The organism is Klebsiella pneumoniae complex sp. WS1778 (assembly GCF_049472055.1).
In the GTDB taxonomy this organism is placed as follows: Bacteria; Pseudomonadota; Gammaproteobacteria; order Enterobacterales; family Enterobacteriaceae; genus Klebsiella; species Klebsiella quasipneumoniae.
The window spans coordinates 1,512,827-1,569,324 of the sequence record NZ_JBKGTJ010000001.1; the positions used below are offsets into that span (position 1 = coordinate 1,512,827).

General features: G+C 56.6%; 55 protein-coding genes, 2 tRNA genes, 1 pseudogene and 1 other annotated feature (2 of these 59 running past the window's edge). Of the genes and pseudogenes, 24 read left to right on the forward strand and 34 right to left on the reverse strand.

Features of this window, described 5'->3' with window-relative positions:
• Positions 1-860, forward strand: partial view of a nucleoside recognition domain-containing protein gene (locus tag ACLEXF_RS07730; RefSeq protein WP_004203502.1) — the 3' portion only. It extends 73 nt beyond the left edge of the window; only the last 860 of its 933 coding nucleotides appear in the window; the start codon falls outside the window, past its left edge; its stop codon occupies positions 858-860.
• On the opposite strand, the gene ACLEXF_RS07735 is transcribed toward ACLEXF_RS07730, so the two are convergent.
• Positions 771-2,393 (reverse strand): alpha/beta hydrolase, encoded by a 1,623-nt coding sequence (locus ACLEXF_RS07735; protein WP_049004400.1) that lies wholly within the window; start codon positions 2,391-2,393, stop codon positions 771-773. The two genes, ACLEXF_RS07730 and ACLEXF_RS07735, sit on opposite strands and share 90 nt — an antisense overlap.
• Positions 2,394-2,663: 270 nt before the next feature.
• On the opposite strand from ACLEXF_RS07735, the gene pmrD reads away from it, so the two are divergent.
• Together pmrD and ACLEXF_RS07745 are read left to right on the forward strand one after the other, a co-directional pair.
• Positions 2,664-2,909: a signal transduction protein PmrD gene (pmrD, locus tag ACLEXF_RS07740; RefSeq protein WP_004203504.1), complete on the forward strand. Its 246-nt coding sequence runs from the start codon at positions 2,664-2,666 to the stop codon at positions 2,907-2,909.
• Between the two features lie 129 nt (positions 2,910-3,038).
• Positions 3,039-4,493 carry an AMP nucleosidase gene (locus tag ACLEXF_RS07745; RefSeq protein WP_004203506.1) on the forward strand — a complete coding sequence of 485 codons (1,455 nt, stop codon included), beginning with the start codon at positions 3,039-3,041 and terminating at the stop codon, positions 4,491-4,493.
• 168 nt (positions 4,494-4,661) lie between these two features.
• On the opposite strand, the gene ACLEXF_RS07750 is transcribed toward ACLEXF_RS07745, so the two are convergent.
• The 3 genes from ACLEXF_RS07750 to ACLEXF_RS07760 all read right to left on the reverse strand — a co-directional run bounded on the left by ACLEXF_RS07750 (position 4,662) and on the right by ACLEXF_RS07760 (position 6,488).
• Positions 4,662-4,737, reverse strand: a tRNA-Asn gene (locus ACLEXF_RS07750).
• A 126-nt stretch (positions 4,738-4,863) separates the two neighbouring features.
• The gene (locus ACLEXF_RS07755; RefSeq protein ID WP_004203508.1) at positions 4,864-6,300 is read right to left on the reverse strand and encodes an EmmdR/YeeO family multidrug/toxin efflux MATE transporter; all 1,437 of its coding nucleotides are present in this window, start codon (positions 6,298-6,300) and stop codon (positions 4,864-4,866) included.
• A gap of 8 nt (positions 6,301-6,308) precedes the next feature.
• Complete coding sequence (locus ACLEXF_RS07760) at positions 6,309-6,488, reverse strand: DUF5951 family protein (protein WP_219633510.1); 180 nt, start codon at positions 6,486-6,488, stop codon at positions 6,309-6,311.
• Between the two features lie 5 nt (positions 6,489-6,493).
• Here ACLEXF_RS07760 and ACLEXF_RS07765 point away from each other — a divergent pair.
• Both ACLEXF_RS07765 and ACLEXF_RS07770 read left to right on the forward strand, forming a co-directional pair.
• Positions 6,494-6,569 (forward strand) — tRNA-Asn (locus ACLEXF_RS07765).
• A 281-nt stretch (positions 6,570-6,850) separates the two neighbouring features.
• Positions 6,851-7,954: an AarF/UbiB family protein gene (locus tag ACLEXF_RS07770; protein ID WP_407259706.1), complete on the forward strand. Its 1,104-nt coding sequence runs from the start codon at positions 6,851-6,853 to the stop codon at positions 7,952-7,954.
• On the opposite strand, the gene ACLEXF_RS07775 is transcribed toward ACLEXF_RS07770, so the two are convergent.
• From ACLEXF_RS07775 to ACLEXF_RS07785, 3 genes are all read right to left on the reverse strand, one after another.
• Positions 7,951-8,922, reverse strand: a complete 972-nt coding sequence (locus ACLEXF_RS07775; protein ID WP_049093797.1) for a sensor domain-containing diguanylate cyclase — start codon at positions 8,920-8,922, stop codon at positions 7,951-7,953. The two genes, ACLEXF_RS07770 and ACLEXF_RS07775, sit on opposite strands and share 4 nt — an antisense overlap.
• A gap of 205 nt (positions 8,923-9,127) precedes the next feature.
• Positions 9,128-9,964, reverse strand: coding sequence for an alpha/beta fold hydrolase (locus tag ACLEXF_RS07780; protein WP_004203515.1), 837 nt, complete (start codon positions 9,962-9,964; stop codon positions 9,128-9,130).
• A gap of 192 nt (positions 9,965-10,156) precedes the next feature.
• Positions 10,157-10,732, reverse strand: coding sequence for a hypothetical protein (locus ACLEXF_RS07785; RefSeq protein ID WP_231786916.1), 576 nt, complete (start codon positions 10,730-10,732; stop codon positions 10,157-10,159).
• 131 nt (positions 10,733-10,863) lie between these two features.
• Here ACLEXF_RS07785 and ACLEXF_RS07790 point away from each other — a divergent pair, with 131 nt between their 5' ends.
• Positions 10,864-11,778: a LysR substrate-binding domain-containing protein gene (locus ACLEXF_RS07790; protein WP_049093796.1), complete on the forward strand. Its 915-nt coding sequence runs from the start codon at positions 10,864-10,866 to the stop codon at positions 11,776-11,778.
• Positions 11,779-11,783: 5 nt separating this feature from the next.
• Here the strand turns inward: ACLEXF_RS07790 and ACLEXF_RS07795 are convergent, their stop codons facing one another.
• The gene (locus ACLEXF_RS07795; protein WP_004203520.1) at positions 11,784-12,119 is read right to left on the reverse strand and encodes a DUF1869 domain-containing protein; all 336 of its coding nucleotides are present in this window, start codon (positions 12,117-12,119) and stop codon (positions 11,784-11,786) included.
• Between the two features lie 4 nt (positions 12,120-12,123).
• A complete protein-coding gene (locus ACLEXF_RS07800) occupies positions 12,124-12,456 on the reverse strand; it encodes a DUF1971 domain-containing protein (RefSeq protein WP_004203524.1) in 333 nt (110 codons plus the stop codon).
• On the opposite strand from ACLEXF_RS07800, the pseudogene ACLEXF_RS07805 reads away from it, so the two are divergent.
• Positions 12,455-12,709, forward strand: a pseudogene (locus tag ACLEXF_RS07805) (hypothetical protein). The gene ACLEXF_RS07800 and the pseudogene ACLEXF_RS07805 sit on opposite strands and share 2 nt — an antisense overlap.
• On the opposite strand, the gene ACLEXF_RS07810 reads toward ACLEXF_RS07805, so the two are convergent.
• Both ACLEXF_RS07810 and ACLEXF_RS07815 read right to left on the reverse strand, forming a co-directional pair.
• Positions 12,680-14,590: a putative bifunctional diguanylate cyclase/phosphodiesterase gene (locus ACLEXF_RS07810; RefSeq protein ID WP_032425933.1), complete on the reverse strand. Its 1,911-nt coding sequence runs from the start codon at positions 14,588-14,590 to the stop codon at positions 12,680-12,682. The pseudogene ACLEXF_RS07805 and the gene ACLEXF_RS07810 sit on opposite strands and share 30 nt — an antisense overlap.
• A 10-nt stretch (positions 14,591-14,600) precedes the next feature.
• Positions 14,601-15,098: a molybdopterin-dependent oxidoreductase gene (locus ACLEXF_RS07815; RefSeq protein ID WP_017899688.1), complete on the reverse strand. Its 498-nt coding sequence runs from the start codon at positions 15,096-15,098 to the stop codon at positions 14,601-14,603.
• A gap of 304 nt (positions 15,099-15,402) precedes the next feature.
• Between ACLEXF_RS07815 and shiA the strand changes: the two genes are divergently transcribed.
• On the forward strand, positions 15,403-16,722 hold the full coding sequence (shiA, locus tag ACLEXF_RS07820; RefSeq protein ID WP_080841673.1) for a shikimate transporter: 1,320 nt from the start codon (positions 15,403-15,405) through the stop codon (positions 16,720-16,722).
• A gap of 46 nt (positions 16,723-16,768) precedes the next feature.
• Positions 16,769-17,509, forward strand: coding sequence for a lipoyl protein ligase domain-containing protein (locus ACLEXF_RS07825; protein ID WP_064794272.1), 741 nt, complete (start codon positions 16,769-16,771; stop codon positions 17,507-17,509).
• Here ACLEXF_RS07825 and ACLEXF_RS07830 read toward each other — a convergent pair.
• Positions 17,469-18,425, reverse strand: a complete 957-nt coding sequence (locus ACLEXF_RS07830; RefSeq protein WP_023318663.1) for a LysR family transcriptional regulator — start codon at positions 18,423-18,425, stop codon at positions 17,469-17,471. The two genes, ACLEXF_RS07825 and ACLEXF_RS07830, sit on opposite strands and share 41 nt — an antisense overlap.
• A gap of 116 nt (positions 18,426-18,541) precedes the next feature.
• Between ACLEXF_RS07830 and ACLEXF_RS07835 the strand changes: the two genes are divergently transcribed.
• The gene (locus ACLEXF_RS07835) at positions 18,542-18,931 is read left to right on the forward strand and encodes a tautomerase family protein (protein WP_023318664.1); all 390 of its coding nucleotides are present in this window, start codon (positions 18,542-18,544) and stop codon (positions 18,929-18,931) included.
• A 21-nt stretch (positions 18,932-18,952) separates the two neighbouring features.
• Here ACLEXF_RS07835 and ACLEXF_RS07840 read toward each other — a convergent pair whose 3' ends face one another.
• On the reverse strand, positions 18,953-19,684 hold the full coding sequence (locus ACLEXF_RS07840; protein WP_017899693.1) for an HPP family protein: 732 nt from the start codon (positions 19,682-19,684) through the stop codon (positions 18,953-18,955).
• Positions 19,685-19,882: 198 nt separating this feature from the next.
• On the opposite strand from ACLEXF_RS07840, the gene ACLEXF_RS07845 reads away from it, so the two are divergent.
• On the forward strand, positions 19,883-20,992 hold the full coding sequence (locus ACLEXF_RS07845) for an adenosylhomocysteinase (RefSeq protein ID WP_004203536.1): 1,110 nt from the start codon (positions 19,883-19,885) through the stop codon (positions 20,990-20,992).
• Positions 20,993-21,026: 34 nt separating this feature from the next.
• On the opposite strand, the gene cobT is transcribed toward ACLEXF_RS07845, so the two are convergent.
• The 6 genes from cobT to dacD all read right to left on the reverse strand — a co-directional run bounded on the left by cobT (position 21,027) and on the right by dacD (position 26,645).
• Entirely contained in the window at positions 21,027-22,094 is a 1,068-nt protein-coding gene (gene cobT / locus ACLEXF_RS07850) for a nicotinate-nucleotide--dimethylbenzimidazole phosphoribosyltransferase (RefSeq protein WP_043875011.1), read from the reverse strand.
• Between the two features lie 27 nt (positions 22,095-22,121).
• The gene (cobS, locus tag ACLEXF_RS07855) at positions 22,122-22,862 is read right to left on the reverse strand and encodes an adenosylcobinamide-GDP ribazoletransferase (RefSeq protein ID WP_017899696.1); all 741 of its coding nucleotides are present in this window, start codon (positions 22,860-22,862) and stop codon (positions 22,122-22,124) included.
• Positions 22,863-23,174: 312 nt separating this feature from the next.
• Positions 23,175-23,498, reverse strand: coding sequence for a DUF496 family protein (locus ACLEXF_RS07860; protein ID WP_002911883.1), 324 nt, complete (start codon positions 23,496-23,498; stop codon positions 23,175-23,177).
• Positions 23,499-23,665: 167 nt separating this feature from the next.
• Positions 23,666-24,724, reverse strand: a complete 1,059-nt coding sequence (locus ACLEXF_RS07865; protein ID WP_004203544.1) for an FUSC family protein — start codon at positions 24,722-24,724, stop codon at positions 23,666-23,668.
• Between the two features lie 98 nt (positions 24,725-24,822).
• Positions 24,823-25,296, reverse strand: coding sequence for a DNA gyrase inhibitor SbmC (sbmC, locus tag ACLEXF_RS07870; RefSeq protein ID WP_264974681.1), 474 nt, complete (start codon positions 25,294-25,296; stop codon positions 24,823-24,825).
• 185 nt (positions 25,297-25,481) lie between these two features.
• Positions 25,482-26,645, reverse strand: coding sequence for a serine-type D-Ala-D-Ala carboxypeptidase DacD (gene dacD, locus ACLEXF_RS07875; RefSeq protein WP_004203546.1), 1,164 nt, complete (start codon positions 26,643-26,645; stop codon positions 25,482-25,484).
• 180 nt (positions 26,646-26,825) lie between these two features.
• On the opposite strand from dacD, the gene sbcB reads away from it, so the two are divergent.
• Positions 26,826-28,250, forward strand: coding sequence for an exodeoxyribonuclease I (sbcB, locus tag ACLEXF_RS07880; RefSeq protein WP_064187759.1), 1,425 nt, complete (start codon positions 26,826-26,828; stop codon positions 28,248-28,250).
• 222 nt (positions 28,251-28,472) lie between these two features.
• On the opposite strand, the gene fusA is transcribed toward sbcB, so the two are convergent.
• Positions 28,473-30,575, reverse strand: coding sequence for an elongation factor G (fusA, locus tag ACLEXF_RS07885; RefSeq protein WP_004203548.1), 2,103 nt, complete (start codon positions 30,573-30,575; stop codon positions 28,473-28,475).
• A 240-nt stretch (positions 30,576-30,815) separates the two neighbouring features.
• Between fusA and ACLEXF_RS07890 the strand changes: the two genes are divergently transcribed.
• Positions 30,816-31,127, forward strand: a complete 312-nt coding sequence (locus ACLEXF_RS07890; RefSeq protein ID WP_023318674.1) for an ArsR/SmtB family transcription factor — start codon at positions 30,816-30,818, stop codon at positions 31,125-31,127.
• A gap of 185 nt (positions 31,128-31,312) precedes the next feature.
• On the opposite strand, the gene plaP is transcribed toward ACLEXF_RS07890, so the two are convergent.
• The 4 genes from plaP to ACLEXF_RS07910 all read right to left on the reverse strand — a co-directional run bounded on the left by plaP (position 31,313) and on the right by ACLEXF_RS07910 (position 34,713).
• Entirely contained in the window at positions 31,313-32,671 is a 1,359-nt protein-coding gene (plaP, locus tag ACLEXF_RS07895; RefSeq protein ID WP_004148994.1) for a putrescine/proton symporter PlaP, read from the reverse strand.
• On the reverse strand, positions 32,661-32,723 hold the full coding sequence (gene yoeI, locus ACLEXF_RS07900) for a membrane protein YoeI (RefSeq protein WP_096335043.1): 63 nt from the start codon (positions 32,721-32,723) through the stop codon (positions 32,661-32,663). The genes plaP and yoeI overlap by 11 nt, the downstream gene beginning before the upstream one ends.
• Before the next feature lie 236 nt (positions 32,724-32,959).
• Positions 32,960-33,850, reverse strand: a complete 891-nt coding sequence (locus tag ACLEXF_RS07905) for a LysR family transcriptional regulator (protein ID WP_407259704.1) — start codon at positions 33,848-33,850, stop codon at positions 32,960-32,962.
• A 38-nt stretch (positions 33,851-33,888) separates the two neighbouring features.
• Entirely contained in the window at positions 33,889-34,713 is an 825-nt protein-coding gene (locus ACLEXF_RS07910; protein WP_004203585.1) for an SDR family oxidoreductase, read from the reverse strand.
• Between the two features lie 175 nt (positions 34,714-34,888).
• Here ACLEXF_RS07910 and hisL point away from each other — a divergent pair, with 175 nt between their 5' ends.
• From hisL to hisIE, 9 genes are all read left to right on the forward strand, one after another.
• The gene (gene hisL / locus ACLEXF_RS07915) at positions 34,889-34,939 is read left to right on the forward strand and encodes a his operon leader peptide (protein WP_004899375.1); all 51 of its coding nucleotides are present in this window, start codon (positions 34,889-34,891) and stop codon (positions 34,937-34,939) included.
• Positions 34,915-35,037: a sequence feature (His leader region), on the forward strand. (Overlaps the previous gene by 25 nt.)
• A gap of 47 nt (positions 35,038-35,084) precedes the next feature.
• Positions 35,085-35,984 (forward strand): ATP phosphoribosyltransferase, encoded by a 900-nt coding sequence (hisG, locus tag ACLEXF_RS07920; RefSeq protein WP_002912152.1) that lies wholly within the window; start codon positions 35,085-35,087, stop codon positions 35,982-35,984.
• A 39-nt stretch (positions 35,985-36,023) separates the two neighbouring features.
• Complete coding sequence (hisD, locus tag ACLEXF_RS07925) at positions 36,024-37,328, forward strand: histidinol dehydrogenase (protein WP_200927880.1); 1,305 nt, start codon at positions 36,024-36,026, stop codon at positions 37,326-37,328.
• A complete protein-coding gene (gene hisC, locus ACLEXF_RS07930) occupies positions 37,325-38,386 on the forward strand; it encodes a histidinol-phosphate transaminase (RefSeq protein WP_004203588.1) in 1,062 nt (353 codons plus the stop codon). The genes hisD and hisC overlap by 4 nt, the downstream gene beginning before the upstream one ends.
• Positions 38,383-39,450, forward strand: coding sequence for a bifunctional histidinol-phosphatase/imidazoleglycerol-phosphate dehydratase HisB (hisB, locus tag ACLEXF_RS07935; protein ID WP_017899706.1), 1,068 nt, complete (start codon positions 38,383-38,385; stop codon positions 39,448-39,450). Before hisC ends, hisB begins: the two co-directional genes overlap by 4 nt.
• Positions 39,450-40,040, forward strand: a complete 591-nt coding sequence (hisH, locus tag ACLEXF_RS07940; RefSeq protein ID WP_002912227.1) for an imidazole glycerol phosphate synthase subunit HisH — start codon at positions 39,450-39,452, stop codon at positions 40,038-40,040. The genes hisB and hisH overlap by 1 nt, the downstream gene beginning before the upstream one ends.
• Positions 40,040-40,777 (forward strand): 1-(5-phosphoribosyl)-5-[(5-phosphoribosylamino)methylideneamino]imidazole-4-carboxamide isomerase, encoded by a 738-nt coding sequence (gene hisA, locus ACLEXF_RS07945; RefSeq protein WP_049116309.1) that lies wholly within the window; start codon positions 40,040-40,042, stop codon positions 40,775-40,777. Before hisH ends, hisA begins: the two co-directional genes overlap by 1 nt.
• The gene (gene hisF, locus ACLEXF_RS07950) at positions 40,759-41,535 is read left to right on the forward strand and encodes an imidazole glycerol phosphate synthase subunit HisF (RefSeq protein ID WP_017899707.1); all 777 of its coding nucleotides are present in this window, start codon (positions 40,759-40,761) and stop codon (positions 41,533-41,535) included. The genes hisA and hisF overlap by 19 nt, the downstream gene beginning before the upstream one ends.
• Positions 41,529-42,128, forward strand: coding sequence for a bifunctional phosphoribosyl-AMP cyclohydrolase/phosphoribosyl-ATP diphosphatase HisIE (hisIE, locus tag ACLEXF_RS07955; RefSeq protein ID WP_371330338.1), 600 nt, complete (start codon positions 41,529-41,531; stop codon positions 42,126-42,128). The genes hisF and hisIE overlap by 7 nt, the downstream gene beginning before the upstream one ends.
• A 75-nt stretch (positions 42,129-42,203) precedes the next feature.
• Here the strand turns inward: hisIE and ACLEXF_RS07960 are convergent, their stop codons facing one another.
• The 8 genes from ACLEXF_RS07960 to rfbB form a co-directional block, all read right to left on the reverse strand.
• A complete protein-coding gene (locus tag ACLEXF_RS07960) occupies positions 42,204-45,461 on the reverse strand; it encodes a GT99 family glycosyltransferase N-terminal domain-containing protein (RefSeq protein ID WP_423265750.1) in 3,258 nt (1,085 codons plus the stop codon).
• A 3-nt stretch (positions 45,462-45,464) separates the two neighbouring features.
• Positions 45,465-46,787, reverse strand: coding sequence for an ABC transporter ATP-binding protein (locus ACLEXF_RS07965; RefSeq protein ID WP_080841667.1), 1,323 nt, complete (start codon positions 46,785-46,787; stop codon positions 45,465-45,467).
• Positions 46,777-47,610 carry an ABC transporter permease gene (locus ACLEXF_RS07970; protein WP_023318680.1) on the reverse strand — a complete coding sequence of 278 codons (834 nt, stop codon included), beginning with the start codon at positions 47,608-47,610 and terminating at the stop codon, positions 46,777-46,779. The genes ACLEXF_RS07965 and ACLEXF_RS07970 overlap by 11 nt, the downstream gene beginning before the upstream one ends.
• A 29-nt stretch (positions 47,611-47,639) precedes the next feature.
• Positions 47,640-48,470 (reverse strand): glycosyltransferase, encoded by an 831-nt coding sequence (locus tag ACLEXF_RS07975; RefSeq protein WP_023318681.1) that lies wholly within the window; start codon positions 48,468-48,470, stop codon positions 47,640-47,642.
• 91 nt (positions 48,471-48,561) lie between these two features.
• Positions 48,562-49,116 (reverse strand): dTDP-4-dehydrorhamnose 3,5-epimerase, encoded by a 555-nt coding sequence (gene rfbC / locus ACLEXF_RS07980; RefSeq protein ID WP_282862864.1) that lies wholly within the window; start codon positions 49,114-49,116, stop codon positions 48,562-48,564.
• A gap of 14 nt (positions 49,117-49,130) precedes the next feature.
• Positions 49,131-50,021 carry a dTDP-4-dehydrorhamnose reductase gene (gene rfbD, locus ACLEXF_RS07985; RefSeq protein WP_407259703.1) on the reverse strand — a complete coding sequence of 297 codons (891 nt, stop codon included), beginning with the start codon at positions 50,019-50,021 and terminating at the stop codon, positions 49,131-49,133.
• A gap of 31 nt (positions 50,022-50,052) precedes the next feature.
• Positions 50,053-50,922, reverse strand: coding sequence for a glucose-1-phosphate thymidylyltransferase RfbA (gene rfbA, locus ACLEXF_RS07990; protein ID WP_049004238.1), 870 nt, complete (start codon positions 50,920-50,922; stop codon positions 50,053-50,055).
• Between the two features lie 14 nt (positions 50,923-50,936).
• The gene (gene rfbB / locus ACLEXF_RS07995; protein WP_407259702.1) at positions 50,937-52,001 is read right to left on the reverse strand and encodes a dTDP-glucose 4,6-dehydratase; all 1,065 of its coding nucleotides are present in this window, start codon (positions 51,999-52,001) and stop codon (positions 50,937-50,939) included.
• 846 nt (positions 52,002-52,847) lie between these two features.
• Here rfbB and ACLEXF_RS08000 point away from each other — a divergent pair.
• Both ACLEXF_RS08000 and ACLEXF_RS08005 read left to right on the forward strand, forming a co-directional pair.
• Positions 52,848-53,852, forward strand: a complete 1,005-nt coding sequence (locus ACLEXF_RS08000) for an NAD-dependent epimerase (protein ID WP_325912100.1) — start codon at positions 52,848-52,850, stop codon at positions 53,850-53,852.
• A gap of 399 nt (positions 53,853-54,251) precedes the next feature.
• Entirely contained in the window at positions 54,252-54,374 is a 123-nt protein-coding gene (locus ACLEXF_RS08005; protein WP_000429184.1) for a small membrane protein, read from the forward strand.
• 422 nt (positions 54,375-54,796) lie between these two features.
• On the opposite strand, the gene ugd is transcribed toward ACLEXF_RS08005, so the two are convergent.
• A complete protein-coding gene (gene ugd / locus ACLEXF_RS08010) occupies positions 54,797-55,963 on the reverse strand; it encodes a UDP-glucose 6-dehydrogenase (protein ID WP_407259701.1) in 1,167 nt (388 codons plus the stop codon).
• Positions 55,964-56,148: 185 nt separating this feature from the next.
• Positions 56,149-56,498 carry the end of an NADP-dependent phosphogluconate dehydrogenase gene (gene gndA / locus ACLEXF_RS08015; RefSeq protein ID WP_407259700.1) on the reverse strand. It continues 1,057 nt past the right edge of the window, so the window shows 350 of its 1,407 coding nt (coding positions 1,058-1,407); the start codon falls outside the window, past its right edge; its stop codon occupies positions 56,149-56,151.

Here is a 56,498-nt window from a genome sequence, read left to right on the forward strand (position 1 = left end):
TCATGGTGATCATGCTGATTATCATGAAATATCTGGAGGTCCGCGGCATCCTCGATGTGATTGTGCGCTGGGTTGCGCCATTGCTGAAGCCCTTCGGCTTAACCGGGATGAGCGCCTTCGCCCTGATCCAGATTAACTTTGTCAGCTTCGCCGCCCCGCTGGCCACGCTGTCCATTATGGACAAACGCGGCGTTTCTGACCGGCAAATGGCCGCCACGCTGGCCATGGTCTTCGCCATGGGGCAAGGCAACGTCTTCTATCCCCTCACCCCTTTCGGCCTCCACTGGCTGGCCTCGATCGTTATCTCAGTGGTCGGCGGCCTGTGCGCGGCAGCAGTCGCCTGGCACGTCACCGGACGGCGCTTATCGGTCGCCGAGAATCCTCGCGCGGAAGCGCTGCCCAACGCCGAGCAGAACAGTCAGGGCATTCTGGCGGTGATCAATAGCGCCGGCTCCGACGCCATCCGCCTGGCGCTCGGCGCGGTGCCGATGCTGATCCTGTCGTTAACCATCGTCGGACTGCTGCAGGGCGCTGGCGCCATCGACCTGCTGCAGCAGTTGCTGAAACCGGTGCTCGGCTGGCTGCACATTCCGCAGAACTTTGTGCTGCCGGCGCTGGTGAAGTGCGTCGCCGGAGGCACCGCTTACTTTGGCGTCATTTCCGAGCTGATCCAGCAGGGCAAAGTCACCGTCAGCCAGGTCAACGCCTCGGCAGGCCTGCTGATCCAGACCTTCGATCTGCCCGGAATCGGTATTTTCCTCGGCATCAGCTCACGGTTTGTCCGCCTGTTTCGCTTCGTGGTTCCCGCGGCGATCGTCGGCATTCTGCTGCGCACCGTCCTGCACCTGAGCCTCTTTTAACGCCTGCGCGCTGGCCTGCGCCTTCAGGCAGGCCACTACCGCCGCCTGTTCGCCGCAGGCGATATGCTCATCGACGCGCGCCAGCATCCACGGAAAGAAAGGATTAGAGGTGACGCGCATTAACGTCTCCAGCCCCACGCTCAACGTTCCGGTTTCTCCACGCAGTGAAATGGTGCCCAGGCTAATGCCGTAGCGGTTCTTCTCGTCCGGCTCGCGGCCATACAGCGAGTCGCTCAGGGGAAACGGCACCGCCACATGCGACAGGGAGTACATATCCGCCGGCCAGGCAAGGTGTAGAGGATAACGATGCTCTTCCCGTTCCTGGGCCAGCGTAGTGCGGGCGACGGTCTGCAGCGTATGCGCCGTCGCGTTGGTCACCACCGTGGTGGTATAGGCCCTCGGCGCCGGCGGTAGCAGCGTATTCACCGCCGCATAGAGCGCGGGACGGAACAGGACCCGGAGATCCGCCGCCTGGTTTATGTCGAACACCACCAGCTCACTGCCGTTGTCCGGCAGGTAGCGATACAGGGACTCCACCACCGCCCGGGTGCTGACGGTGGAATCCATCACCGACTGAAAGGTGAGGACTGGCGGCAGCGCTTTCAGCTCCCCCTGACGGGACGCGCGAATAATCTGCTGCTGCAGCGCCTGGCTTAACAGCCAGGACTGTCTCGCCGCTTTTACCGGAAAAGAGTTGTACTTGAACGGGTTAAATTCAGGCGCCACGTTTAGCCAGGCCGCGCGGGCAAACGCCGGGAAGATGGACGGCAGCCCGGCGAGACCGGCAAAACGGGCAAACGCCGTCACGCCGATCATCGGCGACAGCAGGATAATCTGCTGCGGCTGGCGTAAATGGCTGTCCTCCAGGCTATCGAGGGCATACTTGAGCGCCAGCGCGCCGCCGTTAGAGTAGCCGACCAGATGCAGCGGCACGTCCGCCCCGGCCAGGCGCGTCGCTTCGCGCACCGCCAGACGCGTTGCCGCCAGCCAGGTCTCCCAGTCAACGGCGGTTAACGCACCTGGCGCGGTGCCATGGCCCGGCAAACGCGGCGCCACCGCCACATAGCCCCGCTGCCGCCAAAGTTGCGCCAGATAGCGCACGCTGTAGGGCGAATCGGTCAGGCCATGGAGCAGCACCACGCTGCCGCGCGGTTTGCCCTGCGGCAATAGTACAAAAGAGCGGTTCCAGTCCTGCGTAAACTGCCCCGGCCAGACCCGGCTATGGCGATAAAAGCGGTTGACTGGGGTTTTATCTTCTTCCGGCAAGGCCTCTGTCACCTCGCGCTGAAGATCGGCGAAAATCGTTTTCTCCCGCGCCAGATACTGGGCAAAGGTCGCCTGGTCGATCTCTTTGGCCGTCATCTCGTTGCCATGCCAGGTATGCCAGGAATGCAGCGCGGGGCCGCGCTGGGACTCATAGATCCGTCCGGCGAGAAACACCACCAGCAGCGCCAGCACCGCAACGATCCCTTTTTTTAACAGTGAGCCAATAACGGCGCCTGACGTTCGCCAGTGGCGTAAAACATGCTTCATGACGCTCTCTCTATTATTTTTCGCATAGCCGAACTCAGCTGCCCTATTCCTGACAGGCTATTTTCACTGTCTGCTTCTCAGCATAGCCATCGGCTCCGGCAAATTAAACCCGGCAGATCATTCATGTTCAGCGAAAAAAAGCCTACCGCTGAGATCAACGTTAGGTCGCCTATTTTTAAACACTGTATAAACCAAGGGGATAATCTTATTGTCAGGCCTTCAGGAAACATGAATTATCGGCAGGAATGTGATCAGGACAGGAAGATATAGATGGAGTGGTGGGTAAAAAAAGTGAGAAAAAATTCAATGACCAGCCCCTGCTGCGTCGTGCTTCAGAGCGGTACATTAGCGATGATTGCTGAAATTGAAGCCTGTCGCCTTCACCTGCAGGAAGGCGATAAACTTACTCCGCTGGCCGATGCGCGTTATTGTCTGAATAATAACCCGACACAGACGTTGAAGATCCTCAAAGCAACCCACTATAGCAGTGAGCGCTGGGCAAACGCCGGCAAATAAATCGGGTCCGACCCCTTTGCCAGAGATGATCTGGGTCTCTTCGCATCTGACAGATAAATTCCCCTTCGCCCTTTTCACGCTGTGACATACTATCGGGAATGTCAGCAGACCTGAAACAAGGAGCGAATCATGAATAACAAGGCCGCCAGTCTGACCCCGGAACAAGCGCTTGCCGAGCTGGAAGCGCGCTATGAAGCCTCGGTCACGGCATTACGCAAAGCCATCGGCGACTATATCGACCATAATACGCTCCCCGATACCGAAGCCCGCGCGGAAGGTCTTTTTGTCTATCCGCAGCTCTCGGTCTCCTGGGACGGCGCCGATCATAAAGCCCTCAAAACGCGCGCCTGGGGACGTTTCACCCATGCCGGGTGCTATACCACCACTATCACGAATCCGAAACTGTTCCGCCACTATTTGCTGGAACAGCTGACCCTGCTGTATCAGGACTATGGCGCGCATATCAGCGTCGAGCTGTCGCAGCATGAGATCCCCTATCCTTACGTGATAGATGGTTCCACCCTGACACTCGACCGCTCGATGAGCGCCGGTCTGACGCGCTATTTCCCTACCACCGAGCTGTCGCAGATTGGCGATGAGACCGCAGACGGCCTGTTCCATCCTACCGAGTTCTATCCGCTGTCGCACTTTGACGCCCGCCGCGTCGATTTTTCGCTGGCGCGTCTGCGGCACTATACCGGCACGCCGGCGGAACACTTCCAGCCCTACGTGCTGTTCACCAACTATACCCGCTACGTGGATGAGTTCGTCAGCTGGGGCTGCAGCCAGATCCTCGATCCCGACAGCCCCTATATCGCTCTCTCCTGCGCCGGCGGGATCTGGATCACCGCCGAAACCGAAGCGCCGGAGCAGGCCATTTCCGATCTGGCGTGGAAGAAACACCAGATGCCGGCCTGGCATTTGATCACCCACGACGGCAAAGGGATCACGCTGATTAATATTGGCGTCGGCCCGGCCAACGCCAAAACCATCTGCGACCACCTGGCGGTGCTGCGCCCGGATGTCTGGCTGATGATCGGCCACTGCGGCGGCCTGCGCGAAAGCCAGGCCATCGGCGACTATGTGCTGGCCCACGCCTATCTGCGCGACGACCATGTACTGGATGCGGTGCTGCCGCCGGATATTCCAATCCCCAGCATTGCCGAAGTGCAGCGCGCCCTGTACGACGCCACCAAGCAGGTGAGCGGGATGCCGGGCGAGGAGGTGAAGCAGCGGCTGCGTACCGGGACGGTGGTCACCACCGACGACCGTAACTGGGAGCTGCGCTATTCCGCTTCCGCGCTGCGCTTTAATCTCAGCCGCGCGGTGGCTATCGATATGGAGAGCGCGACCATCGCCGCCCAGGGCTATCGCTTTCGCGTCCCCTACGGCACGCTGCTCTGCGTCTCGGACAAACCGCTGCACGGTGAGATCAAGCTCCCCGGTCAGGCCAACCGCTTCTATGAGGGGGCCATCTCTGAGCATCTGCAGATCGGCATCCGGGCCATCGATCTGCTGCGCGCCGAGGGGGATCACATGCACTCGCGTAAGCTACGCACCTTCAACGAACCGCCGTTCCGCTAACCAGTGACGTGGGAATAAAGAGGAAAACGCTGGCGTTCCCCGCTGGGGAGCGTCAGCGCTCGGGTGAGCGAAACAAACGTCCCGGCGGTGACTCCAGGTTTTTCGTCCGCAAGGAAACAGGCAGACAGAAAAGCAAAAAGCCTGCTCGAAAGCAGGCTTTTTTAAATTTGGCTCCTCTGACTGGACTCGAACCAGTGACATACGGATTAACAGTCCGCCGTTCTACCGACTGAACTACAGAGGAATCGTGTGAACGGGGCGCATATTAACGATGACGCCGGACGCTGTAAAGCCTGTTTTTAATAAAATGAATCGTTTGCCGAATAATTCCTCACTTTGCGCAAAAAATGGCGTTTATCCGGCAAACGGATCAGGTTTCCGGCGTTGAGGCCTTCACCCGCGGGTACTTCCACAGCCAGCGACCGCTCACCATGCGGAAGTAAAACAGCACGCCGCGCACGGCCCAGTCGAGCACCATCCCTAACCAGACGCCGATCACCCCCATCCCCAGCACGATGCCCAGCGTATAGCCCGCCACCACCCGGCAGCCCCACATACCGAGCATCGACACCCACATGGTATAGCGTACGTCACGGGCGCCTTTGAAGGCGCAGGGTAAAGTCCACGACAGCGACCAGATCGGCATAAACAGGGCGTTGAGCCACAGCAGCTGCTTCACCACCTCTTTTACATCCTCTTCATGGGTATAGAAAGAGGCGATAAAGCCCGCGAACGGGGCACTGCCCCAGGCAATCAGCGTCAAAATAATGGTCGACAGCCAGAACACATGCCAGGCCTGGAATTCCGCCTGACCAATCTGCCCTTTCCCCAGCCGCTTGCCGGTGATGATCGTCGAGGCGGAGCCGAGGGCGTTGCCCGGCAGGTTAATCAGCGACGCCACCGAAAAAGCAATGAAGTTGCCGGCGATAACGTTGGTGCCCATCCCGGCGACGAACATCTGGGTCAGCAGCTTACCGCCATTGAACAGAACCGATTCGATACTGGCCGGGATGCCGATCCCCATCACTTCCCAGATAATGGCGAAGTTAAAGGGTTTGAAGTAGCCTTTCAGCGACAGCCGCAGCGCGGGATTGAGGCCCACCATCAGCACCCAGATAGTGGCGATGGCGCCAATATAGCGGGCAATGGTCAGCCCGAGACCGGCGCCGACAAAGCCCAGCCCCGGCCAGGAGAAGAGGCCATAGATGAGCACGCTGCTGATTAGGATATTGAGGATGTTCATCCCGCCGTTGATTAACAGCGGGATTTTAGTGGTACCGGCCCCGCGCAGCGCCCCGCTGCCGATCAGCGCAATCGCCGCCGCCGGATAGCTCAGCACCGTCAGCTCGAGATAGGTCAGCGCCAGGTCCTTGACCTGCGGGGTGGCATCGCCGGCGACAAAATTAATAATTTCCTGACCAAAGGCGTGGATCACCCCCGCCAGCACAATGGAAAACAGGGTCATAATGGCCAGCGACTGGCGCGCGGCCGCTCTCGCCCGCCGCCGATCTCGCTTGCCAAGGCTAAAGGCCACCACCACCGTGGTACCCAGATCGATGGCGGCAAAGAACGACATGATCACCATGTTAAAGCTATCGGCCAGACCCACCCCGGCCATGGCCTCTTTTCCCAGCCAGCTGACAAGGAAGGTGCTCAACACCCCCATCAACAATACGCAGGCATTTTCCAGCAGAATGGGCACAGCGAGGGGGCTGATTTCGCGCCAGTACAGCACACGATAACGCTGACGTTTTTTAAACCAGGATGTCCGTTCGACTGCCTGGCGTACGGCGGAGGTGACGTTCAAGAGAGACCTTAGTGAGAGATGTTGAAACAACATTTCAAATGATGATCGAGAAATGGATATCCTGCAAAGTATTTTTCCGTAATAATTGTCGGAAATGACAACAAATTGTTGATGGAAGCGGCAGTTGCACCTGAACGGACGAATTGATGTTTGACAAAAGATTTTTCGCCGCTAAGATACGACTCCACACGATTCCTCTGTAGTTCAGTCGGTAGAACGGCGGACTGTTAATCCGTATGTCACTGGTTCGAGTCCAGTCAGAGGAGCCACATTTAAGAAGCCTGCTTTCGAGCAGGCTTTTTGCTTTTCTGCGTCTCTGGCCTTAACGCAGAATCGCATCCAGCCCGGCAAGCACCTCATTGACAACGGCGACAGATATGCGTTTCAGACGCTTGCCTTTCGCTACCGCCACCCTACGCCCCAGGTATCCTCCATGAACACGCCGCCGCTCAGCCTGAAAAAGCGCCCGGCGGTAGGATGATTTTGCTGACGCTTGCGGGTGAGATAGCGTGAATGAATCACTCTGTCCTATGTCTTATAAGGAGGCGCCATGAACCTCAGACAACAGCAGCAGCAGGCGTTTGACCGCAGCGGTCAGCCGCTTATCGTCGGCGACGTCAACCACTGTCCACTGCCGCCGGAGAGCCTCGCCGCGCTGGGTCCGGATTCCCCCTATGTGGTGCAGGTATACGGTTCGGGTCTGACCGGCGAGGTTTACCGGCTGCGCATCGCCGGTAAAGAGTATAATTTAAAGAAACGACGTGCCGTCGCCGGCGTTGCCAATCTTAACGGCCAGCTGTCGTTTTTGAATGAGGTACAGCGCCGACAGGCGTTGCAACGGCTGAAGGATGACCCAAATACCGCACCGCGCTTCACCCACATCGTCCCAACGCTGTATGCCGATTATCGCCTCGGCATCCTGCTCTCCCCCTGGATCGATGGCGAGCCGATTCACCAGCTGACCCCGCCGCTGATCGCCCAGCTGTTCACCACGCTGGAAGCCTGCGAGGAGCAGGGACTGATGGAGTGGGATCTCTGTAGCGGGAACCTGTTGGTGGACCGGGAGGAGCAGCTGTGGCTGTTCGATTTTGGCTATATGTATCCCTTCGACCCGCTGAGAGAATTCAACAGCAACGGTCTGGCCGATCCCCTGTTTCACTTTGTCGAGCGCTTTGAGACCCGCTTCTTTTTTAGCTGGCTGATGACCCGGGTGCCCAATGCCGAACAGCAGCTGGCGCAGTATCGCGAGATGAAGCGGCTGGCCGTCGAAAGCTACCGGCGCAAGCTGGTATGGCTTCGCGCCCGGCGGGCAGCCCCGCAGGTACAGGCTCATTTTCAGCAGATAACGACGCGCTGGGAGACGGCGCTGGCTGACCCTTCCGCACTGCGCCGCTTGTTTGCCCTGGAAGCCTTCCGCTCCCATGTGCTGGATATTGAAGACGACCTGCATGGCCAGTCCTGCACCTTGCTCACCCTGCAACGTATCGACTGGGTGATAGGCCAGCTGGAACAGCATTATCGCTTTATCGCCGACGAAGGCGGCCTGTTTTACGACAACGCTGGGAAATCGCAGCAGGCGCTGCTCGGTGACTATGCACAAAAGCGGCAGCAGGCGCAGCAGTACCTGCTCAATGCCGCCGCGGTAAAGGATTAACGGCGCTCGCGCCCCTGTTTCTGCTTCGCCTGATACATCAGGCGGTCGGCGGTGGCCACCAGCGCGTTGAGACTGGGATGGCTGGCGGGATCGTACTCGACGCAGCCCCAGGAGAACGCCAGCTGCCAGGGGTGAGCCGCCTGTTGATTGAAACGCGCTACGTTGTGGCTGAGCGTCTCCATTGCCGTCGCGGCATCGTGGCGGCTGGTATTAGCGAACAGAATAATAAACTCATCGCCTCCCTGCCTGGCGAGGATATCGGATTCACGGAAGGCGGTTTTCATCAAATCGGCGATGGCGATCAGCGCGCGATCGCCCTCTTCATGCCCCCAGGTATCGTTGATGTGCTTAAAGCGATCGAGGTCGACAAACGCCAGGCTCACCGGCTCATGGCGGCGCTGGGCCGTCAGCAGGGCATACTCGGCCAGGGTGAGGAATCCCCGGCGGTTAAACAGTCCCGTCAGCTCATCGGAGGTTGCCGCATCCAGCACCTTGAACTCATCCTCCACGATCGCCGCCAGATCGCTTAAGATCTGTATTTCATGCGCGGAGAACGAACGCGGCTGATGGTCCATCAGACAAAAAGACCCCACCGTCGCGCCATCCGGCAGCTGAACCGGGTACCCGGCGTAAAAGCGGATAAACGGCGCCTGAATCACCAGCGGATTGTCGTGAAAACGCTCGTCCTGCTGCATGTCGTTAACGATAAGCGGGTCGGTTTGCAAAATGGTATGGGCGCAAAATGAAATATCTCTCGGCACCGTGTCCACATCCAGACCGGCACAGGATTTGATGTGCAGCAGATCTTCCCCTACCAGGCTGATGGAGGCCACCGGCAGGTTATACAGCGAACGGGCAAGCCTGGTCAGGCGATCAAAGCGTTCTTCTTTTCCGCTATTCAACAGCCCGGAAGAGCGAAGCGATTGCAGGCGACGCTGCTCGTCGGGATGAAGTCCGGCTAATTTCATTGTCTCTCTCTTGTCTCTTGCGCAGAATTCCACCGGGCTTCCGACAGGAAACCCGGTGTTTTATCCTGCCAGGGGAAAAATAGTCGTCAGGTATCCCATGAGTTAAGCAGATTTCCCCTGCTCGTCAACCGGCGCGCCCCGGCGACTGGCGGCCAGGGCGCTGGCGGAAGGCCATTGACGGCTTTCCGCCCGGCGAAAGGGAAGATCAGGCGCGGATAAACGCCAGCAGGTCGGCGTTGATGGTATCGGCGTGAGAAGTGTGCATCCCGTGCGGGAAGCCAGGATAAATGATCAACTGGCTGTTGGGCAGCAGCTGGTCCTGCAGGATAGCGGCATTTTTATAGGGAACCACCTGATCGTCATCCCCCTGCATAACCAGCACCGGCAGCGTAATCGACTTAAGATCTTCGGTCTGGTCGGTTTCTGAAAACGCCTTGATGCCTTCATAATGGGCTTTGGCGCTACCGATCATCCCCTGTCGCCACCAGTTCTGGATCGTCCCCTGCGACACCTCCGCCCCGTCACGATTGAAGCCATAGAACGGGCCAGAGGCGACGTCGAGATAGAACTGGGCGCGGTTAGCCGCCAGCGCTTTGCGGAAACCGTCAAACACCTCGATCGGCGTGCCGCCAGGATTCTGTTCGGTCTTGACCATCAGGGGCGGGACGGCGCTGATGAGCACCGCCTTCGCCACCCGCCCCTGCGGCTGACCGTAGCGGGCCACGTAGCGGGCAACCTGGCCACCGCCGGTAGAGTGTCCAACATGGACCGCATTGTGCAGATCCAGATGCTCCACTACCGCCGAGACGTCTGCCGCATAATGGTCCATATCATGCCCCTCGCTGACCTGATCGGAGCGGCCATGGCCCCGGCGGTCGATAGCGATGACCCGAAAACCTTCGGCAAGGAAAAACAACATCTGGTTATCCCAGTCGTCGGCGCTTAACGGCCAGCCGTGATGGAAAACAATCGGCTGAGCTTCCTTTGGACCCCAGTCTTTGAAGTAAATATTGACGCCGTCTTGGGTGGTGACAAATGCCATGTTACAGACTCCTCTCTCAGGATAACCAGCCTGCAGGCCCGTGCCTGGGCTGAATGCCGACGGCGGCCGGCTGAGATGCCAGCCGCGCAGGAATGTGATGCCAGTAACAGTGTAGAAGAAATTTATCACCCTGCCGGACGACTTATCCCGTCTCGCTTGATCGGCTCGCTCAAGCCCAGCAAGCGCCAGCGGCTACGCCGCACTCTCCTGCTGGCGGATCCGCACAATCAGCGCGCCGAGCAGCGACCAGTCCAGCAGCACGGCGAAGGCAAAGCACACGCCGCCGCGTCCTGCCCCGGCGGTGTGCCAGGTCAGCAGCGTCGCCGCGATGGCGACAGCCACGCTCAGCGCCGTGGCGCCGCTGACGCGGCTACCCGACAGTGCCGCCCGTCCCGCGGCAACGCGCCAGGCGACAGCCGCCCCCGCGCTGCCAAACGTCACGCCGGGGAGCAGCGCCGGCCAGGCCTGACCGCCATACCACGCCACCAGCGCCAGCAGCCAGCCGGCCGCCGACAGCAGGAAAGCCCAGCGCGTCGCCGCCAGGGGCGCCCGATAGAGCCTGGGCTGCGCGCGCGCGAATCCCCATCCGGCGCCGAAGGCCGCGATCAGGAGCGCCAGCAGACCCAGCGTGCCGCTCGCCCCGATAACGGGGGCTATGATTAACAGCAAGGCCCCGGCGGCGAAGACCACGCTGAGAGCGATGGCGCGGCCGCGCGGGTCGATGGTTCCCGCCGCGTCCGCGGCGGCATGGTGGTGTAAAACGTGCATATTCAGCTCCTGACACCGTAAACGACATGAAAATAACTCATGCCATCGTCTTTACATGCCCGTAGCCTATCGCCACTATACAGGGACACACAAACGCATAGTTTTCAGCCATAGATGAGAAAAACTCAGCCATGAGAACACCCCGCCTGCCGCCGCTGGGCGCCCTGCGCGCCTTCCACGCCGTCGCCCGCCAGCGTAGTTTTAAACTGGCCGCCGGGGCGCTCGGCGTCAGCGCGACGGCGGTCAGCCATCAGATTAAACTGCTGGAATCGGTCCTGGAGTGCCGGGTCTGCGAGCGCAGCGCGCAGGGCGTCAGCCTGACCGCCGACGGCGAGATCCTCTACGCCGCCACCCAGCGCGCCTTCAGCGCCCTGGAGCAGGCCGTTGTGCAGATAGCCCAGGCCCGCCAGCCGCCATCCTTAACCGTCACCACCACCTCCAATTTTCTCACCCACTGGCTGGTGCCACGGCTGGCGGACTTCACCGCCCGCTTTCCGGCTATCGACCTGCGTCTGCACACCAGCGTCGAACGGGTGGATCTGCATCTGGGCACGGTGGACGCCGCGATTCGCTATCGCGAAACGCCCGAGCCGGATCTGTGCTGTACGCTGCTGCATGAGGATCGCTTTATCGTGGTCGCCAGCCCGACGCTGGCCCTCAGTCGGCCTGACGATCTGGCGCAAGTGACGCTATTTCACGTCGCCAACCGGCACGTACCGGCGGATTCGCCGAGCTGGGAGAACTGGCGTCGCCGCTATGGACCGCCGACGCTGAATATTGACGCGGGGTTAACATTTAGCGATGAAACCCATGCCCTGCAGGCGGCGGTGGCTGGCCAGGGGGCGGTGATCGCCAGCGAACTGCTGGCGCGGGATCTGCTGCAGCGCGGAGTGTTATCCGCGCCATTCAGCAGCGCGTTACCGGGCGCCAGTTACTACCTGGTCACCACCGAGGCGGCAGCGCAGCGGGGGGATATTATCGCGCTGCGGGAGTGGCTGGTGGGGCAGATGGCCTCGGGCGACAGCGGCCAGCCGGCAGCGGGATAGCGGCCTTACCAGCCGCAAACGTTGGTCTCTTCGTCGGACTCATAGCCGCGGACGATATTGATCAGCTCCTTCACCGCATCGGCCGCGGCGAGCGGGTCGCGCAGCGCCGCCAGCGAGGAAAAGCTTTTATCGACCGAGACGCCGTTATTGTTATTGGTGACCGTCAGCACAAACTCCCCCTCTAAATTGTCGTCCGGCAGATCGCTCAGCAGCCCATTAACGGCCTCCACCGCCTGCTGCGGAATATACAATACCATCGGTTTGAGGAATATTTTTTCTTGTTTCCGCTGAAGGCGGCCATTCTCTACCGCTAAGGTATAACCTTTATTTTCACTGTTCATGCTTTTAGCCCTCGATGAGAATATTCGGATCAACATAGAAGTCGACATTAAATACCGTGTCCTCCGACAGGGCCTCAATGCAGTGCCATTTTTCCGGCGGAAAAACGCCAAACTGGCCGGCTTCAATGGTCAGGGTTTCAACCGGCTCGGGGCTGCTCTCATCGGCATAGCCGAGATAGCGGATCGCCCCCTGCATCACCGACAGCCGGGGATAGACCCCCTGGCGGGTGCCAGCGTCCAGATGGCGGCGCCAGATAGAAGCCGGCGCGGTCTCCTTTGTCCACAGCGGCGTGCTGCGGGTATGAACGTAATGGGTGGGAATAATAATTCGCTGCATGATTGCGCCTCACTTTACCGTCGCACAGGATACGGTCAGAAATAATCGATATGATGCATATCATATACCTCTTTCAAAGGGGAAGGATATTATTTTGCTGGTGAATTTTACCTCTACTCCTTTTTATACCCCTCAGGGATTAACGCTTTGATAAAATAAAAAAGGCGATTACAGTGTCCTGAAATCGCCCCGCAATAATTATGTTAAGCCGTTTACATTTAAATTAGCGCAGCGGACTCGGTTTGCCGATTAAATAGCCCTGCACCAGGTCGCAGCCCAGCGCCTGCAGCGAGGCCAACTGCTCTTCGGTCTCCACGCCTTCAGCCACAATACGCATATGCAGGCTCTTTCCCATGCTGATAATCAGGCGCACGATATCCAGATCGTCTTTTTGCTCCGGAATATTAATAACAAACGAGCGGTCGATTTTGATTTTGTCGAACGGGAAGTAGCTTAAACGTGACAACGAAGAATAGCCGGTACCGAAGTCATCGATGGAGATTTGAATGCCCTGCTCGCGCAGCTGGCTGAGAATTTCCAGCGAACGGGTGTTCTCATTGAACACGTCCGACTCGGTGATCTCCAGATCCAACCGTCGCGGGTCGAGGCCAGTCTGCTGCAATACGCTGATAATGGTGTCGGTCAGCGAGGTGTTCATCAGCTGAATCGGCGAAACGTTGACCGAGACCTTGAGCGGCGTCGCCCAGCTGGCCGCTTCGGCACAGGCGGTTTTCAGCACCCACTCGCCGAGGGCATTGATAAGGCCGATTTTCTCTGCCACCGGGATAAACACCGTCGGCGGCACGGCGCCGCGCACCGGATGGAACCAGCGAACCAGCGCTTCGTAGCCGTAGATTTCGCGCGTGACGGTATCGGCGATCGGCTGGTAGTAGACTTTGAATTCGTCATGGGACAGGGCCTGCAGCAGATCGTCTTCAAACGATTTATTCTCCTGCAGACGCTGCAGCATCCCCGGCCGGAAGATTTGTACATGGCCGCTGCCCTCTTTTTTCGCCTCATACAGCGCGAGGTCGGCGCACTTGTACAGATAATCGGTCCGGCTTTCGCCATCAGAGATCACGATCCCGATGCAGGCGTCGATATTAATCTGCGCATCGTAGATCTGATAGGGCTGGCTGATCTTCTCCCGGATAACATTGGCCCGCTCGAGGGCCATCTCTTCGGTCAGATCGTAAGAGAGCATCGCGAACTCATCGCCGCCGAGGCGATACAGCGTCTCAGAGGTTTTACGGAAAAAAGAGAGGCGGCTGGCCAGATCCTGCAGCAGCTTATCGCCGGCGTCATGGCCGAGGGTATCGTTTACATCCTTAAAGCTGTCGAGGTCAAAAAGCATCACCACGGCGCATCCGTTATAGGGACGCACCTGATTGACGATCTCCTGCAGACGCTGCCAGAAAGAGAGACGGTTTGGCATACCGGTCAGCGAATCATGGTAGGCATCGTACTGCAGACGACGGTTCTGCACCTGCAGCTTCTCTTTCGAGGCCTGCAGATCGTTGGCCAGGGTTTTCATATGAACGTGGGCGCGCCGCAGGTTATTATTCTGCCGCAGCATCAGCAGCCCGAGGGTAATACACATGGCGATCAGCAAAATGGAGATCACCGAGTAGATATAATAGAGATGCTGAATTTTATCATGGGTGATATTAACGATATTAATATCTTGCGTCAGCGTGGCGGCCGCCATTGAGGTCAGAGGACCATCCAGCTCGCTTAACACCGGCAGGATCGCTTTAACCTGCGCCGGCGTCATGGTGTCAACTTGTTTATCAAGCAAATGGAGATTGCGGATCAGCGTGGCGACCACCGCCTTCCGCTGTTCGCTTTTATTAATAAAGCGACCCAGATCGCCCTGCTGCAGAAGTTCGATCTGGCTCATCATGATCTCGAGGCGCAGGCGCACCTCATCGTGGTCCGCCCCTTCGGCCCCAATCGCCATGCCCGCCAGACGAGACTCCAGTCGCATATATTCCGATACCATCTGCGACATTGACCACGAGTCCGTATAGCGGGTAAATTTTTGCAACTCACTTTGTCGCTCATGCACCAGATAAGTAATATATCCAGTAACAATAAACAACGACAAAATAATAGCCGTGAGTATTCGATTCAAGATCCAACCCTTACTCTATAATAATCTTAGAAACTTGCCAGGCCGATCGGGAATAATAGATCTGGTTCTGTAATTCAGCACTGCTGTCGTAAGGGTAGACGATAAATAACGGGCCTTTATCCCGAACGCGCATATATTCGCCGTTCATTTTTAACGCCATAATGACCGGGAATTTATAAAAATCGTCCATCGGGATAAGGGTGGTGTAGTCGTTGAGCGCCAGCACGCGGACGGATTGGCCTTTAGCACCGACTAAATCCATGAGTTTATTAAGGGGAATGCCATCAAAACGGACCTTCCCGGTGTACCAGGGGGTGGTAGTTTCCACCGTCTTCATACCCAGTTTTTCCAGCATCGCGAGATCAAAAACCGCCTTGTCACCGACGTTCGTATTTCCGATTTTCCCGGAAATGGTCAGTACAGGTTTTCCTGTCGGCGCAGGCAGTTTTTCAGCATAAGCAGAAGGCAACATGACAGAACAAAATAAAACTGCAAGAAGTAGACGCATTTAACTCACCATTCCAGAGAAGGAGACATGTTAAGTGTAAACCATTTACGTCAATTCTTAAAAGGTGCTCCTCTTTGTTATCCGTTGATTTAATTAAAAGTATAAGCTGGCTGGCAAATTGCCAGAATGTTTAGTAAAGGGTGTGATTTCGCCCGCCTTTCCGGCCGCTTATTTTTGCACCAGTTCTCCGCTTAGCAGGCAAACTACTTTCCTCCACGGCCGCCGCGCGGTAGTCTCAGAGCAGACGCAATGCTAAAAGCGTCTCATTCCAATAACAACGAATATGTGACTGACAGGACAGGGTATGGATTCAACAATAAGCGTGCAGCCCGACGAGGCGCCGGATTCGCTGCATCGGGCCCGGCGGGCGGCATGGGGCAGCTTTGCCGGCGCCGTGGTCGACTGGTACGATTTTCTTCTCTATGGCATTACCGCCGCGCTGGTGTTCAACCGCGAATTTTTCCCGCAAATCAGCCCGGCGATGGGCACCCTTGCCGCATTTGCCACCTTCGGCGTCGGGTTTCTTTTCCGCCCGCTGGGCGGGATTATCTTTGGCCACTTCGGCGACCGTCTCGGACGCAAGCGGATGCTGATGATGACCGTCTGGATGATGGGTATCGCCACCGCCTGCATCGGCCTGCTCCCGTCGTTCAGCCAGATCGGCTGGTGGGCGCCGGTGCTGCTGGTATTCCTGCGGGCGGTTCAGGGCTTTGCCGTCGGCGGCGAATGGGGCGGCGCGGCGCTGCTCTCGGTGGAGAACGCTCCGAAGGGAAAAAAAGCCTTTTACAGCAGCGGCGTGCAGGTGGGCTACGGCGTCGGCCTGCTGCTCTCCACCGGGCTGGTATCGCTGATCAGCAGCCTGACCACCGACGAGCAGTTTCTCAGCTGGGGCTGGCGCTTACCCTTCCTGTTCAGCGTGGCGCTGGTCCTGATTGCGCTGTGGATCCGTAACGGTATGGCCGAATCGCAGGAGTTTGAGGCCCAGCAGAGCCAGGCCAACGCGCCGCAGGTGAAAAAGCGGCTGCCGGTGGTGGAAGCCCTGCTTCGCCATCCCGGGGCGTTTTTACTGATTATTGCCCTGCGGTTGTGCGAACTGCTGACCATGTATATCGTTACCGCCTTCGCCCTCAATTACTCAACGCAAAACCTCGGCCTGCCGCGTGAGCTGTTTCTCAACATCGGCCTGCTGGTGGGCGGCCTCAGCTGTCTGACTATCCCCTGCTTCGCCTGGCTGGCAGACCGCTTTGGCCGTCGGCGGATCTACATTACCGGGGCGCTAATCGGCACGCTGAGCGGTTTCCCGTTCTTTATGGCGCTGGAGAGTCAGTCCGTTTTCTGGATCCTGTTTTTCGCCCTGATGCTGGCCAATATCGCTCATGATATGGTGGTCTGCGTCCAGCAGCCGATGTTTACCGAGCTGTTCGGCGCCAGCTATCGCTATAGCGGCGCCGGCGTCGGCTACCAGGTAGCGAGCGTAGTCGGCGGCGGCTTTACGCCGTTTATCGCCGCGGCGCTGGTCACCTTCTCCGGGGGAGCCTGGCACAGCGTGGCCCTCTATCTGACCGCGGGATGCCTGCTGTCAGCACTCACCGCGCTGCTGATGAAAAAACATACCGTCGACTGACCAGCCTTCGGAGGGCGCGACCCGCGCCCTCCGGTAAGGAGAATGCATGTCTTTATTGCCCCTGGCCGACTGCTGGCCACGCCGCTTTACCCCCGCCTCGCTGGCGCTGCAGTTTTGCGAGGACCCCACCCTGGCAGAACAGCCGCTGTTTGCCAAAGCCTGCGCCGGCGAGGCCGTCGCCCAGCTCTGGCAGGCGCCGCAGGGATTCGTGGTGCCGGGGAGCTATCGTCAGTTTGCGGACCTGCCGGCGGTCAGCGCGCATTTTGCCGGGCGGGGCTGGCCGGTATGGCTCCGCCGCTCCGGGGGCGGTCTGGTGCCCCAGGGGCCGGGGATTATCAACCTCAGCCTCGCCTGGCCGGTGCAGCAGCCGCTCGGCGAAGCCGCCGAACCCATCTATCACTCGCTGTGCGCTGTGCTTCAGCGCACCCTCGCGCGCTTCGGCGTTGCCAGCCACCCCCGGGCGGTGAGCGGTTCCTTTTGCGATGGCCGGTATAACCTCGCCTGCGGGGAGGGAGAGGCGGCGCGTAAGATTGTCGGTACCGCCCAGTACTGGCGGCCGCTGACGGCGAGCGGCGGCCATGTGGTGCTGGCCCATGCGGTGATCCTTATTGACGCCGACCTTAGCGCGGCGCATCAGGCGGCGAACGCCTTCGAAGCGCAGCTTGGCAGCGGGCGGGTCTACCGCGCCGACAAAACTGTCACCCTGGCGCAGTTGCTTCCCGGCGAGCGCCATCTGCTCCCCCGATTCAGCGAGGCGCTGGCGCGGGAGCTGGACGCGGCTCGCTGAAGGTCGCTTTCAGGTAGCGGCTGAAGGTCTCCACCGCGCGCGACACCCGCGGAGTATAGGGCCGGATGACGTATAGCCGATCGGCGAACACTTCCACCGGCTGCCACGCCGGCAGCAGCTCCTGCACCTGCCCGCGGCCGATGGCCTCCCGGGCGCTAAAATCCGGCAGCAGCGCCACCCCCAACCCCGCCAGCACCGCATCGCGCAGCGACTCGCTGTTGTTGGTGGCGAACGGCCCCTGCACGTTGATGGTCACCCGTTCATCGGGCGTCTGGCGGGAGGCAAACGTCCACTGCGGGCGCTGGGGCCCACGGGGGTAGGTCAGGCACTGGTGATGACGCAGATCGTCAGGCGTCTCGGGGCGGCCATGGCGGCGGATATAGTCGGCGGACGCGACGATCAGCGTCGCGGTGTGGCACAGCGGCCAGGCGACGTGGGTGTCCGGGAGCGCCTCGCGCCGACAGTGGCGGATGGCGAGGTCGAACCCTTCGCTGCCGAGAGAGACCAGCCGGTCGGTCACCTCCAGCTGCAGATGCAGCTGGGGATGCTGATGCAAAAAGGGCGCGATCGCCGGCACCAGCTGTTGACGGGAAAAAGCCACCGGCGCGGTCAGGCGCAGCGTCCCCCGCAGCGGCCCGCCCTCATCGCAAGCGCCGGTGAAAATATCCCGCAGCTGGCCAAACGGCTCATTGAGCTCCGCCACCAGCCGCAGCCCGTCGTCGCTGAGGCTGACGCTGCGGGTGGTGCGATGGACCAGCGTTTTACCGGTCACCCGCTCCAGCTCGCTGATTTTCTGGCTGATGGCCGACTTGCTGATCCCCAGCTTTTCCGCGGCCCGGGTATAGCTTTTCTGCTCTTCCAGCACCGTTAGCCAGTAGAGATGGGCCCAGTAACTCTCCGGACGACTCTCGCTCATGTTGATTGTTCACCAGTAAAAACAATGTATTCAACTATAGCGGCTTTTGCCCGCGACGGCATCGGCTAGCATCTTTATCAGACCGCGATTATTGCCTAACGATAAGGAACACCTGCATGCCATTACTGACATTTGACCTGATAGAAGGCCGTACGGAACAGGAGATCAGAACCCTGCTGGATGCCGCTCATCGCGCCGTGCTGCGCGCCTTCGAGGTACCGGAACGCGACCGCTACCAGATTGTTCACGAAAACAAAGTCCACCATATGGTGATTGAAGATACCGGCCTCGGACTGACCCGCACGCGGGATCTGGTGGTGGTGCGGGTCTATACCAGCCCGCGCAGCGACGCGCAGAAGCAGCGCTTCTTCGCCATATTGCAGGAGGAGCTGGCGGAGCACTGCGGCCTGAGCGGCGATGATCTGATGGTGTCGATTATCAGCAACCAGAAAGGCGACTGGAGCTTTGGCCGCGGGGTCGCCCAGTATCTTACCGGCGATCTCTAACCCGCGGCCGGGAGAGCGCTGTCAGCGGCGGCCAGCCGCCGCGATGCGCTGGCGCGCCTGCTGTTCGATATTTTCCAGCAGTTCCTGGACATCGTCTTCGTCAATGTCGAGGAACTGTCCTTCCAGCAGCGCGGCGTGAATATCTTCCCGGGTAACCGAAATGCCCAGCGGCACCGTCCGGGATTTGACCTCCTCTGCCGCCAGCGGATGGGGGTAGCGGCGGCCAACCAGATTGTTAAACACGATGGCCAGCAGCGCCAGCATCAGGGAGTTGAGCAGCACCGGCGTCAGCACAAAGTGATAGCCTTCGCTGTGCACCCCGGCGCCGCCGAGGATCGCCGTCAGGGCCACCGCGCCGCCGGGAGGATGCAGGCAGCGCAGAAAATACATTCCGGCGATGGCCAGCGCCGCCGCCAGCCCGCAGGCCAGCGCCGGGTCGGGCACCAGCATACCCACCGTGACGCCGATCAGCGCCGACAGCACATTGCCGCCGACAATCGACCACGGCTGCGCCAGCGGACTGCTCGGCACGCCAAACAGGAGTACCGCCGAGGCGCCCATGGGGGCAATAAACCACAGGTTAACTTCGCCCAGCAGCCAGTGGCTGAACATGCTGGTCACCGCCAGGCCGGTGCCGGCGCCGATGGATCCCAGCACAATATGCCGTCGAGCCACCGGCAGCGCATGCGGCTTCAACCGCCCAAGGAAAATCCGCAGCCGTGAAAACAGGCCCGCGGGAATGACACTCAACATCGCTTTATCGCTCAGATCATAGGAATAACTTATATTTTATTTTCTTTTTTTAACCTTACATTAACAACCCTGTATTTCGCAGGGGATCGCACGGGCGGCGATTTCCAGGCGGCACAGGGCTGTGAATTCTCGCCCGGACTGATAGAATCCCTTTTCTGTCAGGGGGATACCCCTTTGCGAACTGAAGGTCATAACCCAGTGAATAATAAAATCTCTTTAGCGAAAGAAGTGGCATGGGCCAGCCAGAATATGCCGCGTACCCTGCGCCAGGTCGCCGCCCTGCCCGACCTCAGCGGCGTCCGCCTGGCCTGCTGTATGCACCTCGACATGAAAATGATCCCGCTGGTGCAGGGGATCCTCGACAAGGGCGCTCAGGTCTTTTTAACCACCTGTAACCCCACCACCGTGCAGGACGACGTGGTGGCCTGGCTGGTGGAGCGTGGCGCCGAGGCCTGCGCCTGGCGCAATATGAGCGATGCCGACTGGCAACAGTCATGGGAAAAAGCGATCGCCTGGCAGCCGACTCACCTGTGCGAAATGGGAGCCGATATCACCACCCTCCTCCACCAGCGCGGCGAGTTCGGCAACATCGTGGCGGGTCTGGAAGCCACCGGCTCCGGCGTCAATCGGCTGGGGGATATTCAGCCCGGCTATCCGATCTTTAACTGGGACGATCTGCCGGTCAAAGAGGGGCTGCATAACCGCCATATGGTCGGACTTACCGCCTGGCATACCTTCTTCCAGACCACTCATCTCACCCTGCATGAGAAAAAAGTGCTGGTCATCGGCTACGGCCTGGTTGGCCAGGGCGTCGCGGCGGCGGCAAAAGCTTTTGGCGGCCAGGTGATGGTGGCGGAGATCGATCCTGCCCGTCGACTGCAGGCGGCCTATGACGGCTGGCACGTGGTCGATCTCCAGGAGGCTATCGCCTCGGCGGACGTGGTCGCCACGGCGACAGGCGGTAAAAACGTGGTTAATCGCCAGGCGCTGGACCGGGCGAAAGCGGGAGTGTTTATCCTTAACGTCGGCCACGTGGCGGAAGAGATCGACGGCGAATACCTACGCCAGTATCCTCAGGAAGAGGTGATGCCGTATATCAACGCCTACCGCATGGCTGACAAAACCGTCTACCTGATGGCCAATGGCTCGATGCTCAACCTGACCGCCGGCTTCGGCGACAGCCTGAACGCCTTTGACGTCACCCTGGCGGTGATGGCCAGCGGTATCGGCCATATTGTCAGCGACGGTATGCGCGCCCCGGCGCAGGTTTACCTGCTACCGCAGGCGGTCTGGCAGCAGGCGCTGTAAACCCGGCGCATCGTCGAAACGATGCGCTTTATCATCAGGACGTTGGCGCGCTATCGGGCAGCACAATGTTGCTCTGCGCCAGGGTCCCCATCTGGTGGTACATCGCGCTGGCGGCATCCAGCAAGTGCATGGCCAGCGCAGCGCCGCTGCCCTCACCCAGGCGCATGTCCATATCGAGATACGGGCGCAGACCCAGCGCGTCGAGGGCGATCCGCGCCCCTTTCTCCGCCGACAGGTGCGAAGGGATAAGATACGGGTGCGCCGCCGGGGCCATGCGGCAGGCCGCCAGAGCCGAAGCGTAGGAGAGGAAACCATCCAGCACCACCGGCAGACCGCAGGAAGCCGCCCCGAGGATCACCCCGCTCATGCCCACCAGATCAAAACCGCCCACCTTCGCCAGCACGTCCAGCCCGTCCGCCGGGTTCGGCTGGTTATAAGCGATCGCCTGGCGCACCACCGCCACCTTATGGCCTCGCTGCGCCAGCGGCAGATTGGCCCCGCAGCCCACCACCGCGTCGGGGTCGCTGCCGGTCAGGACGCTGATCGTCGCTGCCGCCGGGGTGGTATTGGCCATACCCAGCTCTCCCACGCCAAAGACTTTCACTCCGTCGGCGGCGAGCTGGCGGGTGAAACGCATGCTGGCCAGCAGCACCGTCTCCGCCTGCTGACGGCTCATCGCCGCCGTCCGGGCGATATTCCCGCTACCGCGGGCCACCTTGAGGTTGATCAGGCCCGGCAGCGGCTCGGCGTCGATGCCGACATCCACCACCTCCACTCTCACCCCAGCCTGCGCCGCCAGCACGCAAACCCCGGTGTTGCCCCGTACCATATTGCCGGCATGAATGGCCGTCACCGCCTGCGGCGAAGGGGTCACGCCTTCATGCCAGACGCCGTGGTCGGCGCACATGACCACGATGGCTTTATCGCTCAGCGCCAGCTGCCCCTGCAGCCCCGGCAGACCGGCCAGCTGCACCGCCAGGCTCTCCAGACGGCCAAGGCTGCCGGGCGGCTTTAACAGGCCGTCAATATGCTGCTGCGCGCGCGCCATGCCCGCCACATCGGGCTGCGGAATGGCAGCCAGTAACGCCGAAAGTGTTTCCATTCTGTTCCTCACCGTGGATGCCAGGCCTTACAGTAGCGCCAGTAAAAAGAATAATTCGCCCAGCTCGATCGCCGCTCCGAGGGTATCCCCGGTCTGCCCGCCGAGGGTGCGCTTCAGCGCCCACCCCAGGCCCCCGATCAGCACCAGGGCGATCAGCGCGGCGCGCAGCCCCTGCAGCCCCAGCAGGGCGGTGGCCAGCGCGATCGCTATCGCCAACGTCGTTAGCGTCTGCTGCAGGCTAATCTTGCCAATAAACAGATTGCCCAACCCTTTTTCCCGCGCATAGCGATGGCGATACATCAGCAGTACCGCCATCCCGCGACCGACGGCGCAGGCCGCCGCCAGCGCCGCGATGGGGTTGACATCGCGCAGCAGCAGTTCGCCGACCACCAGCACCTTGGCCACCAGCACAAAAATCAGCGCCAGACCGCCGTGGGTCCCCAGCCGGCTGTCGCGCATGATCTCCAGCATCCGATCGCGGGTGCGGGCGGAGAAGATGCCGTCGCAGGTATCGGCCAGCCCGTCAAGATGAAATCCGCCGGTGAGCAGCGCCAGCGCCAGCGCGCCGAACAGCGCCGCCAGCGGGACGCCGCACCATGGCTGCAGGAGGTACACCACCGCGCCGGCGATGGCGCCGAGCAGTAAACCGACCAGCGGGAAGGTAACGATACTGCGCTGGTACTGTTCGATCTCCAGGCCCTGGGATAACCGCGCCGGGACCGGCAGACGGCTGATAAACGAGAGTGCAGCAAAGAATGACTTAATCACGTGGGGTTGACTCCTGTCGGCGAAAGCAGCGGAAGAGTTCTGTCGCGCCCGGTCAGCACCTGAGTTTGTCTTCTGGCGAATCGATCGTCGGAGAGGTGAGAGGTGTTGAGATATCGCCCTGACGCCGCTGCGTCAGATGCCCGGCCAGGATGAGAGAAACCTTTCCGATATCAATACGTTTTCGCGGGGCAGTATAGCAAAGAGTCGGTGAGGAGAGGCAGTTGCCGGGACAAAGTTTTCGCAGAAATATGCGTTGAGGAGATGGTAGTGCTGAACAGTCCGGCGACGCTGACCGCCGCCGGACAGCAGGCATTAGCCTTCGACTTTGGCTTCGCCCATCACTTTCAGTTTTTTGGAGATGTCGCGACGCTCTTTGGACAGCTCGGCATTCTTGATGATGTAGTCGTCAACGCGGTCTTCGTAATCGCTCTTCATGCTGGCGATGATGCCCTGGATGGCTTCCACGCTCATGCCCGGCTTGATGTAGTCGCTGAGGTTGTCCAGCAGCAGAACGCGCTTCTGGTTATCACGGATCTTTTTCTCAACGTCCTGAATTTCACGCTGCAGTTTGTTCTTACGACGGTACAGACGAACAAACTCCAGTACGTCCTGGAAAGAAGGCTTAGTTGTTTCCATTTTTACACCCCTAATAATTGAGATTCGGATTCGTAAAGCGACTGCGTTATAGGGCTAACATAACTGCTAGCAGTCGCTGATGACAATGTTTTTTCCTTTGCGTTTATCATAACCCTAAACGCTGCTGAATCGAAACAACCCATGCAGTTACCCGGCGCATCTGGTGCTTATTTGCGCAATGCGCGGCAGATCAGATGCGACAGCAGCTCCAGCTGGCGTGCCAGTTCAATAGAGAGCCAAACATAGCCATGGATCGGGGTTTCCGCCAGGCTGTCGTCCCCCTGCTCTTTCATCAGCTGGCGCAGTTCGAGGACAATCTCATTCAGCTTTTCATTGTTGGCGCGCACAGGCTGAGGGTTTCCTTCGTACAGCGCGTGGGCGATGGCCAACAGCGTCTGCTGGGTCATCTGCTGCGTCTCGCGCAGGGTGTGCGCATTGAGCATCACGAAGTGACCCGGACGGGTTGCCCACCAGGCGTTGATCTGCAGCTCCAGCATGCACACGAGGTTGCGGCTGACGGTCTGGATAGCCTCGAAGATCGCCTTCTGGATATGCGTCTCTTTGCTGGCGGGAGTGATCAGCCCGCGCATTTTGACGACGTCGTTGAGCGCCTGCTGAAGATGTTTTTCCAGCCGCGGCCGATCCACCAGATTTGGCGAGAAGCCGGCCTGGTAGAGGCGGTTGAAGTTGGTGACGTAGCTGGCCATCTGGATACGCCAGTGGATAAACGCCCGCTGCGGCCAGATACCGGTAAACAGCATTGCCAGCAGCGAACCGAAGATCACGTCGCCGCTTCGCCACAGCGCGGTATGCATATCGCCGGGCGGCGCCCCGACCACCACCGACAGGGTAATGCCGATCAGCAGCGCCTGATAGGGTTTCTTGCCCAGCGCCAGCCAGCCGCAGAGGAACATTGCCGCCGCGCACCAGAGGACCATCAGCGGCAGGGAGATAAGCTCAAGCTTCAGCGCCACCAGCCCCAGCGCCGAGCCGAGGATCGTGCCGCCGATGCGCTGAAACGCCCGCGGCACGACGTTGCCCCAGAAGGAGATCGGCCCCATCACCACCACCAGGGTGATGAGAGGCCAGGTCCCCTCGGGCACGTTCAGCAGCCGCACCAGCAAAAAGGTGAGCACAAAGGCCAGCGCAATCCGCACACCATGCACCACCCGATAATGGCGATACAAGCGGATCTCAAATGGCTTGAGTGATTTATCAGCGCGCACAACCCTCTCCGGCAAAACGAAAAGGCCAATTGTAACTGCTATTTCGCCCGGAGCATGCCGGGAATGTAAAAATCCTTGTCCGGAACAGGGGTAAACCGCTACGACGCGACGCGCTCAACGGGGACATACATGTCGATATCCCAGTAGCCGTCGTGGTTGCCATCGTTGAGATAGATCTCAAAACAGGGCCTGGGGGCCACGCGATGCGTTGTGCTCTGCAGCAGACTGTCGAAAAACTGCATCCACGGGGTGGCGAAGTCGTAATCCACCACTCGCGCGCGGGCGCAGGCGTAATCCCCGCCGGCAATTGCCGCCAGTATCACCCCTTCGCTGTTGGTGGGAATGACGTAATCCTCGTCAACGGCGACCACGGTGGCGCAGCGTAGTTTTTCCGCTGGCACGTCCTCCGGGTTATCGTAGTAGACGGCAAGCCACTCGCGGGCGGGCACCTGATGGTTCTCAACCCACATCATCAGTTGCTCAAACCCCTGCTTGACGGTTTGATCCCAGGGCCCGACCAGATGGAAACCGGCAATGGTTTTCTTGCCGAGGGTGGTGACGCTGTAGTTCATCTTGCCTCCTTTGTGAACAAATTACTGTATAAATGTACAGTTAATCTAGCAGGAGATCCCCCCTCAGTATGTGCGCGAATTCACAGAGTCGCCATTGCGGCTGATGAAAAAAACGGCGATTTTGTCGCCGCGTCTGCCGGGCGGTAGCCGAAAAAAAACCGCCTGCAAAGAGGCGGTTATCATGGTTACAGCTCGTGGTGCAGGTAATCGCTCATTCGCGAGAACACCCCGCCTTTATTGATGCTTTCGAGGGTGACCAGCGGATAGTGGCCCACGACCTTGTCGCCGTCATACAGCGAAATCTCGCCGACCCGCTGGTTGGCGGCGATCGGCGCCTCCAGATCCTTTTTATCCAGCACGTATTTCGCCTTAATCCGCGATACTTCCGCCTTCGGCAGCGCTAACCAGAAATCTTGATCGGTGCCGAGCTTAATCTGCTCTTTATCGCCGTACCAGATGCGCTCAGTGCCGACCTTCTGCCCTTTCTGCAGCACTTGCACGGTGTCGAAGTTCTGCTGACCCCAGTGCAGCAGTTTCGCGGCCTGCTGCTCGCGGCCTTTCGGGCTGTCGGCCCCCATCACCACGGCGATCAGCCGGCGCTGACCGTCCACCGCCGAGGCGATCAGGTTGAACCCGGCGCCCGATGTGTGGCCGGTTTTCAGGCCATCGACGTTCATGGTTTTATCCCACAGCAGACCGTTCCGGTTTTGCTGGGTAATGCCGTTCCACGTCAGGCTTTTCTGGCTGTACATGTGGTAGACGTCAGGCTCGCCATGGATAATCGCCCGCGACAGCACCGCCAGGTCATAGGCCGAACTGTGCTGGCCCGGGGCATCGAGGCCGTGGACGGTTTCGAAATGGGTGTCCTGCAGATGCAGTTTTTCGACATACTGATTCATCAGGGCGACAAACTGCGGCTGACCGCCGGCGACATAGTCGGCCAGCGCGACGCAGGCGTCGTTGCCGGAGTCGACAATCAGCCCACGGCTGAGGTCGCGGACGCTGACGCGGTCCCCTGGCTTTAAGAACATCAGGGATGACCCGTCGAACACCGGGTTGCCCTTCGCCCAGGCGTCTTTACCCACGGTGACGATATCATCAAAGGTGATACGATGGCTGTCGATGGCACGATCGACCACGTAGCCGGTCATCAGTTTGGTCAGGCTGGCAGGATTACGCTGCTGATGTTCGTTACCCGCGGTCAGCACCTGACCGGTGGTGTAATCCATCAGCACCCAGGAGCCAGCCTGAATGGAAGGCGGCGCGACCGTAGCAGGTAAGTCGACGGCAAATGCGCAGGAAACGCTCGAAGCGAGCAAAGATACAGCAATAAACAAACGGCCTTTCAACGGCATATCCTCTAGATTTACAGATCCGCCGTCCTTTTTACGGAACTTCGCGTTTCATATCAGGGTTTAATTGCAAGAAAATATGACACAGCAGAGGAAGTTGCTTGCCGTTACCCTTCTGATGACCGGGCAAATCGTTTACCATACCGGTCGCACGCCACCACGGATAATGAACAGACTATGCAAGATAGCGTCAACCAGCCCGGATTTTTATTCCACGATTATGAAACCTTCGGCTCCAGCCCTTCCCTTGACCGGCCGGCGCAGTTCGCCGCCATCCGCACCGACGCGGAGTTAAACGTGCTCGGCGAGCCCGAGGTGTTTTACTGCAAGCCCGCTGACGATTATCTGCCGCAGCCGCAGGCGGTGATGATCACCGGGATCACCCCGCAGGAAGCGCTGGCCAAAGGGGATAACGAGGCCGCGTTTGCCCGCCGCATCCACGATCTGTTCACGGTGCCGCAGACCTGCATCGTCGGCTATAACAACGTGCGCTTTGACGACGAAGTGACGCGGAATATCTTCTATCGCAACTTCTATGACCCTTATGCCTGGAGCTGGCAGCACGATAACTCGCGCTGGGATCTGCTCGACGTGATGCGCGCCTGCTATGCCCTGCGTCCGGAAGGGATCGTCTGGCCGGAGAATGACGAGGGTCTGCCGAGCTTCCGGCTTGAACATCTGACCGTCGCCAACGGTATTGAACACCAGAACGCCCATGACGCGATGGCCGACGTTTACGCCACCATCGCCATGGCGAAGCTGGTGAAAACCCGGCAGCCGCGGCTGTTTGACTATCTCTACAGCCACCGCAATAAGCGCAAGCTGGCGACGCTCATCGACGTGCCGCAAATGAAGCCGCTGGTGCATGTCTCCGGCATGTTCGGCGCCGCGCGCGGCAACACCAGCCTGGTGGCGCCCCTGGCCTGGCATCCGGAAAACCGCAATGCGGTGATCATGGTCGATCTGGCGGGCGATATGGCGCCGCTGCTGGAGCTGGATGCCGACGCCCTGCGCGAGCGGCTTTACACCCCGCGCGCCGAGCTTGGCGATCTGCCGGCGGCGCCGATTAAGCTGGTGCATTTGAACAAATGTCCGGTGCTGGCCCAGGCCAATACCCTGCGCCCGCAGGATGCCGACCGGCTGGGGATCTCCATTCAACGCTGTCTGGAGAATGCCCAGCTGCTGCGGGCGAATCCGCAGGTGCGGGAGAAAGTGGTGGCGGTGTATGCCGAGGCCGAGCCGTTCGTGCCGTCCGAAAACGTCGACGCCCAGCTTTACAATGGGTTCTTTAGCGATGCCGACCGCGCGGCGATGAAAATCGTGCTGGAAACCGAACCGCGCAATCTGCCGGCGCTGGATATCACCTTCGCCGACAAGCGCATCGAACGCCTGCTGTTTAACTACCGGGCGCGCAACTTCCCCGGCACGCTCGATGAACATGAGCAGCAGCGCTGGTTAGAGCACCGTCGTCAGGTATTTACGCCTGAGTTTTTGCAGGCCTATGCCGATGAGCTGCAGATGCTGTATCAGCAGTATGCGGATGATAAAGAGAAGCTGGCGCAGCTGAAGGCGCTGTGGCAGTACGCGCAGGATATTGTCTGATTGGCTGAAATTCCCGGGTTGCGGCTAACGCCTTACCCGGGCTACAAACGATGACCGGGGAGGACGCCTGACCGTAGGCCCGCGCAAGCGCAGCGCCGCCGGGCATTGCCTCCCCAGTTCGTGCTTACCTTTTTGGCCGGTGGCGGCTTCGCCTTACCGGGCCTGGACGCTGGTACCAGAGTAGCCCGGGTAAGGCGCTAGCCGCTACCCGGGATGACTGGCTTAACTTTTCGCACGGCTGGCGATGATTTCATCCGCTACGTTACGCGGCGCTTCCGCGTAGTGGTGGAACTCCATGCTGTAGGTTGCTCGTCCCTGAGACATCGAGCGCAGCGTGGTGGAATAACCAAACATCTCCGCCAGCGGCACATCGGCGCGGATGATCTGGCTGCCGAAGCGCTCTTCCATCCCCTGCACCATCCCGCGACGGGAAGAGAGATCGCCCATGATATTCCCGGCGTACTCTTCCGGCGTCTCCACCTCCACGTGCATCACCGGCTCAAGGATCACCGGGTCCGCTTTGCGCGCCCCTTCCCGGAAGCCGAAGATCGCCGCCATGCGGAACGCCATTTCCGAGGAGTCCACGTCGTGGTACGACCCGAAGGTCAGGGTCGCTTTCACGTCAACCACCGGATAGCCCGCCAGCACGCCGGTGCCCATCGCTTCGCGCAGCCCTTTCTCCACGGAAGGGATGTACTCGCGCGGCACCACGCCGCCTTTGGTGGCGTCCTCGAAGACGAATCCGCTGCCCGGCTCCAGCGGCTCCAGGGTCAGCACGACGTGCCCGTACTGCCCTTTGCCGCCGGACTGGCGCACAAATTTGCCTTCCACGTCCGTCACTTTCTTGCGCAGGGTTTCGCGGTAGGTGACCTGCGGACGACCAATGTTGGCCTCAACGCCAAACTCGCGCTTCATCCGGTCGACAATGATCTCCAGATGCAGCTCGCCCATGCCGGAGATAATCGTCTGGCCGGACTCTTCATCGGTATGCAGACGGAACGACGGATCTTCCGCCGCCAGCCGCTGCAGCGCGATGCCCATTTTCTCCTGGTCCGCTTTGGTCTTCGGCTCAATCGCCAGCGAAATCACCGGCTCCGGAAACTCCATCCGTTCGAGGGTAATGATCGCATCCGGATCGCACAGCGTATCGCCGGTAGTGACATCCTTCAGCCCAACGCAGGCCGCGATATCCCCGGCGTGCAGTTCGTCAACTTCGTGGCGATCGTTGGCCTGCATCAGCACGATACGTCCGATGCGCTCTTTCTTGCCCTTCACCGGGTTCCACACCGCATCGCCTTTCTTCAGCGTCCCGGAGTAGACGCGGATAAAGGTCAGCTGGCCGACGTAGGGGTCGGTCATCAGTTTGAACGCCAGCGCCGACAGCGGCTCATCGTCGCTCGGATGGCGTTCCGCCGGCTGGCCTTTCTCATCCACGCCCTGTATCGCCGGAATATCCAACGGCGACGGCATCAGCTCCACCACCGCATCGAGCATGCGCTGCACGCCTTTGTTTTTAAAGGCGCTCCCGCAGAGCACCGCCTGGATTTCGCCCTTCACCGTGCGCTGGCGCAGACCGGCGACGATCTCCGCCTCGTCCAGCTCGCCGGTTTCGAGGTATTTATCCATCAGCGCGTCGCTGGCTTCCGCCGCCGCCGAGACCATTTTCTCCCGCCACTCGCGGGCAGTCGCCAGCAGATCGTCAGGGACCGGCCCGTAGCTGAAGGTCATGCCCTGAGTGGCGTCATCCCACAGGATGGCGCGCATTTTCACCAGGTCGACGACGCCGGTGAAGTGCTCTTCGGCGCCAATGGGGATGACAATCGGCACCGGGTTGGCCTTCAGGCGGTCGATCATCATCTGCACCACGCGGAAGAAATCCGCCCCGGGGCGGTCCATCTTGTTGACGAAGGCCAGCCGCGGGACATGGTATTTATTCGCCTGGCGCCAGACGGTCTCCGACTGGGGCTGCACCCCGCCGACAGAGTCGTACACCATCACTGCGCCGTCGAGCACGCGCATGGAACGTTCCACCTCAATGGTGAAGTCCACGTGCCCCGGGGTGTCGATGATATTGATCCGGTGCGGCTCGAAGCTGCGGTCCATACCCGGCCAGAAGCAGCTCACCGCCGCCGAGGTAATGGTGATCCCGCGCTCCTGCTCCTGGGCCATCCAGTCGGTGGTTGCCGCGCCATCGTGTACTTCACCCAGCTTATGGCTCATCCCGGTGTAAAACAGGATGCGCTCGGTAGTGGTGGTTTTACCGGCATCGATATGCGCGGAGATACCGATGTTGCGATAACGTTCGAGGGGGATGGGTCGGGGCATGATGCGTCCTTAGTCGTTTTGACTGTCAGTCTGCGGTCGGAATGATCCGCAGTTCATTTAACTGCCGCCTATGATAGTACAATTGTACGAGTATATTCGAACTATTTTGACTATTATTATGATTGGTCAGGTTGCGGCGGCGCGCGTGGTATCAGACCTGGAGTTTGGGTATAGTAGCCGCCAGCCGCCGATACGGGCTGCGACCGCCATGCGCCGCGCCAACGCCGACACAGGATTATTATGATCGCCAATCACCCCGAACGAGAACAAATTCGCCTGGAAAATGTCCTTTCCGCGCTCGGCAACCCGCTGCGACTGGAGATCATCCGCACGCTGGCCGACGGCAGCGAGCAGAGCTGCAACGCGCTGCGTCAGGAAGAGGTGGCCAAGTCCACCATGACCCACCACTGGCGCGTCCTGCGCGACAGCGGTGTGATCTGGCAGCGGCCTCAGGGACGGGAGAATATGATTTCGCTGCGCAGGGAAGATCTGGACGCCCGTTTTCCCGGCCTGCTGGATACGCTGCTGAAAGTTATGGTGCAGGCAGGATAAGCGCTTCTGCCGGGTGGCGGCTGCGCCTGACCCGGCCTACGGATGCCTTCCGTCAGCTCATATACCGCCGGCCCGGTATGCGCAGCGCCGCCGGGCAAAAAACAGGCCTCGGTATCGAACAAGCACAGACGAAAAAAAAGCCGGAGGTTTCCCTCCGGCTTTTCTCAATCACATCACGCTACGCCTTACGCCACGTCTTCGTACTGCGGCACCGGGTTGCGGAAGCTTTTCGTCACGCAGGCCAGATAGACCAGACCGATACCGGCCCAGATCAGGCCCAGAATCATCGAGCTCTCTTCCAGGTTGACCCACAGCGCGCCGACGGTCAGGGCGCCGCACATCGGCAGGAACAGATACTGGAAGTGGTCTTTCAGCGTCTTGTTACGTTTCTCACGGATCCAGAACTGCGAAATCACCGACAGGTTAACGAAGGTAAACGCCACCAGCGCACCAAAGTTAATCAGCGCCGTCGCCATCACCAGGTCAAAGTTAATCGCCAACAGGGCAATAGCACCGACCAGGATGATGTTCATCGCCGGAGTGCGCCAGGTCGGGTGGACGTAGCCGAAGAAGCTTTTCGGGAACACGCCGTCACGCCCCATCACGTACATCAGACGCGCCACGCCAGCGTGCGCCGCCATACCGGAAGCCAGTACGGTGATGGTGGAGAAGATCAGCGCGCCAACCTGGAAGGCTTTACCTGCCACGTAGAGCATAATTTCCGGCTGTGACGCATCCGGATCTTTAAAGCGCGAGATATCCGGGAAGTACAGCTGCAGGAAGTAGGTGGCAAAGATGAAGATCAGGCCGCCGATCAGCGCGGTCAGGAAGATCGCGCGCGGAATGACGCGCTCTGCATCTTTGGTCTCTTCAGACAGGTTGCTGATGCCGTCGAAGCCGGTAAACGAGAAGCACAGGATCGTCGCCCCGGTAATCATCGGGATCACGTGCGCGTCACCGGACCAGAACGGACGGCTGCTGGCCAGCGTACCGGCGCCTTCGCCTTCAAACACGCCATAAATCACCATGCCGAGGATCACGGCAATCAGCACCACCTGCAGCACCACGATCACGGTGTTGAAGTTGGCCACGGATTTAATGCTGCGCAGGTTAAAGGCGGTCATAAAGGCGACCAGCGCGATAACAAACACCCACGACGGAATCGAAGGCACCAGCGCTTCAAAATAGATTTTCGCCAGCAGAATGTTGATCATCGGCGCGAACAGGTAGTCGAGCAGCGAGGACCAACCCACCATAAAGCCAACGGTCGGGCTGATGGATTTCTGCGCATAGGTATACGCCGAGCCGGCGGACGGGTAACGACGTACCAGCTTGCCATAGCTCAGCGCAGTAAACAGGATAGCGATTAACGCAAAGGCGTAGGCCGTCGGCACGTGACCGTCGGTCATACCAGAGACGATACCAAACGTATCGAACAGCGTCATCGGCTGCATATAGGCCAGGCCCATCATTACAACCGGAACTAGCGTAAGTGTTTTACGTAATTCCACGCGAGAGGTATTTGGAGTAGCGTTATGCGACATAGTTATCCCCTTTTACGGTGAACGCCAGCGCGTAAGCAAAAAATTGCCCCATTTCTTTCTATTCCTCAGCGACAACGACTGTCGGTTTTTAGTAAATATCTATCCGGTACGAAGCCCGGCCTCTTGGTATTGAATGATGTGTCTTTCGACCAAAAAAATAACCGACACTTTAAAAAAAGCGTCGGCTAGTCTCTGGTTTTCAGGCCGCATATTTTGCAACAAATTCAACGGCGTTGACAAGATGTTATGAAGTTCATTGCGTAAGCATATTTTTTAACGTGCTAATATCTATACGGTTTCCATATGATAAATTGTAAAAATAGCACTATTTGCTAATAGCGTTTCCCGCCACCATTTGCCAGCCAAACCGCAGGTAGCGTCATTCCAGCCGATCCACGCGTGCTGACGAGGCGACTGCCCGCGCACGGTCAAGCTGACCAGTTCGCCGCTCTCCAGCAGCCCCTGCACCTGGTAACGCGGCAGGCAGCCCCACCCCAGCCCCATTCGCAGCAGCGCCAGCTGCGCCGTAACGTCACATACCGTCAGGGTCTCCTGATCGCCGAGCAGCGCCCCGCCCTCGCCGGTGGCCACCGCGCGGTAACGACGCAGAGTTCGCCAGCTCAACGGGGCGCGACGCTCCGCCAGAGGATGCTGTGGGGAGACCACCAGCTCCAGATCCAGCTCGCCAAAGGGAAGATAATCATAGCCGCTCAGCGGCGGCGGCTCGCCGAGCGCCCCCAGCAGGAGATCGGCCTGCCCTTCAGTCAGCGGCCGCCAGTCCAGCAGCGAGGGGTTCAGCGTGAAGTGCAGCCGGGTCAGCGGCTGCTGTTGATAAAATGCGGCGATCAGCGGCGAGAGTTGCGCCACGGGAAAAGTGCTGTCCACCGCCAGGCGGAGGGTATGCTCCCACCCCTGCTGCAGCTTAACCGCCCGGATCTCCAGTTCGCGGGCGATATGCAGCACTTCCCGTCCTTTCTCCAGCAGCATCTGTCCGGTGGGGGTAAAGCGCGCGCGGTGACCGCTGCGGTCGAGCAGCTGAATATTGAGATCGCTTTCCAGCCGGTGAATGGTGTAGCTCAGCGCCGAGGGCGTTTTAAAGAGCCTTGCCGACGCCGCGGCAAAGCTCCCCTCTTTTTCCAGTGCGTCGAGGATCACGAGGACATCCAGCAGTGGTTTCATCGCTACCCCCTTACGGTATGCGAATCACCGCTGGCGAATCACTCCATCGGCATCACCAGCGGATCGGGGTACTGGTATTCAAACCCCAGCTCATTGCAGATTCGATTGCCATCCACAATCTTGCCCTGGCCGCCGTCCGGGCTGTCACTGAACACCGGCGGCGGCAGCCCCAGCTCGCGGGCCATCTGCGGATAAAAGAGGCCGCGTGCCGGATGGCGGGGCGCACATAGATTATAGATGTGCCCGCCCTTCGGAGCCTGCAGCAGCAGTTCGATGGCGGCCACCACATCCTGCAAATGCACCAGATTGACCACATGCTGGCCATCCGGCGCCGACTTGCCGGCGAAAAAACGTCCCGGATGTCGGGACGGCCCCACCAGCCCGGCCAGGCGCAGAATATCCACCGACGTCCCCGGCAGGTTGTGCAGCCAGTCTTCCAGCTCCTTGAGCACCTGCCCGCTGGCGGTCTCCGGCAGGCGCGGGGAGTTCTCTTTCACCGTGCCGTTGACGTTGCCATACACCGAGGTGGAGCTGGTGAAGACGATCCGCGGAATATGGTACGCCAGCGCGGTATCGACGATCTCCTGCACCGCCTGCAGATAAAACCCTTCCCCCGCGCCGGTCCGCCGGGCCGGCAGCGTGATCACCAGCGCATCGACGTTCATCAGCGCGTCGAGGTCCTCGGTATCACAGACCAGCTGCGGCTCCAGGCGCAGCGGATAGCTGTCGATCCCGCACATCCGCGCCGCCTCCACGCCATCCTGCGTGGTTTTACTGCCGGTGACCTGCCAGCCTCGCGCCGTCAACGACAGCGCCAGCGGCATCCCCAGCCATCCCAAACCGACTATCGCGACCTTTTTCATCCCAGGCTCCTGACTCTTTCGCTGTGCTGATTACAGGCTACGCCAGCCAGCGGCAACTGACAATTTCTTCGCTCAATGTGAAATGAATTAATGATAGAAAAAAGCCCTTGCTTTCTGCGGCGGAAGTGGTTTAGGTTAAAGGACATCAAATGCATAGTCATTCACAGAGAATTTTATGAACCGCGTTCAATTTAAACACCACCATCATCACCATCATCCTGACTAGTCTTTCAGGCGATGTGTGCTGGAAGACATTTGGATCTTCCAGTGGTGCATGAACGCGCAGAGAGCCCCCGGAAGATTCACTTCCGGGGGCTTTTTTTTGGACCAAATTCGGACAGATTCAGACAGGTATTCAGAGGAAAAGAACAATGTTAGACAACACCCGTTTACGCATAGCTATTCAGAAATCAGGCCGTTTAAGCGAAGATTCACGCGAATTACTCAGCCGCTGCGGCATTAAAGTCAATTTGCACACCCAGCGTCTGATTGCGCTGGCGGAAAATATGCCAATCGACATTCTGCGCGTGCGTGATGACGATATCCCGGGCCTGGTGATGGACGGTGTTGTCGACCTCGGCATTATCGGCGAAAACGTGCTGGAAGAAGAGCTGCTCAGCCGCCGCGCCCAGGGCGAAGACCCGCGCTATTTCACCCTGCGCCGTCTGGACTTCGGCGGCTGCCGCCTGTCGCTGGCGACCCCGGTGGATGAAGCCTGGAACGGCCCGGCGGCGCTGGACGGCAAACGTATCGCCACCTCTTACCCACACCTGCTGAAGCGCTACCTCGATCAAAAAGGTATCTCCTTTAAATCCTGTCTGCTGAACGGCTCCGTGGAAGTGGCGCCGCGCGCCGGCCTCGCCGACGCCATTTGCGACCTCGTCTCCACCGGCGCCACCCTGGAAGCAAACGGCCTGCGCGAAGTGGAAGTGATCTACCGCTCCAAAGCCTGCCTGATCCAGCGCGACGGCGAAATGGCCGACGCCAAACAGCAGCTGATTGACCGCCTGCTGACCCGTATTCAGGGCGTGATCCAGGCCCGCGAGTCGAAATACATCATGATGCACGCCCCGACCGAACGCCTTGAGGAAGTGGTTGCCCTGCTGCCGGGCGCCGAGCGTCCGACCATTCTGCCGCTGGCAGGCGACAAGCAGCGCGTGGCGATGCACATGGTCAGCAGCGAAACCCTGTTCTGGGAGACCATGGAAAAACTGAAGGCGCTGGGCGCCAGCTCCATTCTGGTGCTGCCGATTGAGAAGATGATGGAGTAATCGGCCAGCAGGTCACGGGACACACAGGGGAAAACAATCATGAGCTTCAACACAATCATCGACTGGAACGGCTGTAGCGCAGACCAACAGCGACAACTCTTAACGCGCCCGGCGATTTCCGCCTCCGACAGCATCAGTAAAACGGTGGCGGAGATCCTCGATAACGTCAAAGCCAACGGCGACGCGGCGCTGCGCGAATACAGCGCGAAGTTTGATAAAACCACCGTCGCCGCGCTGCAGGTGAGCGAGGCGGAGATCGCCGCCGCCGGCGAGCGCCTCAGCGACGAGCTGAAGCAGGCGATGGCGGTGGCGGTGCAAAACATCGAGACCTTCCACAACGCGCAAAAGCTGCAGGCGGTGGATGTCGAAACGCTGCCGGGGGTGCGCTGCCAGCAGGTCACCCGCCCTATCGCCTCCGTCGGGCTGTACATTCCGGGCGGCTCGGCGCCGCTGTTCTCCACGGTACTGATGCTGGCGACGCCGGCGCGCATCGCCGGCTGTCAGCAGGTGGTGCTCTGCTCGCCGCCGCCGATTGCCGATGAGATCCTCTACGCCTCGCAGCTGTGCGGCGTGAAAACCATCTTTAACGTCGGCGGCGCGCAGGCCATCGCCGCCCTCGCCCTCGGTACCGAGTCGGTGCCGAAGGTGGATAAAATCTTTGGCCCGGGTAACGCTTACGTCACGGAGGCCAAACGCCAGGTCAGCCAGCGTCTGGACGGCGCGGCCATCGACATGCCGGCCGGCCCGTCGGAAGTGCTGGTGATCGCCGACAGCGGCGCCAACCCGGACTTTGTCGCCTCCGACCTGCTGTCGCAGGCGGAACACGGCCCGGACTCGCAGGTGATCCTCCTGACCCCGGACGCCGGGATGGGCAACCGCGTCGCCGAGGCCGTGGAGCGCCAGCTGGCCGCCCTGCCGCGCGCCGAAACCGCCCGCGTGGCGCTCTCCGCCAGCCGGATCATCGTGGCCCGCGACCTGGCGCAGTGCGTGGCCATCTCCAACCAGTACGGCCCGGAGCACCTGATCATTCAGACCCGCCAGGCCCGTGAGCTGGTGGACAGCATCACCAGCGCCGGCTCGGTTTTCCTTGGCGACTGGTCGCCGGAATCCGCGGGCGACTATGCCTCGGGCACCAACCACGTCCTGCCGACCTATGGCTATACCGCCACCTGTTCGAGCCTCGGCCTGGCCGACTTCCAGAAACGGATGACCGTGCAGGAGCTGTCGCGCGACGGCTTTGCCGCCCTCGCCTCGACGATTGAGATTCTGGCCGCCGCCGAGCGCCTTGACGCCCACAAAAACGCCGTAACGCTGCGCGTTGCCGCCCTGAAGGAGCAAGCATGAGCATTGAAGATTTAGCCCGCGCCAACGTTCGCGCGCTGACCCCGTATCAATCCGCTCGCCGCCTGGGCGGGAAAGGCGACGTCTGGCTGAACGCTAACGAATTCCCCACCGCCGTGGCCTTCCAGCTGACCGAGCAGACGCTGAACCGCTATCCGGAGCCGCAGCCGAAGGCGGTGATTGAGAGCTACGCCCGCTACGCCGAGGTTAAACCGGAGCAGGTGCTGGTCAGCCGCGGCGCCGACGAAGGCATTGAGCTGCTGATCCGCGCCTTCTGCGAGCCAGGCGAAGACGCCGTGCTCTACTGCCCGCCCACCTACGGCATGTACAGCGTCAGTGCCGAAACCATCGGCGTCGAGTGCCGCACCGTGCCGACGCTGGCCGACTGGCAGCTCGACCTGCCGGGCATCGAGGCGCAGCTGGACGGGGTGAAGGTGGTCTTCGTCTGCAGCCCGAACAACCCGACCGGGCAGATTATCGACCCGCAGTCGATGCGCGACCTGCTGGAGATGACCCGCGGCAAAGCTATCGTGGTAGCCGACGAAGCCTATATTGAATTCTGCCCGCAGGCGACGCTCGCCGGCTGGCTCAGCGACTACCCGCACCTGGTGGTGCTGCGCACGCTGTCCAAAGCCTTTGCCCTCGCCGGCCTGCGCTGCGGCTTCACCCTCGCCAACGCCGAGGTGATCAACGTGCTGCTGAAAGTGATCGCCCCGTACCCGCTCTCCACGCCGGTGGCCGATATCGCCGCCCAGGCCCTGAGCGCGGAAGGGATCGCCGCGATGCGTCAGCGCGTGGCACAGATCCTCGACGAGCGCCGCTACCTGGTGGAACAGCTGCGCGGCATCGCCTGCGTGGAGCAGGTCTTCGATTCCGAAACCAACTACGTCCTGGCGCGGATAACCGCCTCCAGCGCAGTGTTTAAATCTTTGTGGGATCAGGGCATTATCTTACGTGACCAGAATAAACAACCTTCATTGAGCGGCTGTTTGCGTATCACTATCGGTACCCGTGCCGAGAGCCAGCGCGTGATTGACGCCTTGACTGCGGAGAATGTATGACCCAGAAGTATCTCTTTATTGACCGTGACGGCACCCTGATTTCCGAACCGCCGGTGGATTTCCAGGTGGACCGTTTCGACAAGCTGGCGTTTGAGCCGCAGGTGATCCCGGCGCTGCTGAAGCTGCAGCAGGAAGGCTATAAGCTGGTGATGATCACCAACCAGGATGGTCTGGGCACCGACAGCCTGCCGCAGGAAGCGTTTGATGGCCCGCACAACCTGATGATGCAGATCTTCGCCTCGCAGGGCGTTAACTTTGAAGAAGTGCTGATTTGTCCGCACTTCCCGGGCGACAACTGCGCCTGCCGCAAGCCGAAAACCCAGCTGGTGCTGCCGTGGCTGGAAGAGGGCGTACTGGATAAAGCCCACAGCTATGTGATTGGCGACCGGGCCACCGACCTTGAGCTGGCGGATAACATGGGGATTATCGGTCTGCGCTATGACCGCGAGACGCTGAACTGGCCGACCATCTGCGAACAGCTGACCCGCCGCGACCGCTATGCCCACGTCGAGCGCATCACCAAAGAGACCCAGGTGGATGTGAAAGTGTGGCTGGACCGCGAAGGCGGCAGCAAGATCCACACCGGCGTCGGCTTTTTTGACCATATGCTCGACCAAATCGCCACCCATGGCGGCTTCCGCATGGAAGTCAACGTCGGCGGCGATCTGTACATCGACGATCACCACACGGTGGAAGATACCGGCCTGGCCCTCGGCGAAGCCCTGAAGCTGGCGCTTGGCGACAAGCGCGGCATCAACCGCTTCGGCTTCGTGCTGCCGATGGACGAGTGTCTCGCCCGCTGCGCGCTGGATATCTCCGGCCGTCCGCACCTGGAGTATAAGGCGGACTTCACCTATCAGCGCGTCGGCGATCTGAGCACCGAGATGGTGGAACACTTCTTCCGCTCGCTCTCTTACACCATGGCGGTGACGCTGCACCTGAAAACCAAGGGCAAGAACGATCACCACCGCGTGGAAAGCCTGTTCAAAGCCTTTGGCCGTACGCTGCGCCAGGCGATCCGCGTCCAGGGCGATGCCCTGCCGTCTTCCAAAGGGGTGCTGTAATGAATGTGGTGATCCTTGATACCGGGTGCGCCAACCTCAATTCGGTGAAATCGGCGATTGGCCGCCACGGCTATGAGCCGGTGGTCAGCCGCGACCCGGAGGTGGTATTGCGTGCCGATAAACTGTTTCTTCCCGGCGTCGGCACCGCCCAGGCGGCGATGGACCAGCTGCGCGACCGCGAACTGATCGACCTGATCAAAGCCTGTACCCAGCCGGTGCTGGGGATTTGCCTGGGTATGCAGCTGCTCGGCAAGCGCAGTGAAGAGAACAACGGCGTCGATCTGCTGGGCATTATCGAGGAAGAGGTGCCGAAGATGACCGACCACGGCCTGCCGCTGCCGCACATGGGCTGGAACCGGGTGTATGCCAAAGCAGGCGATCGTCTGTTCCGCGGCATTGAAGAAGGGGCTTACTTCTACTTCGTGCACAGCTACGCCATGCCGGTCAACCCGTACACCATCGCCCAGTGCAATTACGGCGAGGCGTTCACCGCCGCGGTGCAGAAAGATAACTTCTTTGGCGTGCAGTTCCATCCGGAGCGCTCCGGGAGCGCCGGGGCGCAGCTGCTGAAAAACTTCCTGGAGATGTGATGATTATTCCTGCTTTAGATTTAATCGACGGCACCGTCGTTCGTCTCCACCAGGGGGATTATGGCCAGCAGCGCGACTATGGCAGCGATCCGCTGCCGCGCCTGCAGTCCTATGCCGCTCAGGGAGCGGAAGTCCTGCACCTGGTCGACCTGACCGGGGCGAAGGATCCGGCGAAGCGCCAGATCCCGCTGCTGAAATCGCTGGTCGCCGGCGTTGACGTCCCGGTGCAGGTCGGCGGCGGCGTGCGGACCGAGGCGGATGTCGCGGCCCTGCTTGAAGCCGGCGTCGCCCGCGTGGTGGTCGGCTCCAATGCGGTGAAATCCCCGGAGGAAGTGAAAGGCTGGTTTAAACGCTTTGGCCCTGAGCGGCTGGTGCTGGCCCTCGACGTGCGTATCGACGCCGACGGCAATAAGCAGGTGGCGGTCAGCGGCTGGCAGGAAAACTCCGGCGTGACCCTGGAGGAGCTGGTGGAGAGCTATCTGCCGGTCGGCCTGCAGCATGTGCTGTGCACCGATATCTCCCGCGACGGCACGCTGGCGGGCTCCAACGTCTCGCTGTACGAGGAAGTCTGCGCCCGCTACCCGCAGGTGGCGTTTCAGTCGTCCGGCGGCATCGGCGATCTCAATGATATTGCCGCCCTGCGCGGCACCGGGGTGCGCGGCGTGATTGTCGGTCGCGCGCTGCTGGAAGGCAAATTCAACGTAACGGAGGCCATTCAATGCTGGCAAAACGGATAATCCCCTGCCTCGACGTCCGCGACGGCCAGGTAGTGAAAGGCGTGCAGTTCCGTAATCACGAGATCATCGGCGATATCGTCCCGCTGGCTAAGCGCTATGCCGACGAAGGCGCCGACGAGCTGGTGTTCTATGATATCACCGCCTCCAGCGACGGTCGGGTGGTCGACAAGAGCTGGGTGTCGCGGGTGGCGGAAGTAATCGATATTCCTTTCTGCGTGGCGGGCGGGATCAAGTCGCTGGAAGACGCGGCGCAGATCCTCTCCTTCGGCGCCGATAAGATCTCGATTAACTCCCCTGCTCTCGCCGACCCGACGCTGATCACCCGCCTTGCCGACCGCTTTGGCGTGCAGTGCATCGTGGTGGGGATCGATACCTGGTTTGATGCACAGACCGGCAAGTATCACGTCAATCAGTACACCGGCGACGAGAGCCGCACCCGGGTGACGCAGTGGGAAACCCTCGACTGGGTGGAGGAAGTGCAGAAGCGCGGCGCGGGCGAGATCGTCCTCAATATGATGAACCAGGACGGGGTGCGCAACGGCTACGACCTGCAGCAGCTGGCGAAGGTCCGCGCGGTGTGCCATGTGCCGCTGATCGCCTCCGGCGGCGCAGGCACCATGGAACACTTCCTCGAAGCCTTCCGCGACGCCGACGTTGACGGCGCGCTGGCGGCCTCGGTATTCCACAAACAGATTATTAATATTGGCGAACTGAAAGCGTACCTGGCGGCACAGGGCGTGGAGATAAGGGTATGTTGACTGAACAGCTGGACTGGGAAAAAACGGACGGCATGATGCCGGCCATCGTGCAGCACGCCGTATCCGGCGAAGTGCTGATGCTGGGCTACATGAACAAGGACGCGCTGGAGAAAACCGAAGCCACCGGCAAGGTCACCTTTTACTCACGCACCAAACAGCGGCTGTGGACCAAGGGTGAAACCTCGGGCAATGTCCTCAACGTGGTGAGCATCACACCGGACTGCGACAACGATACGCTGCTGGTGCTGGTGAACCCGATTGGGCCGACCTGCCACAAAGGCACCACCAGCTGCTTCGGCGACGCCGGCCACCAGTGGCTGTTCCTCTATCAGCTGGAGCAGCTGCTGGCCGAGCGCAAGCACGCCGACCCGGAGAGCTCCTACACGGCGAAGCTGTATGCCAGCGGCACCAAGCGCATCGCGCAGAAAGTGGGAGAAGAAGGCGTGGAGACCGCGCTGGCCGCCACGGTGAACGACCGCTTCGAGCTGAAGAATGAGGCGTCAGACCTGATGTATCACCTGCTGGTGCTGCTGCAGGACCAGGGGCTTTCATTACAAGATATTATTGCCAACCTTAAGAATCGGCATAAATAATCTGCAGGATGAAAGAAAAAAGGCCGGAAGCTGAAAAGTTCAGCAACCGGCCTTTTTATTTTCAGGTCGAATTTTTTAGCGATTCTTTTTAAATTCTGCAACCTTTTCAGCTAACAGTTTTTCACTGGCTTTTATTAACGATGTATATTGAGAGTTCTCAAAGCCCCATAATGTTGACTGTTGCTCTTCTGCGTATCCTACAAGGAAAGGTAATGTAGTCACGACGACCAGATCTTGAGCTGATTCAACATAGCGGTCAATAGTATTGGTTTCGGCATCAATATTTTTCTCATCCCACTGGCTAATAAGATCCATACCACGGCGAGAATAAATATTCATAACCATACTAGTCATTTTGTCAATGTAGATATACTCAATACCATCGATGACCTTAACATCCAGTACCTTCGTGTCCTCATGCAGATGTGCAATTATGCCAGCAAAAATATGCCATTTAGCCTCAGTACTCTGTAGATGGTTAATAATTTTATTTAATTTATTATCATAATCAACCGGGAAAATAACATCATCTTCACAGATAATCCCCATTTCCGCCTTACTGGCCAGCATGCCTGAAAGCATATATTTATAGCTCATGCCACAACCAATCCAACCAATGCGATAACGGATCCCCTCGAAAAATTGGAATCCATGGGATGGACTAGCGAAAAAAGCTTTCCGGCGGACGGGTGTTTCAGACAATGATAAACAAAGGCGTGGGACATCTCCAGTTTGAAATTGCTCAAATGAGAAAATACTTTTGTATTGGGAAAAATTGAGTTTATCAATCGACAGCAGATAACGTCGCAGATAATAATTATTTTTATTATCTACATTAGTAAAGTGCTTAATTTTTTCTTTTCTTTCGTTGTAATATTCTTTATCAGATAACAAATTCTGAATTTTCTCGACCATTGCCGGAATATCACCGATGGGGCAAAAATCGATCACATCCTGTAGGTCTTCATGCTCTACAATATCTGAACTGCTTTCACTCACTACAGGCGTCCCAAGCGAAATCGTTTCATATAGACGTGTGGTTTCAAGCAACGCATTTTCATAGTAATGAATGTTGACGACGACTTTCGCATTCTTAACCATTCTGGTGAGTTTATCACCGAAAACTTCCGAAGCGAGAGTGACATTAAAATGCTTCTTCAATTCCTGAAGATAGGCCTTGCGGCGCTCACAGTTTGGATCGCCATAGAATAGAACATCTGCGTGTATATCACCTTTCTGATCATCCAGTACATAACCGTTATCTGCTAAATGGGCTGGGTAATCTGGAAAGCTGGAAATCGGCATATAAAACAATTTCTGATACGGAATGCCTTTATCCAGTAAATATTCAATATTTTTCAAGGAATAATCAAAAATAGCAACAGCATTATTGAGACGAGAAAAATACTCATCGGTAAACCATCTTGAGTTGACCGACTGCTCCATCTGGAAAGCAATGTAGTTACGGGGCAGTTGTTTGAACATTTGCGGACAAACTACAATGTGCATCTGCCCCATATCCTGCTCAACGGAATAAGCAGTACTGACATGGCCCTTAATTCCGCAATCAAGCAGATTCTTTTCAATCAAATGTGCAACGAATAGGGTATGCTGAGTAGCAAGAATTCTTACCGTTCCAGTATCGACAAATGGCGTAGCTGGTGAAGAGTCGATAGCAGCTCGGCTTAAAACACGTTTAAAACCATCAACCATCCCTGACCAGTTTCCTGACAATAGAAGACGAATAGCCGTTTTATATTTCGATTTTGAAAGAAGTCCACCCGATAAAATATAGCGAGAAAAAACATTATTACCGGAATTCGTGTATTCCCTCATCATTGCTTTTATAGTGCTAAATTCACCTCGGGAAATCCTACCAGACATACGAACTGGCATGGTTAACTTCCACGACAGACTTCTGCGCATACGATCTACTTCATCTTGTTTGACTGCCAGGGCGGAAACTAATATATCCCTGTCTTTTGCTGCCAAGTCTGCCGTTTGCTGGAGTTTGGTAATCGCTGCAGCTAATTTTTCTCGCTCAGTAACCTCGGCAGCAAGCTGCGTTTTCAAATCTTCAAGTTGTTTGTTATTCTGGGCTAATGAGTTTTCTAAAATGGTTCTCATGGTGATATCTTTGGAAATCGCTTCGTTTATTAATGTTGACAGCGTATGGCTGTTTTCTTCACGCTCATCCGGCATTTTAGAATAAAATTGCAGGTGTTTACGTACGATATCCAGTTCTGCTGGATGGTCCAACCTGAATCGCAAATATTCCAGATTAAATATAAGTTCAAAGGGCACCAGATAAGCAAACAGATAAAATGCCATGGCATTTACTCTGGTGGGACCTGAGGCCTCCTCAGCGACAAAAGCATAGGAACAATCACCGAGAATATTAGTCTTTTTCTCGCATAAAAGCGCCTCTAAGCCAACGCTTGAGTTAATAGTATAAATAGAATGACATTTTTGAATAAATTCGAGGCTGTTTGCCGATGCATCAATGCTAAATATGTCATCTCGTAAACGAAACAAACTCCCGGGATGCGCCCGAACTAATATATTCTCGAGAGAATGCTGTTGACGAACATAAGAAATTAGAGATATATTCGTAAAATCATGGCTGTAAGCAATGATATTGGAATCGTCTTCTACCTGTAACACAATCCCAGCAACTTGGTTTTCACTTGACGAAGGTAATGAGATTGCTTCAAGAAAATAACGATGCAAATCATTCATTGAGCACGTAATATCAATTTCCGTCTGGCAAGATTCATAGCGTGCCCGAGCCTCGGTATTACCATTAACGCCGGTGAAATCCAGATATGCTGTATTGCGATACATCGGTGCTCGCAATGGCCCGATCTCAAGGTGTATAACCTCTTTATTTAAAGCTCTTGCGACTTTTTCAAGCGATGGACAGTTGCAGATAGAGACAAAAGCATCAACACGTTGAATTATTTCCTTTGTAAGTAAAGAAAATAACTCATTTTCAAGCTCGGAAATAGATTCGGTTAAAAATGTGGTAAATGATTTTATGGGGTCATGATGATGTTGAGCCAACATGGTTTCATACAAAGCATGATCAAGATACAGATATTCATGTCTGGCAAGGCTTTGTTCATCAGGAATAGAATATCCTAAAGATGCCATCGAGGCAGCATCAAACTCCCAACGGGAATGTTGTGTTTCATCGTTTATTACTTCAACATAATCAGGACTTGTGATAAAAAGTATCTTTTCGTTAGAACAATGCAAATACTTTAAAAAAAGCCATAAATAAGGGGCCTTCACCCCTCTGAACGGATAAGGAGGAAGAAAAACAGCAAACATGTTTTACTCTCCATTTGTAATGATTTTTAACGGAGCATGAATGACCCCGCCTAGTTCTCTGGCCGACCAAAACTTTATTTTCATCATCGGGCGACGTTGATCAAGTTCCTCTCGAGCACCGTTGCCAACCATAGCGAGGCCGCAGTGTATTAGGTAATCGCCCGAATTTATAGGCAGCGTTGCTTTATAAACGATACGCTGACTACCTGGACGAAGTGTAATTGGCGAACCTGCGCCAATATTACTATCTCCCCAAATATCCCCTCCCTGAGCTTTGGATATGGAAAGGCCAAGAGCAACATCCTTAATCTCTTCGGTAGCTAATATGGTGAAATCAAATGTAACTTCTTCACCTGATTTGATGAGTGGTTTCTCTGTCAAAGGCGTACCATCTGATTTGTAGATGGTAAGATTTTTAATAATAGCACGCGCAGTACCAAAACGTTTTTCCCCAATTTCTTCATTAGCAGTATGTAACTGAATGCTTTTGAGGTCTTCCAAACTGCAAGTTTCAGAAGAGCGGTTCTCTGCAAGTTTTGTAGGCTCTGGTTTATCGTTGGCCAGGATCATCCCTTTCTCATAGGCCAGAACTGCAGCGAGAACATCATTGGTATCACCGATTAGTTTTCCGTGTTCCATCACCAGGCAGCGATCAGCATACTCAAGGATGCTGCCTGTTGAATGAGTTACCATAATGATGGTTACACCTTTCGCACGTAATGCTTCCATCCGTTTATAGCATTTATACTGGAAGCCAATATCGCCAACAGCTAACGCCTCATCAACAATCAAAATTTCCGGTTCAACACATGCTTGAACGGCAAAGGCTAAACGGACATACATACCGCTAGAGTATGTTTTTACGGGTTGATCAATGAACTGGCCGATATCTGCAAATTCTTCAATTTCAGCAAACTTAGCCGCAATCTGCTCTTTGGTTAAACCTAATACCGAACCATTTAAATAAACGTTCTCACGACCGGTAAACTCCGGGTTGAACCCAGCACCTAATTCAAGTAATGCAGCAATACGCCCATTAACACGTACATCTCCAGCGGAGGGGGTTAGTGTGCCGCAGATAATCTGCAGCAAAGTCGACTTCCCGGCACCATTTCGTCCAATAATACCTACCGTTTCCCCTTTTTTGATACTGAAGGAAACGTCATCGAGGGCCCAAAACTCACGAAAATAGCAGTTTCGCTCTCTGCGGACCACCTGTTGAAGTTTCGGCACAAAAAACTGTTTTAGACGATCAGTTGGACGCGCATATATCTGATAACATTTACTCAGGTTTGTAACTTGAATGGCAATTTCATTAGAGGACATCAGCAAATCCCTTCCTGGTTTTCTGGAAGAAGGCAAAACCCATCCAGGCTATGACTAAGGCACCCAAAGAATATAAAAACAGACCGATAAAATTAGGCATACCACCCCAAATAAGGACCGTTCGGGCTTGTTCAATAATAAAGGTTAATGGATTGAGCATGATCCAGATATGATACTTTTCAGGCAAGGCGCTTATAGGGAAGAATACCGGTGATAAAAACATTAATACTGTAGTAATGATTACCGTAGTTTGACTTACATCTCTTAGGAATACGCCAAGTGATGCTAAGATCCACGAAATGCCAAGGCAAAAAATAATTAAAGGGAAAAAGACCACAGGTAAAAATACTATGGTCCAATGTAAATATCCATTAAAAATGAAAAACGCCATCAGTAACACACAAAGGCTGATACAAGTATGAAATAATGCCGCAAATAAAGAGATAACAGGCAGCGTTTCCAATGGAAATATAACTTTCTTCACATAGTTTGTATTTCCCAAAATAATCAACGGTGCTTTATTTACCACTTCACTTAAAAAACCATGAACTATCATTCCGACAAATAAAATTATAGCAAACTGTGTCCTACTTTCGTCCCCACCAGTTGACCATCTGGCTTTGAATACCACGGAGAAGACAAAAGTATATACTGTTAACATAAATAAAGGGTTCAGAAAAGACCAAAGCAGGCCCATCACAGAACCTTTATATCTTCCAACAACATCACGTTTAGCCATCTGCAGAATAATACTCCAGTGAGTGGCAATACTGCGCACCACTGCTAATGGTGATGATGAAAGTTTTTGATGAGGGTTTTTCATTTTAAACTCGTATTTTATGGCAAATAATATTAAATTATTTTTTTGGGAATTTCATATATGGCTTGCTTATTATACGCATGTCTTTTACGATCAAGAAACCATCCCCATTTATTAAAATAGGAGACTGCGGAGCGAATATGGTACCAAAGTAATAATTTGCTTTTATACGAACCTTTATTAAAGGCATGGACAATAGTTGTTCCAGGATAATAGTATATTTTGGTTAGCTGTAATGCTCGGCGACATAAATCTACATCTTCCAGATACATAAAGTATCGTTCATCAAAACCGTTAAGTTTTTGTAATAATACATTACTTAATAACATGAAACAGCCAGATACCGTTGGTGGGGAAAATATCTCATCATAGGCTGCATCTTTCAGTTCATATTTAACATCATACTTTATTGCAGTAACTGGAAAGAAACGTCTTAAAAAAAGATTACCGGGAGTAGGTAGTAGACGGCAACTATATTGTCTCTCACCATTTCTATATATTATTTGCGGGGAAACAAAACTATACTCATTTTCCCACGCAAACGAAACTAATTTATCAAGTGACTGCTTATCAAAGCTAATATCCGGATTACATATCAAGAAATAACCGTCAAAGTCTGCACTTGCTTTTATTGCAAGATTATGTCCAGCACCAAAACCACAGTTGTAAGGAGACTTGATGTAGCTCACCTTAGGTTCATTCAATGATGCCGCCCACTGACAACCACCATTATCAACGAAGATTATTTTTTCAACGCTCTCTTCATGGCATAATGAGAGAAACGTATCTTTAATATCATCATAGGAATGATTAAATAATACAATAGAAGCGATAACTTTAGGCTTCATTGCTTTATAATTCATTAATCGATTACCTTTAGGATAAAAAATTATTTATTATTATTATTTTTGATAGTAACTTGTGATATCCATTATCGAACAAGAATATTTATACTTAAGCGTAGACTTCCGCAGTGGCCAGAGTATGTGCCCGCAGGTCTTTCTCCGACAGAGACAGCACGCAGTTGCTCAGTGCCGGCCAGTCAATCCCTATCTCCGGATCGTTCCAGATGATGCTCCGTTCTGACTGCGGCGCGTAGTAGTTCGTCGCCTTATAGACAAACTGCACCGTGTCGCTCAGCGCCATAAACCCGTGGGCGAATCCTTCCGGGATCCACAGCTGACGTTTATTCTCTGCGCTGAGCACCGCGCCCACCCATTTACCAAAGGTAGGCGATGAACGACGGATATCCACTGCCACATCAAACACCTCACCTTCCACACAGCGGACCAGCTTGCCCTGAGCGTGCGGATCCAGCTGATAGTGCAACCCGCGCAATACGCCTTTCTGGGACTGGGAATGGTTGTCCTGGACGAATTCCACCTGACGGCCCACCGCCTCATTAAACACCTTGCTGCTGAAGCTCTCAAAGAAGAAGCCTCGCGCATCACCAAACACGCGCGGTTCAAAAATCAGCACGTCAGGAATATCTGTTTTAATAATGTTCATCTTTTGCTAACCGTTTATTTGCCCATGACTTCTGTTACCACGCGAGCCACACCCTGACGCCAGTCCGGGAGAGTCACCCCGAATGCCTGCTGGAATTTTTCATTCGACAGGCGCGAGTTGAGCGGACGCTTCGCCGGCGTAGGATAGGCCGTCGTCGGAATGCCCTTCACTTCCTGCACCGCCAGCTCGGCACCGTGCGCTCTCGCCACTTCAAACACATAGCGGGCATAGTCGCACCAGCTGGTTTCACCGCTGGCCACCAGGTGATACGTGCCGGCCAGCGCCGGATTACGCAGCGTTTCACGGATTGCCGTCGCCGTGCAGTCTGCCAGCAGCTCAGCGCCGGTGGGCGCCCCATGCTGGTCATCAATGATGGTGAGGGTCTCTTTCTCCCCCGCCAGGCGGAGCATGGTTTTGGCAAAGTTGGCGCCGCGGGTGGCATACACCCAGCTGGTACGGAAAATCAGGTGACGCGGGTTGCCCTGCTCCAGGGCCAGCTCACCGGCACGCTTGGTTTCACCGTAGACGTTCAGCGGGCCGGTTGCCTCATCTTCCCGGCGATAATGGCTGCCGGCGCCGTCGAACACATAGTCGGTGGAATAGTGCACCATCAGGGCACCCAGCTTCGCCGACTCCGCCGCCAGCACCGCCACCCCTTTGTCGTTCAGCAGGTCGGAGAGCTCCCGCTCGCTTTCTGCCTTGTCCACGGCCGTGTGCGCGGCGGCATTCACCACCACATCCGGGCGGACGGTACGCACGGTCTGCGCGATGCCTGCCAGGTTCGTCAGGTCACCGCAAAGCTCTTTATCAAAATAATCCACCGCGACCACGTCGCCGAGGGTGGACAGGGAACGCTGCAGCTCCCAGCCCACCTGGCCATTCTTGCCAATCAGTAAAATCTTCATTCTCTGTATCCTGTCGTTGACGAAGAAGGCATTAACGCTCGTTCAGCAGGCGCTTGAGATAAGCACCGTACTCGGTTTTCTTCAGGCGTTCGGCCTGAGCCGCCACCCCTTCCGCCGACAACCATTTGTTGCGGTAACCGATCTCTTCCAGGCACGCGACCTTCATCCCCTGACGCTTCTCAATGGTGTGAATGAACTGTGATGCGTCCATCAGGCTGTCATGAGTGCCTGTATCCAGCCAGGCAAAGCCGCGCCCCAGGAGTTCAACATGCAGGTCACCGCGCTCCAGATACATCTGGTTGAGAGTGGTAATCTCGAGTTCCCCGCGTGCTGAAGGCTTAACGTCCTTCGCCATCTCCACCACGTTATTGTCGTAGAAATAGAGACCAGTTACGGCCCAATTTGATTTCGGCTTTAATGGTTTCTCTTCAATTGACAGCGCTTTAAAGTGCTCGTCAAACTCCACCACGCCAAAGCGCTCCGGATCCAGCACCTGGTAACCAAACACCGTGGCACCGGAGGTCTTCGCCGCCGCTGCTTCCAGCTTTTTACCGAAGCTCTGGCCAAAGTAGATATTATCCCCCAGCACCAGGGCGCAGGCATCGTTGCCGATAAACTTCTCGCCAATGATAAAAGCCTGAGCCAGACCGTCCGGCGACGGCTGAATGGCGTAGCTGAAGTTCACCCCGAACTGCGCCCCGTCACCCAGCAGGCGCTGGAAGGAAGGCATGTCTTCAGGCGTGGAGATGATAAGGATATCGCGAATGCCCGCCAGCATCAGGACAGACACCGGGTAGAAAATCATCGGCTTGTCGTAGATAGGCAGCAGCTGCTTGGAGACGCCCTGGGTGATGGGGTATAAACGCGTGCCGGAGCCGCCGGCCAGAACAATGCCCTTCATCTTCAGTTCCTTTTTTATTTATTCAGGCCAAGACGCTCGCCGGCATAGGAGCCGTCCAGCACACGCTGCCACCAGGTCTGGTTGTTCAGGTACCAGTGCACAGTTTTCTCAATTCCGCTCTCGAACGTTTCCTGCGGCACCCAGCCCAGATCGCGCTGAATTTTCGTGGCATCAATGGCATAACGCAGGTCATGTCCCGGACGGTCGGTAACAAAAGTGATCAGGTCAGCAAAGTGGGTGATGTTTCCCGGCTTCTGCGCCACCACCTTGTCGAGAATGGTGCAGATGGTGCGCACCACATCGATATTTTTACGCTCGTTATGACCGCCGATGTTGTAGGTCTCGCCGCTCTTGCCTTCGGTCGCCACTTTGTACAGCGCACGGGCATGGTCCTCAACATACAGCCAGTCACGGATCTGCTCCCCGTTGCCATATACCGGCAGAGGTTTACCCGCCAGGGCATTAAGGATAGTCAGCGGGATCAGTTTTTCCGGGAAGTGATACGGACCGTAGTTGTTGGAGCAGTTTGTCACCACCACTGGCAGGCCGTAGGTGCGGTTCCAGGCGCGAACCAGATGGTCGCTGCCCGCTTTGGAGGCGGAGTACGGGCTGCTGGGCGCGTACGGGGTTTCTTCGGTGAACAGGTCATCGGTGCCGTGCAGGTCGCCGTACACTTCATCGGTGGAGATATGATGGAAGCGGAAGGCCTGCTTCTGTTCCTCTCCAAGCCCGGACCAGTAGTGGCGGGCTGCCTCCAGCAGAGTGAAGGTGCCGATCACGTTGGTCTGGATGAAGGCGGCCGGGCCATCAATGGAACGGTCCACATGACTTTCTGCAGCGAGGTGCATCACGATATCCGGACGGAACTCGCTGAACTGGGCCGCCACGGCAGCGGCATCGATGATATCGGTCTGGGAAAACGAGTAGCGTTCACTCCCGGCAACCGGCGCCAGGGATTCAAGATTGCCGGCGTAGGTCAGGCAGTCCATCACACGGACTTCGTCCAGGGTATTTTCAATGATATGACGAACCACGGCAGAACCGATAAAGCCTGCGCCCCCGGTGACAAGAATCTTCATACTCTCTCTCGTTTTTCAATGAATTACATACAATTTTCTGAAGTAGCAAACAACCGCAGGCACGCTACCGCCATTGGCTTTCGCAACCAAAATGCGTAGTGCCTGCAGTAATTTGTATATGTCATCAGCTAAAGTTAGCGGAACATGAACCACGCTCTCATGGTGCTGGAAACGGCAAGTCGGCCAAACAGCGGTCACTTTGCTTGCTTCTATGTCCTTTCGCTATCAGGACTTTCCCAAACAGCTAAAGGAATCTCTCTGAAGCAGAGAGATGTGCTCAGTGCCGGGCTATCATCCCTCTCAGCATCACTTCGGTCGTTGATATCATGGCAAAGCCGCACTATCACCATTACGAAGTGCAGCACACTCAACATCGCTTAGTACCCAACAAGGTAGCGCCGCATTATAGCGCTGGTTATACAGAATAAAAATCAAAAAGCGGTGTGAATTAATTCAAGGTATGAATGGAACACTTTTGATACAATGTTAAAACATTCAATAGCTTGCTATACATCCTTTGATTACAAGTTATCTCTGGTGACAACAACACTAATTAATTCGAATTTCACGAACAACAATACCTCTTCATTCGGAAATACATGTCATGTTTTTTCAAGATATCGAACTTGTATGGGCTGATTCCTGCAAACTGTTTTTTTCCGTGTAACCATAGTGATGGTTTGACTCGATTTCAAATGCAAATCATTTGCATTAAAGCATTTGATTTTCCCGGCCAGCTTCATGTCAACGCACACTTTGCAACTGTAAAGCAAGTGATCCCAACCGCAAGCCAGTGTAAAATCGGCACTTATGTAGAACGGGATATCCACACCCCGGAGGAAAAATATGAAGTTTTTGGTCACTGGTGCCGCAGGTTTTATCGGCTTTCATATCGCGCAACGCCTGCTGAATGAAGGGCATGATGTTGTCGGGATCGACAACATGAACGACTATTATGACGTCAGCCTGAAGCAGGCTCGCCTGGATCGTCTGGCATCTCCGGCATTTCATTTCCAGCAGCTGGATCTTGCCGACCGTGAGGGGATGGCGAAGCTGTTCGCCGCAGAACAATTTGACCGCGTGATCCACCTGGCGGCCCAGGCGGGCGTGCGCTATTCGCTGGAAAACCCCTATGCCTACGCGGACGCTAACCTGATGGGGTATCTGAACATTCTGGAAGGCTGCCGTCATACCAAAGTGAAACACCTGGTGTACGCCTCCTCCAGTTCGGTTTACGGCCTTAACCGCAAAATGCCGTTCTCCACGGAGGATTCCGTCGATCATCCGGTTTCCCTGTACGCCGCCACCAAGAAAGCCAATGAGCTGATGGCGCATACCTATTCCCATCTGTACGGCATCCCGACCACCGGGCTGCGCTTCTTTACGGTCTATGGTCCGTGGGGCCGCCCGGATATGGCGCTGTTCAAGTTCACGAAAGCGATGCTGGCAGGGAAAAGTATCGACGTTTACAACTACGGCAAGATGAAGCGCGATTTCACCTATATCGACGATATCGTCGAGGCGGTGGTGCGCGTTCAGGATGTGATCCCGCAGGCCAATGCCGACTGGACCGTTGAGAATGGTTCCCCGGCTACCAGCTCCGCGCCGTACCGGGTCTATAACATTGGCAACAGCTCGCCGGTGGAACTGATGGATTATATCACCGCCCTGGAAGAAGCCCTGGGGATGGAAGCGAAGAAGAATATGATGCCGATCCAGCCGGGCGATGTGCTGGACACCAGTGCAGACACCCAGCCGCTGTATGACCTGGTGGGCTTTAAGCCACAGACATCAGTGAAAGAAGGCGTGAAGAACTTCGTGGAGTGGTATAAGGATTACTATCAGATCTAACCTGTCTCTGCCCTGCCGCAATCCGCTGATTGCGGCAACGGATAAGCATCCCGTATTGTCTTCCTTTATCATTCATTTCTTTACCCGAGCCTGGCACAGGCTATACTTTTTTGTGCTAAAGAATAATTTTTACTGGTTTTAACGACGGTGCTGAAACCAGTTTCATCTGCCCGCCAGCGAAAAAGCCAACAACTTTAAGCCTGGTCCCCTGCTGTCACTCTTTTCAATACTATTTTTAATGGCTCCTTCAGCATTTTCTCCTGATAAATAAAAGACATTACTTTCTGTAGGAATTTTCTTAAGAACAGGATATGTTAGAGATCGCGATTCAGCGCTTCCTGGCTGACGTGTTGCTTAACATGCTAATGATTCAACCAACAAAAAGCTGTGGTAGATATTATGGAAAACCTATTTTTCTTAGTGGTCGCTGCCATACTACTTGCTGTGTCTGTTTTCTTTTTAATTTCATATCTGAAAGACAGAAAGAAAACAAAACTGACGTTTAATAAACGCAAGTGGTAAGACTCGCTCCATATTGCATTTAGATTAAGATAATATTAAGAGATAAAAAAATGATATGACAGAATGACCGTTCATTCTGCGTTTTGGCGTGGCCTTAAGGCAAGAAAAAATAACGTTACTCGCGCCCTGTTCCTCATATTTCCTCAGGGCATAAATAACAAAAGCCTGCGCTGCAGGCTTCGTTTTACCTCCCGGCGCTTATCTCCGGCATCTACATCACAGTGACGGTAGCTCTTCACAAGGTAAGTTTAACTTATCGGACCTGTTTTCAATCCGCAACGGGTTTTGAGCAGGATCGTAATGTCCATCACAATTTATTGAGGCTAATCTGAATGTGCGAGAAATACGCGCAGTGAGGGATATAGCGGGGAGATAAAGAAGCATACTGGCGGCGGGGAGCCGCCAGTGTCAGACAGGCAGAATTAATCGTTGCCAAACAGATCGCGAGTATAAACCTTTTCTGAGACATCCGCCAGCTCTTCCGCCATACGGTTGGAAATGATGACATCCGCCTCTTGTTTGAAGGCATCCAGATCGCGCACGACGCGGGAATTGAAGAACTCATCTTCCTGCATCACTGGTTCATAGATAATAACCGGAATACCTTTCGCCTTGATGCGCTTCATAATCCCCTGAATAGAAGAGGCGCGGAAGTTGTCCGAACCACTCTTCATGATCAGCCGATATACACCCACTACTTTCGGCTTACGGGCGAGAATAGAATCCGCAATAAAGTCTTTACGGGTACGGTTAGCATCCACGATAGCCGCGATGATATTGTTCGGGACCGATTCGTAGTTCGCCAGCAGCTGCTTAGTATCTTTCGGCAGGCAGTAGCCGCCGTAGCCAAAGGACGGGTTGTTATAGTGGTTGCCGATACGCGGATCCAGGCATACTCCTTCGATAATCTGCTTGCTGTTCAGCCCCTGGCTTTCAGCATAGCTGTCGAGCTCGTTGAAATAGGCAACGCGCAGCGCCAGATAGGTGTTCGCGAACAGTTTGATCGCTTCCGCTTCAGTGGAGTCGGTAAACAGGGTCGGGATATCCTGCTTGATCGCGCCTTCTTTCAGCAGGTCTGCGAAACGTTCGGCACGCGCAGAGCGCTCACCAATGACAATGCGCGATGGGTGCAGGTTGTCGTACAGCGCACGGCCTTCACGCAGGAACTCAGGAGAGAAAATAACATTATCAATCCCTAAACGTTCTTTGATGTCGCGGGTGAACCCCACCGGGATGGTCGATTTAATGATCATCACCGCGTTCGGGTTGATCTCTGTGACATCGCGAATAACCGCTTCCACTGTAGAGGTGTTGAAGTAGTTGGTTTTGGGATCATAATCGGTCGGCGTCGCAATGATCACGTAGTCGGCATTACGATAGGCGTCGTGCTTGTCCGTGGTGGCACGGAAATTTAACGGTTTTTCTGCCAGATATTCCTGAATCTCTTTATCCATAATTGGAGAGATCTTCTGGTTAAGCATATCCACTTTGGTCTGTAGGATATCTAGGGCAACCACCTCATGGCGTTGCGCGATCAGAATACCGTTTGATAAACCAACATAGCCGGTCCCAACAATAGCGATTTTCATTCAATTACACTTAAGGTTATTAACATCTAGTGAAGGGCAATTTTATGAAATAGTCCTTCTATCATTGAATTAGTTATATCAGATTCTTTAATACTAGCAAATCATAATTCAACCAATTGATTTATATGAACGCAGCCAAGAAAGTCCTGAAAATCAGGACTTTCCTGAATGCGTGTAGTCTTAAACTAACTCAGCCATTCTGTGTGGAATACACCTTCTTTATCAATACGCTTATAGGTGTGCGCACCAAAGTAATCACGCTGAGCCTGAATCAGGTTAGCTGGCAGAACTGCGGAACGGTAGCTGTCGTAGTAGGCAATTGCGGCGGAGAACGTCGGTACCGGAATACCATTCTGCACGGCATAAGCCACGACATCACGCAGCGCTTGCTGATAGTCATCAGCGATCTGTTTGAAGTACGGCGCCAGCAGGAGGTTAGCAATGCCAGCGTTTTGCGCATAAGCATCGGTGATCTTCTGCAGGAATTGCGCACGAATGATACAGCCAGCGCGGAAAATCTTAGCGATCTCGCCGT

Excerpts from the sequence above, each read along its gene's own strand:
- ACLEXF_RS07825 (WP_064794272.1), top strand. The coding sequence starts at position 16,769 with ATGTCTTTATTGCCCCTGGCCGACTGCTGGCCACGCCGCTTTACCCCC.
- sbmC (WP_264974681.1), bottom strand. The coding sequence starts at position 25,296 with ATGAACTACAGCGTCACCACCCTCGGCAAGAAAACCATTGCCGGTTTC.
- hisC (WP_004203588.1), top strand. The coding sequence starts at position 37,325 with ATGAGCATTGAAGATTTAGCCCGCGCCAACGTTCGCGCGCTGACCCCG.
- ACLEXF_RS07965 (WP_080841667.1), bottom strand. The coding sequence starts at position 46,787 with ATGTCCTCTAATGAAATTGCCATTCAAGTTACAAACCTGAGTAAATGT.
- rfbB (WP_407259702.1), bottom strand. The coding sequence starts at position 52,001 with ATGAAGATTCTTGTCACCGGGGGCGCAGGCTTTATCGGTTCTGCCGTG.
- cobT (WP_043875011.1), bottom strand. The coding sequence starts at position 22,094 with ATGGAAACACTTTCGGCGTTACTGGCTGCCATTCCGCAGCCCGATGTG.
- ACLEXF_RS07905 (WP_407259704.1), bottom strand. The coding sequence starts at position 33,850 with ATGAAACCACTGCTGGATGTCCTCGTGATCCTCGACGCACTGGAAAAA.
- hisF (WP_017899707.1), top strand. The coding sequence starts at position 40,759 with ATGCTGGCAAAACGGATAATCCCCTGCCTCGACGTCCGCGACGGCCAG.
- ACLEXF_RS07910 (WP_004203585.1), bottom strand. The coding sequence starts at position 34,713 with ATGAAAAAGGTCGCGATAGTCGGTTTGGGATGGCTGGGGATGCCGCTG.
- hisH (WP_002912227.1), top strand. The coding sequence starts at position 39,450 with ATGAATGTGGTGATCCTTGATACCGGGTGCGCCAACCTCAATTCGGTG.
- ACLEXF_RS07890 (WP_023318674.1), top strand. The coding sequence starts at position 30,816 with ATGATCGCCAATCACCCCGAACGAGAACAAATTCGCCTGGAAAATGTC.
- ACLEXF_RS07770 (WP_407259706.1), top strand. The coding sequence starts at position 6,851 with ATGAACCTCAGACAACAGCAGCAGCAGGCGTTTGACCGCAGCGGTCAG.
- ACLEXF_RS07815 (WP_017899688.1), bottom strand. The coding sequence starts at position 15,098 with ATGCGTCTACTTCTTGCAGTTTTATTTTGTTCTGTCATGTTGCCTTCT.
- ACLEXF_RS08000 (WP_325912100.1), top strand. The coding sequence starts at position 52,848 with ATGAAGTTTTTGGTCACTGGTGCCGCAGGTTTTATCGGCTTTCATATC.
- ACLEXF_RS07840 (WP_017899693.1), bottom strand. The coding sequence starts at position 19,684 with ATGTTGAGTGTCATTCCCGCGGGCCTGTTTTCACGGCTGCGGATTTTC.
- ACLEXF_RS07960 (WP_423265750.1), bottom strand. The coding sequence starts at position 45,461 with ATGTTTGCTGTTTTTCTTCCTCCTTATCCGTTCAGAGGGGTGAAGGCC.
- ACLEXF_RS07735 (WP_049004400.1), bottom strand. The coding sequence starts at position 2,393 with ATGAAGCATGTTTTACGCCACTGGCGAACGTCAGGCGCCGTTATTGGC.
- plaP (WP_004148994.1), bottom strand. The coding sequence starts at position 32,671 with ATGTCGCATAACGCTACTCCAAATACCTCTCGCGTGGAATTACGTAAA.
- rfbA (WP_049004238.1), bottom strand. The coding sequence starts at position 50,922 with ATGAAGGGCATTGTTCTGGCCGGCGGCTCCGGCACGCGTTTATACCCC.
- sbcB (WP_064187759.1), top strand. The coding sequence starts at position 26,826 with ATGCAAGATAGCGTCAACCAGCCCGGATTTTTATTCCACGATTATGAA.
- hisIE (WP_371330338.1), top strand. The coding sequence starts at position 41,529 with ATGTTGACTGAACAGCTGGACTGGGAAAAAACGGACGGCATGATGCCG.
- ACLEXF_RS07780 (WP_004203515.1), bottom strand. The coding sequence starts at position 9,964 with ATGGCATTTGTCACCACCCAAGACGGCGTCAATATTTACTTCAAAGAC.
- ACLEXF_RS07800 (WP_004203524.1), bottom strand. The coding sequence starts at position 12,456 with ATGCAGCGAATTATTATTCCCACCCATTACGTTCATACCCGCAGCACG.
- shiA (WP_080841673.1), top strand. The coding sequence starts at position 15,403 with ATGGATTCAACAATAAGCGTGCAGCCCGACGAGGCGCCGGATTCGCTG.
- ACLEXF_RS07975 (WP_023318681.1), bottom strand. The coding sequence starts at position 48,470 with ATGAATTATAAAGCAATGAAGCCTAAAGTTATCGCTTCTATTGTATTA.
- ACLEXF_RS07795 (WP_004203520.1), bottom strand. The coding sequence starts at position 12,119 with ATGAACAGTGAAAATAAAGGTTATACCTTAGCGGTAGAGAATGGCCGC.
- ACLEXF_RS07775 (WP_049093797.1), bottom strand. The coding sequence starts at position 8,922 with ATGAAATTAGCCGGACTTCATCCCGACGAGCAGCGTCGCCTGCAATCG.
- hisG (WP_002912152.1), top strand. The coding sequence starts at position 35,085 with ATGTTAGACAACACCCGTTTACGCATAGCTATTCAGAAATCAGGCCGT.
- hisD (WP_200927880.1), top strand. The coding sequence starts at position 36,024 with ATGAGCTTCAACACAATCATCGACTGGAACGGCTGTAGCGCAGACCAA.
- ACLEXF_RS07785 (WP_231786916.1), bottom strand. The coding sequence starts at position 10,732 with ATGCACGTTTTACACCACCATGCCGCCGCGGACGCGGCGGGAACCATC.
- pmrD (WP_004203504.1), top strand. The coding sequence starts at position 2,664 with ATGGAGTGGTGGGTAAAAAAAGTGAGAAAAAATTCAATGACCAGCCCC.
- ACLEXF_RS07745 (WP_004203506.1), top strand. The coding sequence starts at position 3,039 with ATGAATAACAAGGCCGCCAGTCTGACCCCGGAACAAGCGCTTGCCGAG.
- rfbD (WP_407259703.1), bottom strand. The coding sequence starts at position 50,021 with ATGAAGATTTTACTGATTGGCAAGAATGGCCAGGTGGGCTGGGAGCTG.
- fusA (WP_004203548.1), bottom strand. The coding sequence starts at position 30,575 with ATGCCCCGACCCATCCCCCTCGAACGTTATCGCAACATCGGTATCTCC.
- hisA (WP_049116309.1), top strand. The coding sequence starts at position 40,040 with ATGATTATTCCTGCTTTAGATTTAATCGACGGCACCGTCGTTCGTCTC.
- ugd (WP_407259701.1), bottom strand. The coding sequence starts at position 55,963 with ATGAAAATCGCTATTGTTGGGACCGGCTATGTTGGTTTATCAAACGGT.
- rfbC (WP_282862864.1), bottom strand. The coding sequence starts at position 49,116 with ATGAACATTATTAAAACAGATATTCCTGACGTGCTGATTTTTGAACCG.
- hisB (WP_017899706.1), top strand. The coding sequence starts at position 38,383 with ATGACCCAGAAGTATCTCTTTATTGACCGTGACGGCACCCTGATTTCC.
- ACLEXF_RS07835 (WP_023318664.1), top strand. The coding sequence starts at position 18,542 with ATGCCATTACTGACATTTGACCTGATAGAAGGCCGTACGGAACAGGAG.
- ACLEXF_RS07970 (WP_023318680.1), bottom strand. The coding sequence starts at position 47,610 with ATGAAAAACCCTCATCAAAAACTTTCATCATCACCATTAGCAGTGGTG.
- ACLEXF_RS07860 (WP_002911883.1), bottom strand. The coding sequence starts at position 23,498 with ATGGAAACAACTAAGCCTTCTTTCCAGGACGTACTGGAGTTTGTTCGT.
- ACLEXF_RS08005 (WP_000429184.1), top strand. The coding sequence starts at position 54,252 with ATGGAAAACCTATTTTTCTTAGTGGTCGCTGCCATACTACTTGCTGTG.
- ACLEXF_RS07830 (WP_023318663.1), bottom strand. The coding sequence starts at position 18,425 with ATGAGCGAGAGTCGTCCGGAGAGTTACTGGGCCCATCTCTACTGGCTA.
- ACLEXF_RS07790 (WP_049093796.1), top strand. The coding sequence starts at position 10,864 with ATGAGAACACCCCGCCTGCCGCCGCTGGGCGCCCTGCGCGCCTTCCAC.